Annotated in this window: 46 protein-coding genes (2 of these 46 cut by a window edge); 34 read left to right on the top strand and 12 right to left on the bottom strand. The window is 62.9% G+C overall.

The genetic code is table 11. From position 1 onward, the window contains the following. Together galE and ACPWR9_RS12320 are read left to right on the top strand one after the other, a co-directional pair. A protein-coding gene (gene galE, locus ACPWR9_RS12325) for a UDP-glucose 4-epimerase GalE (protein ID WP_426296673.1) crosses the window boundary here: on the top strand, window positions 1-627 show its 3' portion. It extends 396 nt beyond the left edge of the window; only the last 627 of its 1,023 coding nucleotides appear in the window; its start codon lies beyond the left edge, outside the window; it ends in the stop codon at window positions 625-627. A 158-nt stretch (window positions 628-785) separates the two neighbouring features. Next, a complete protein-coding gene (locus ACPWR9_RS12320; RefSeq protein WP_150678357.1) occupies window positions 786-1,556 on the top strand; it encodes a ferredoxin--NADP reductase in 771 nt (256 codons plus the stop codon). 128 nt (window positions 1,557-1,684) lie between these two features. Here ACPWR9_RS12320 and ACPWR9_RS12315 read toward each other — a convergent pair whose 3' ends face one another. The 7 genes from ACPWR9_RS12315 to ACPWR9_RS12285 form a co-directional block, all read right to left on the bottom strand. Then, complete coding sequence (locus ACPWR9_RS12315; RefSeq protein ID WP_426296674.1) at window positions 1,685-3,928, bottom strand: TonB-dependent siderophore receptor; 2,244 nt, start codon at window positions 3,926-3,928, stop codon at window positions 1,685-1,687. 106 nt (window positions 3,929-4,034) lie between these two features. Continuing rightward, complete coding sequence (locus ACPWR9_RS12310) at window positions 4,035-5,618, bottom strand: PepSY-associated TM helix domain-containing protein (protein ID WP_426296675.1); 1,584 nt, start codon at window positions 5,616-5,618, stop codon at window positions 4,035-4,037. A 10-nt stretch (window positions 5,619-5,628) separates the two neighbouring features. Further along, a complete protein-coding gene (locus tag ACPWR9_RS12305) occupies window positions 5,629-5,883 on the bottom strand; it encodes a hypothetical protein (RefSeq protein ID WP_426296676.1) in 255 nt (84 codons plus the stop codon). Continuing rightward, entirely contained in the window at window positions 5,873-6,151 is a 279-nt protein-coding gene (locus ACPWR9_RS12300) for a hypothetical protein (protein WP_426296677.1), read from the bottom strand. The genes ACPWR9_RS12305 and ACPWR9_RS12300 overlap by 11 nt, the downstream gene beginning before the upstream one ends. A gap of 294 nt (window positions 6,152-6,445) precedes the next feature. Next, window positions 6,446-7,483, bottom strand: a complete 1,038-nt coding sequence (locus ACPWR9_RS12295; protein ID WP_426296678.1) for a fatty acid desaturase family protein — start codon at window positions 7,481-7,483, stop codon at window positions 6,446-6,448. Window positions 7,484-7,683: 200 nt separating this feature from the next. Next, window positions 7,684-7,995, bottom strand: coding sequence for a helix-turn-helix domain-containing protein (locus ACPWR9_RS12290; RefSeq protein ID WP_426296679.1), 312 nt, complete (start codon window positions 7,993-7,995; stop codon window positions 7,684-7,686). Beyond that, window positions 7,988-10,300 carry an FdhF/YdeP family oxidoreductase gene (locus ACPWR9_RS12285; RefSeq protein WP_426296680.1) on the bottom strand — a complete coding sequence of 771 codons (2,313 nt, stop codon included), beginning with the start codon at window positions 10,298-10,300 and terminating at the stop codon, window positions 7,988-7,990. Before ACPWR9_RS12285 ends, ACPWR9_RS12290 begins: the two co-directional genes overlap by 8 nt. A 422-nt stretch (window positions 10,301-10,722) precedes the next feature. On the opposite strand from ACPWR9_RS12285, the gene ACPWR9_RS12280 reads away from it, so the two are divergent. The 7 genes from ACPWR9_RS12280 (at window position 10,723) to ACPWR9_RS12250 (ending at window position 19,372) form a co-directional block, all read left to right on the top strand. Continuing rightward, window positions 10,723-11,796 carry a substrate-binding domain-containing protein gene (locus ACPWR9_RS12280; protein WP_426296681.1) on the top strand — a complete coding sequence of 358 codons (1,074 nt, stop codon included), beginning with the start codon at window positions 10,723-10,725 and terminating at the stop codon, window positions 11,794-11,796. 229 nt (window positions 11,797-12,025) lie between these two features. Then, window positions 12,026-14,902, top strand: a complete 2,877-nt coding sequence (fdhF, locus tag ACPWR9_RS12275) for a formate dehydrogenase subunit alpha (protein WP_426296682.1) — start codon at window positions 12,026-12,028, stop codon at window positions 14,900-14,902. Between the two features lie 71 nt (window positions 14,903-14,973). Further along, window positions 14,974-15,879 carry a formate dehydrogenase accessory sulfurtransferase FdhD gene (gene fdhD, locus ACPWR9_RS12270; protein ID WP_426296683.1) on the top strand — a complete coding sequence of 302 codons (906 nt, stop codon included), beginning with the start codon at window positions 14,974-14,976 and terminating at the stop codon, window positions 15,877-15,879. Window positions 15,880-16,007: 128 nt separating this feature from the next. Continuing rightward, window positions 16,008-16,259: a hypothetical protein gene (locus ACPWR9_RS12265; protein ID WP_426296684.1), complete on the top strand. Its 252-nt coding sequence runs from the start codon at window positions 16,008-16,010 to the stop codon at window positions 16,257-16,259. A gap of 172 nt (window positions 16,260-16,431) precedes the next feature. After that, window positions 16,432-16,800 carry a hypothetical protein gene (locus ACPWR9_RS12260; RefSeq protein ID WP_426296685.1) on the top strand — a complete coding sequence of 123 codons (369 nt, stop codon included), beginning with the start codon at window positions 16,432-16,434 and terminating at the stop codon, window positions 16,798-16,800. Between the two features lie 117 nt (window positions 16,801-16,917). Then, the gene (locus tag ACPWR9_RS12255; protein WP_426296686.1) at window positions 16,918-17,679 is read left to right on the top strand and encodes a phytanoyl-CoA dioxygenase family protein; all 762 of its coding nucleotides are present in this window, start codon (window positions 16,918-16,920) and stop codon (window positions 17,677-17,679) included. A 280-nt stretch (window positions 17,680-17,959) separates the two neighbouring features. Continuing rightward, complete coding sequence (locus tag ACPWR9_RS12250) at window positions 17,960-19,372, top strand: sodium-dependent transporter (RefSeq protein WP_426296687.1); 1,413 nt, start codon at window positions 17,960-17,962, stop codon at window positions 19,370-19,372. On the opposite strand, the gene gor is transcribed toward ACPWR9_RS12250, so the two are convergent. After that, complete coding sequence (gene gor / locus ACPWR9_RS12245; RefSeq protein WP_426296688.1) at window positions 19,373-20,734, bottom strand: glutathione-disulfide reductase; 1,362 nt, start codon at window positions 20,732-20,734, stop codon at window positions 19,373-19,375. A 589-nt stretch (window positions 20,735-21,323) separates the two neighbouring features. Here gor and ACPWR9_RS12240 point away from each other — a divergent pair. The 14 genes from ACPWR9_RS12240 to ACPWR9_RS12175 all read left to right on the top strand — a co-directional run bounded on the left by ACPWR9_RS12240 (window position 21,324) and on the right by ACPWR9_RS12175 (window position 35,695). Further along, window positions 21,324-21,839 carry a hypothetical protein gene (locus ACPWR9_RS12240; RefSeq protein ID WP_426296689.1) on the top strand — a complete coding sequence of 172 codons (516 nt, stop codon included), beginning with the start codon at window positions 21,324-21,326 and terminating at the stop codon, window positions 21,837-21,839. 310 nt (window positions 21,840-22,149) lie between these two features. Further along, window positions 22,150-23,643 carry a DASS family sodium-coupled anion symporter gene (locus tag ACPWR9_RS12235; protein ID WP_426296690.1) on the top strand — a complete coding sequence of 498 codons (1,494 nt, stop codon included), beginning with the start codon at window positions 22,150-22,152 and terminating at the stop codon, window positions 23,641-23,643. A 34-nt stretch (window positions 23,644-23,677) separates the two neighbouring features. Further along, entirely contained in the window at window positions 23,678-24,730 is a 1,053-nt protein-coding gene (locus tag ACPWR9_RS12230; RefSeq protein ID WP_426296691.1) for an Ldh family oxidoreductase, read from the top strand. A 101-nt stretch (window positions 24,731-24,831) separates the two neighbouring features. After that, window positions 24,832-25,257, top strand: a complete 426-nt coding sequence (locus ACPWR9_RS12225; protein ID WP_426296692.1) for a F0F1 ATP synthase subunit epsilon — start codon at window positions 24,832-24,834, stop codon at window positions 25,255-25,257. Between the two features lie 246 nt (window positions 25,258-25,503). Beyond that, on the top strand, window positions 25,504-26,304 hold the full coding sequence (locus tag ACPWR9_RS12220; RefSeq protein WP_150678338.1) for an enoyl-CoA hydratase/isomerase family protein: 801 nt from the start codon (window positions 25,504-25,506) through the stop codon (window positions 26,302-26,304). A 37-nt stretch (window positions 26,305-26,341) separates the two neighbouring features. After that, window positions 26,342-27,424, top strand: coding sequence for an ABC transporter substrate-binding protein (locus ACPWR9_RS12215; RefSeq protein ID WP_426296693.1), 1,083 nt, complete (start codon window positions 26,342-26,344; stop codon window positions 27,422-27,424). A gap of 72 nt (window positions 27,425-27,496) precedes the next feature. Next, entirely contained in the window at window positions 27,497-28,570 is a 1,074-nt protein-coding gene (locus ACPWR9_RS12210) for an ABC transporter ATP-binding protein (RefSeq protein WP_426296694.1), read from the top strand. 77 nt (window positions 28,571-28,647) lie between these two features. Then, window positions 28,648-30,393: an ABC transporter permease subunit gene (locus ACPWR9_RS12205; RefSeq protein ID WP_426296695.1), complete on the top strand. Its 1,746-nt coding sequence runs from the start codon at window positions 28,648-28,650 to the stop codon at window positions 30,391-30,393. 50 nt (window positions 30,394-30,443) lie between these two features. Then, window positions 30,444-32,060, top strand: coding sequence for an AMP-binding protein (locus tag ACPWR9_RS12200; protein WP_426296696.1), 1,617 nt, complete (start codon window positions 30,444-30,446; stop codon window positions 32,058-32,060). 146 nt (window positions 32,061-32,206) lie between these two features. Further along, the gene (locus tag ACPWR9_RS12195) at window positions 32,207-32,992 is read left to right on the top strand and encodes an IclR family transcriptional regulator (RefSeq protein ID WP_426297927.1); all 786 of its coding nucleotides are present in this window, start codon (window positions 32,207-32,209) and stop codon (window positions 32,990-32,992) included. Window positions 32,993-33,378: 386 nt separating this feature from the next. Continuing rightward, window positions 33,379-34,605 carry a GGDEF domain-containing protein gene (locus ACPWR9_RS12190; RefSeq protein ID WP_426296697.1) on the top strand — a complete coding sequence of 409 codons (1,227 nt, stop codon included), beginning with the start codon at window positions 33,379-33,381 and terminating at the stop codon, window positions 34,603-34,605. Between the two features lie 283 nt (window positions 34,606-34,888). After that, window positions 34,889-35,170: a hypothetical protein gene (locus ACPWR9_RS12185; protein WP_426296698.1), complete on the top strand. Its 282-nt coding sequence runs from the start codon at window positions 34,889-34,891 to the stop codon at window positions 35,168-35,170. A 7-nt stretch (window positions 35,171-35,177) separates the two neighbouring features. Continuing rightward, window positions 35,178-35,390, top strand: coding sequence for a hypothetical protein (locus ACPWR9_RS12180; protein WP_426296699.1), 213 nt, complete (start codon window positions 35,178-35,180; stop codon window positions 35,388-35,390). Between the two features lie 110 nt (window positions 35,391-35,500). Further along, a complete protein-coding gene (locus tag ACPWR9_RS12175; RefSeq protein ID WP_150678331.1) occupies window positions 35,501-35,695 on the top strand; it encodes a hypothetical protein in 195 nt (64 codons plus the stop codon). Window positions 35,696-35,836: 141 nt separating this feature from the next. Here the strand turns inward: ACPWR9_RS12175 and ACPWR9_RS12170 are convergent, their stop codons facing one another. Further along, the gene (locus ACPWR9_RS12170; protein ID WP_426296700.1) at window positions 35,837-36,028 is read right to left on the bottom strand and encodes a hypothetical protein; all 192 of its coding nucleotides are present in this window, start codon (window positions 36,026-36,028) and stop codon (window positions 35,837-35,839) included. Between the two features lie 175 nt (window positions 36,029-36,203). On the opposite strand from ACPWR9_RS12170, the gene ACPWR9_RS12165 reads away from it, so the two are divergent. Continuing rightward, entirely contained in the window at window positions 36,204-36,470 is a 267-nt protein-coding gene (locus ACPWR9_RS12165; RefSeq protein WP_426296701.1) for a hypothetical protein, read from the top strand. Window positions 36,471-36,531: 61 nt separating this feature from the next. On the opposite strand, the gene ACPWR9_RS12160 is transcribed toward ACPWR9_RS12165, so the two are convergent. Beyond that, window positions 36,532-39,228 (bottom strand): autotransporter outer membrane beta-barrel domain-containing protein, encoded by a 2,697-nt coding sequence (locus tag ACPWR9_RS12160; RefSeq protein WP_426296702.1) that lies wholly within the window; start codon window positions 39,226-39,228, stop codon window positions 36,532-36,534. 220 nt (window positions 39,229-39,448) lie between these two features. On the opposite strand from ACPWR9_RS12160, the gene ACPWR9_RS12155 reads away from it, so the two are divergent. Beyond that, window positions 39,449-39,826 (top strand): hypothetical protein, encoded by a 378-nt coding sequence (locus ACPWR9_RS12155; protein ID WP_426296703.1) that lies wholly within the window; start codon window positions 39,449-39,451, stop codon window positions 39,824-39,826. A 98-nt stretch (window positions 39,827-39,924) separates the two neighbouring features. Further along, on the top strand, window positions 39,925-40,506 hold the full coding sequence (locus ACPWR9_RS12150; protein ID WP_426296704.1) for a fasciclin domain-containing protein: 582 nt from the start codon (window positions 39,925-39,927) through the stop codon (window positions 40,504-40,506). Here the strand turns inward: ACPWR9_RS12150 and ACPWR9_RS12145 are convergent, their stop codons facing one another. Both ACPWR9_RS12145 and ACPWR9_RS12140 read right to left on the bottom strand, forming a co-directional pair. Then, window positions 40,507-42,045 carry a DHA2 family efflux MFS transporter permease subunit gene (locus tag ACPWR9_RS12145; RefSeq protein WP_426296705.1) on the bottom strand — a complete coding sequence of 513 codons (1,539 nt, stop codon included), beginning with the start codon at window positions 42,043-42,045 and terminating at the stop codon, window positions 40,507-40,509. Window positions 42,046-42,176: 131 nt separating this feature from the next. Continuing rightward, window positions 42,177-42,686 (bottom strand): MarR family winged helix-turn-helix transcriptional regulator, encoded by a 510-nt coding sequence (locus ACPWR9_RS12140; RefSeq protein ID WP_426296706.1) that lies wholly within the window; start codon window positions 42,684-42,686, stop codon window positions 42,177-42,179. Between the two features lie 345 nt (window positions 42,687-43,031). Here ACPWR9_RS12140 and ACPWR9_RS12135 point away from each other — a divergent pair, with 345 nt between their 5' ends. The 8 genes from ACPWR9_RS12135 to ACPWR9_RS12100 all read left to right on the top strand — a co-directional run. After that, window positions 43,032-43,928 (top strand): N-acyl amino acid synthase FeeM domain-containing protein, encoded by an 897-nt coding sequence (locus tag ACPWR9_RS12135; protein WP_426296707.1) that lies wholly within the window; start codon window positions 43,032-43,034, stop codon window positions 43,926-43,928. Window positions 43,929-44,149: 221 nt separating this feature from the next. Continuing rightward, window positions 44,150-47,167, top strand: a complete 3,018-nt coding sequence (locus ACPWR9_RS12130) for a putative bifunctional diguanylate cyclase/phosphodiesterase (RefSeq protein ID WP_426296708.1) — start codon at window positions 44,150-44,152, stop codon at window positions 47,165-47,167. Window positions 47,168-47,629: 462 nt separating this feature from the next. Then, complete coding sequence (locus tag ACPWR9_RS12125; RefSeq protein ID WP_426296709.1) at window positions 47,630-48,652, top strand: hypothetical protein; 1,023 nt, start codon at window positions 47,630-47,632, stop codon at window positions 48,650-48,652. Between the two features lie 146 nt (window positions 48,653-48,798). Then, complete coding sequence (locus tag ACPWR9_RS12120) at window positions 48,799-52,665, top strand: DNA translocase FtsK (RefSeq protein WP_426296710.1); 3,867 nt, start codon at window positions 48,799-48,801, stop codon at window positions 52,663-52,665. A 493-nt stretch (window positions 52,666-53,158) separates the two neighbouring features. Continuing rightward, window positions 53,159-54,385, top strand: a complete 1,227-nt coding sequence (locus ACPWR9_RS12115) for an ABC transporter substrate-binding protein (protein WP_150678319.1) — start codon at window positions 53,159-53,161, stop codon at window positions 54,383-54,385. Between the two features lie 227 nt (window positions 54,386-54,612). Continuing rightward, complete coding sequence (locus ACPWR9_RS12110; RefSeq protein ID WP_426296711.1) at window positions 54,613-55,491, top strand: branched-chain amino acid ABC transporter permease; 879 nt, start codon at window positions 54,613-54,615, stop codon at window positions 55,489-55,491. Between the two features lie 56 nt (window positions 55,492-55,547). Beyond that, window positions 55,548-57,482, top strand: coding sequence for an ABC transporter permease subunit (locus ACPWR9_RS12105; RefSeq protein WP_426297929.1), 1,935 nt, complete (start codon window positions 55,548-55,550; stop codon window positions 57,480-57,482). Between the two features lie 75 nt (window positions 57,483-57,557). After that, on the top strand, window positions 57,558-57,671 hold the 5' portion of the coding sequence (locus ACPWR9_RS12100; protein WP_150678317.1) for an ABC transporter ATP-binding protein. Its footprint extends 609 nt past the window's final position; 114 of the gene's 723 nt are visible here — the first part of the coding sequence; the start codon lies at window positions 57,558-57,560; its stop codon lies off the right edge, out of view.

The following is a 57,671-nucleotide window of genomic DNA, read 5'->3' as shown; positions in this document are numbered from 1 at the left end:
GGCAATCCGAGCTCGGTGCCCGTCGACGAGACGTTCCCGCTGTCGACGACGAATCCGTACGGCCAGACCAAATTGATGGCTGAGCAGATGATCGCCGACACCGTGGCGGCCGACCCGCGCTGGCGCTGCGCCACACTGCGGTACTTCAATCCTGTCGGTGCCCACGAGAGCGGTTTGCTGGGCGAGGACCCTGGCGGCGTGCCAAACAACCTGATGCCGTTCGTCGCACAAGTGGCCGTGGGCAAGCAAGCACGGCTGAAGGTATTCGGCGGCGACTGGCCGACGCCCGACGGCACCGGTGTGCGCGACTATCTGCATGTGGTCGATTTGGCGCGCGGGCATTTGTCGGCGCTGACCGGTTTGCGCACGCATGGAGCGGGTTTCACCGTGAATCTGGGCACTGGGCAAGGACATAGCGTGCTCGACGTCGTTCGTGCCTTCGAGGCAGCGAGCGGGCGCGATGTGCCGTACGAGATCGTGGCCCGCCGGACTGGCGACATCGCCACGTGTTACGCCAATCCGGCCAAGGCACAGGCGCTGCTGGGCTGGCGCGCGCAGTACGATCTGGCGCGTATGTGTGCCGATCACTGGCGCTGGCAGCGCCAGAATCCTGATGGATATCAATAATCGTCCCGAAAAACCCCGTTAGGGGACAGGGGACAAATGAAAGCCATTCCCAATTAAGGTAAAATAGTCGGGTTTTCCCGCCCTCGACCGATAGTGCGTGCACCTTGCGCGCCGCCGTCCCGGGCTACGGGGCCATTACCGCATTACCGACCGCCAATATGAGTACACAGAATCAACAGACCGTGCTGGAAGTCCACCACTGGACTGATACGTTGTTCAGCTTCAAGACCACGCGCGACGCTTCGTTCCGTTATGTCAATGGCCAGTTCACGATGATTGGTCTGGAAGTCGAAGGCAAACCGCTGCTGCGCGCCTACAGCATGGCGAGCGCCAATTACGAGGAAGAGCTGGAATTCCTGAGCATCAAGGTGCAGGACGGTCCGCTGACCTCGCGTCTGCAACATTTGAAGCCGGGCGACAAGGTGATCGTGGGCCGCAAGCCGACGGGCACGCTCATCAACGACAACCTGCTGCCGGGCAAGAACCTGTATCTGCTCTCGACGGGCACGGGCCTCGCGCCGTTCATGAGCATCATTCGCGACCCGGAAGTGTATGACCGTTACGAGCACATCATTCTCGTGCACGGCTGCCGCTTCACGAGCGAACTGGCTTACCGCGATCTGATCACCCAGCATTTGCCGGAACACGAGTATCTGGGCGAGTACGTGCGCGACAAGCTGATCTACTACCCGACCGTCACGCGCGAAGAGTTCGAGAACCAGGGCCGTATTACGGAGCTGGTCGAGTCGGGCAAGATGTTCCAGGACATCGGCCTGCCGGAATTCACGCCGGAAAACGACCGTGTCATGCTGTGCGGCAGCCCGGCCATGCTCAAGGACACCCGCGAGCTGCTGGAAAAGCGCGGCTTCGTCGAAGGCCACAACCACGCACCGGGGCACTACCTCGTCGAGCGCGCGTTCGTCGGTTAATTCGACAAGCGGTACGGCATCAAACAAAAACCCCGCGACGCAAACGTCGTGGGGTTTTTTGTCGTTCTGGCCCAGGCAAAAGACTGCCGGGGCCGCCGCACGTCATTCGCGCGGCGACCGGTCGTCGTTTAGAACTGAATCGTCGCGTTGGCCACGAACGTGCGCGTGGCGCCGAGGAACAGGAAGCCGCCCCACGCTTCGGTCCAGTACTTGCGATCGAACAGGTTGTTGATCCCCGCGCGGAACACGACGTCCTTGCCGCTGATACGGGTCTGATACTTCGCGCTCAGATCGAACGTGGTGTAGCCCGGGATGAACTGCGTGTTGGCCGCGTCGACCGCCATGCCGCCCACGTACTTGCCGCCGAACGCGACCGTCAACTCGCGCAGGTAAGACGGGTTGTACTCGATGCGTCCCGTGCCGATGAACTTGGCTGCGCCATACACGCGCTTGCCGTTGACCGTCGGATCGTCGATGTCCACCGCCTTCGAGTTCATCAGTAGCACACCACCCATCAGGCGCCAGTCGTTGACCGGCTTGACCCACGCGCTCGCGTCCAGCCCCTGGAAGCGCATGATGCCGTTCTGCACCAGGTTGTTGTTCGAATCGGCGTACGAATAGCCGCGGCGAAGCTGGAACAACGCGATGTTGGCGCCCCAATTCCGGTTATCCGTCTTGAAGCCGACTTCCCACTGCTTGCTCTTGAGCGGGCCGTACGTCGTGCCCGAGTTGGCGTAGCGGTTGTCGGCCGATGCGCCTTCTTCCAGCGACTCGACGTAGCTCACATAAGCGGTCGAATTCGCGTCGGTCTTGTACATCAACGCGATGGTCGGCGAGACCGGGTTGGCCGAGTAGTTCGCCGACTGGTTGCCGTTGGTGTAATAGCTCCAGTCGTGATACTGCGTGTAACGCGCGCCAAGCAGCACCGACAGACGCGACGTGATGTGTACCGTGTCGCTCGCGTAGATCGCCGCTTGCGTGATGCGGCCCGCGCGATACAAGTCGGCCGAAATACCGGCTTGCGCGTTGGTCAGCAACGTCGTCGAGAACAGGTTGCCGTTGCCGAGGTTGTAGCCGTTTTGCCAGCCTTCGCCCGCGTCGTAGTCTTTCCACTGGTTCATGTAGCTCGCGCCCACGACCACGTCGTGTTTCACGCCCCACGTGTCGACCTTGCCTTGCAGCATGGCGTCGTAGTTCTGGTAGTAGTAACGCGTGAGCGCTGCGTACAGCGTGTTGGTGTAGTTGCCCGCGTTGTCGTTCACCGCGATGAAGCTGTCGAAGTTGTAGCGGTTTTCCTTCGCGAAGCGGAATTTCAGGCTGGCGCGCCAGTCGTCCGAGATGCGGTAATCGAGGCCGCTGCCTACCGACAGGAACTCGGTTTCATACCAGTTCTGCGGTTGAGACAAGTCCTTGATGCTCTTGGCGGCCGGAATCTGCGTCACGCCGTAGAACCCGAGACCGAAAATCGTGCCTGTCGATTTGCGATCCTGATACATCACGTCGGCCGACCACGTGAGGTTCGGCGTGATGCGCCAGTCGAGCGCCAGCGATGCGCCCTTGCGGCGAATATGCTGATTCGCTTCCGACGAGTTGCCTTCCTCGTTGACCACATTCATGCGATAGCCGAACTGATTGTCCGGGCCGAACCGGCCGCCCACGTCGAGCTTCCCGGCCCAGATGTTGGCCGACGTGTAGCCGATGGTCGCCGATTGGTACGGGTCGTCCGTTGGGCGCTTCATCACGTAGTTCAGCATGCCGCCCGGCGTGGCGAAGCCGTACATGAAGCCGCCTGCACCCTTGAGCAGTTCCACTTTCTCGAACGGTTCCAGCGCGAGATCGGCGTCCCACACCGGGAAGCTCTGACCGTCGACCTTGATGCCGTTGAGCATGTCGATCGCCAGACCGCGCACGCTGAAGACGGCATTCTCGCCGGTCGCGCTACTGATGACCTGTGCGACGGACGGGTCGTACTTGAACACGTCGTTGATCGACGTTGCCATCAAATCCTGTGCTTGCTCGTTCGTCACGGTCGTGGTCGAGAAGGGTGTGTCGACGGCCTTACGTGTGCCGAGTGCCCCCGAGGTCACGTTTTTCACGGCGAGCGGATCGTAGTCGTTGCTGCGATCGCCGACGACGGTCGTCGTCGACAACTGGGCGGTCGGCGTCTGCGCGGTCGTCGCCGCGGGTGCCCCATGGTTCGCCGCCGGGTCGGCCGACGCGCTGGTGGCAGCGCTTTGCGCGTACGCCTGCGATGCCGCCAATGCGGCGTAGGTTGCGATCAGCGCGAACGTGGCCCGAGCGATGGGCGAAGCACGACGCGAAACTTCGGGGCGAGCGAGGGCGCGCGCCGTGACGGAGCGGATTTGCGACATTGGGGTACATCTCCCTGAGTAAGTGACTGACTGTCTTGTGCTGGATCGATGGCGTCGGTGCGCCAAATCTCTTATGTCCCGGGCGAGGGCTTCGCCGGGGGAATCCTTAACTGGCGGTGTGCGCCTCTCGCTGTGCCTGCGTGGCGCTATCCGTCGGCAGTGCGGGGCGTGCCCACACACTGTTCGGATCGCCATGACGTGCGCGTCGCCACGTCGCGCGAGCGAACAGGAAGAACGCGATCGCGCAAACAATGGCGACGAGATCGACCCCTGCGAGTACCCAGTCGCCCGCAGCGATCGAGTGCAACACGCTGTCCGGGGTGACGATGGCGTCGAGAACGGGAATGGCCAGACAGGCAATCGCCGTCGCGGCGAGCAATCCGGTGGCGGCCACGGCGGGTGCCGTGAGCGCAGCAAAGATCAATGACAGTGCGACCGTGACGACGAAGATCGACAGCGCCGTCGTGCCTTGCGAGAGCAGTGCACCCGAGAACGCCACCGCCAACCCGAGGCACGTGCCGAGGAACACCCCGGCCGTGGCCTTTGCCATCCAGCGCAGATTGGCCGGTTGAATCGCCGAGTTGCGCTTGCGGCGCGACTCCAGCCACAGCAAGTTGCCGTTGTACACCAGCACCGCGCCCATCAGGCCGAGGACGAAGTAGACCCAGCGCATGCCGATACCGGCGAAATTGCCGAAGTGCGCGCCGTAAATCATGCTCATGACGGCGTGATTGGCGTCGCGTGCGCCCGGGCTGTGCTGACCGACGATGGCGCCGTCGTTCAGACGCACGGCCACGGCGGCGAACACGCCCAGCGAGTCACCGGCTTCGCCATACACTTCTGCCACGGCGTCCGGCTTGCCGTAACCGGTCCATGCGACGGCGGTCGCTTCCACGTCGGGGGCGGCATGCGCGGCACGCGCGAGCACGTCGGCCAGCGCCAGTGGCTTGCCTTCGACCGGCGCAATTTTGGCGGGCACCGAGCCGGTTACCTGCGGAATCTGCGCCATCAACTTGTTCTCGAACGTGACGACGTTAAATGCCATCATCAACGGCAAGCTCAGGCACAGCAGCGCGCCGGTGAGTGCAAAGACGATGTGAAACGGCAAGCTCAGCACGCCGATCGCGTTATGCGCGTCTTGCCAAAAGCGCTTGAGATTGCGCCCGGGGCGCAGCGCAAAGATGTCGCGCGTGATGCGCGGCAAGTGCACGATGACACCCGAGATCAGCGCCATCCCATAGAACAGCGACACGATGCCCATCAGATACAGGCCGTAGGTCGGAATCGATAGCGAGTAGTGCAGCGCATTGATCGTGGCCGACAGCCCGGGGCGGGCATTGCCGACGATGAGCGAAGGTTGAGCGCCGTCGTTCGATTCGCGCAAGCGCGCCTGCATCCACTCGCCGTCGGGCTGTTGCCAGTAGGCGAATGGCGTTGGCGAATGGTTGGGCAGTACCACGCCCATCTGCTCGCGCGCCGCCGGGTACTTTGCCCGCACGAGTTCAGCCAGTGTCTCGGTCTGCGCGAGCGTGAGCGGCGCATGACGCGTGGCGGGCTGCTCCCAGCGTTCGATTTCGTGTTGAAAAACGGTGAGCGCACCGCCGAGCATGGCGATGAAGAGCGCGAAGCCAGCCACGATGCCGGCCCACGTATGGACGCTCAGATATTGACGTAGCGTTTGGGCACGCATCGGAAAATCCTTACCAGACGGCGCGCGCCAGATATAGCGCGGCCCAGGCGACGGCAGTGGTGGCACCCATGCCGATCCATGCGCGCGTGGCGGTTCGGCTCGCATAGACCACGGCGAACAGGCCGAGCCACACAAGCGGGAAGAGGGCGATGACGGGGATGACAGCGGTGTGCCAGCCCGCCGGCGTCATGTACGCGATGGCCCCGCACAGCGCCATGGCCGCGAAGAAGCCGAGTACGAGACCCGCAAACGTTCTACTCCACATGGGCATCTCCGCGCAGCCAATGCCAGCCGCCAGCGGCGTACGGCCAAAAGAGGAGGCCAAAACACAACGACATGAACGCCGCTGCGATACCGGCTGAAGCCCCGGCCGCCGTCAGCCAGCAAATCACGCTGGCGATGGCAGCCACAAGCGCGAGCGCGCGTGCGGGCTGGGCGCTCAGGCGCTGCGTACGCAGGCGCTGATGCTCCGATGTCAGATAGCAGACGCCGCCTGCAAGCCAGGCCAGCGCAATAGCCAATGCAATCAACATGCTTAGGAATCGACGAGAAACGAGGGCACACAAGCAAAAACGCCGCCCTCAGGCGACGTCACGGCATGTGTGCCGATGAGAACGTTAACGAAAACGATTCGCATTTATAACATGTTTCGGATAATTCCTGAAACATTCGCAAACATCGGGAAACGCGGCGACGCGCAGTCGTGGTTTGGTGACAACGGCGCCGAGCGGGCCGTTGTCAATGCCTTGAATTTATGCGAGATGGTGCTCGGCGCCGCGGTCTTGCGGTTGCCGTGCAGCGGGTCGTCCTGAGTGCCGAAGCGTTGATTAGCGTCCCGTCACCGTTAACTGACGCCTGCCAGTGGTGTCGGCCGGTAGTTGCCCGCCGAACTGCCGAAGCGCGGCCTGTAGGTAAGGGATTTGCGGACCGGGCGTGGGCTGCGCTCGATCGATCTCCGGCAGCAGATGCCACGGCGCGGTCGGGTAGAGGTGATGGACGCGATGGAGATTTGCGTTGAGCAGCAACGCCCGGATCGGCGCAGGGGCGTGGAAGTTGCGGGCGCGCGCGGGCTCGTCCATGGCAACGCCGTAGTGCGGCAAGTTGTCGGCAATCGAAAGCCAGATGCCGCGCGCGACGAACGCCGCGACGAACACCGGCCACCACGGCCCGTAGGCCCAGAGGGCGAGCGCGAACATTGCCAGCGTCAGCAGGAAATCGCGCTGAATCCGGCGGCGGCGCACGGGGTCGCTGCCGAACATGACCACGCGGCGGCGCACGTCTTCGTCTTGGGCGTCTGTGCCCAGCGCGCTGGCGGCCAGTGCGGGGAGGCGGCGCAACGGCACCCAGGCGATGATTGGCGCAAAGATTTCCGCCAACCACATGCCGCCCAACAACCGCGACTGATAGCCGAGCCATGCGCGTAACCGCAAAACCGGTGAGGCGTTTTCGGGAAGGGTGGAAATATCGGGCCGGTCGAACGGCTGCCGCGTGAAGCGATGATGCAGCAGATGACCGAAGCGCATGATTTCGAACGGCAGGCCGAGCAATATCGACAGCATCCGACCAGTGCGTTCATTCGCACGCGGTTTGAGTCGCAACTGACCGTGAATCGATTCGTGAATCAGGCCCCAGTGCATCGGCGTGAGCAGTAGCACGGGCAGTAGCGTGAGTGCGGCGCTCGCCCCCCAATGTCGCATCGCCCAACCCAGCCCGAACCATTGCCAAAGTCCGGCGAGTCCGGTCAGCGCAATCAGCCACGGATTCCAGCGCGACGGGCGGGCGTGCCGCCAGAGCGCCGGCGAAGCTAGAGAAGACAGCGATGCATCGGTGTCCAACTGCGCCGAGGGGGCGACGACATGCTCCATAAGGTCTCCGTGACGTGGGGTGCCATTTCGAGTGCCAGAGCGTTCGAGCGCCATCTTACGCAATCGGCCCGGCCCCGTGGCGACAAGAGTGTATGTCGCCCGTCAGGATGGAAATATGTCAGTCGCGTGGCATTGTCATACCACGGCCTTACAGCACGGGATGAACTCGCAGATTTACAGCACGGCCTTACAGCACAGCCTTACAGCAGGCTGCCGTACTGCGCCAACCCCGCGTCGGTGAGACGCGCGAGCCGCAACCCGCGCTCGCCGTCTTCGATGTCGACCCAGCCCGCATCGCCCAGCACGCTGAGATAGCGCAGCAGGTCGCTCATCGGCAGTCCGCTGCGCTTGGCCAGGCGTGCGAGCGAGAGCGCGTCGCGGCCCTCGTCGCGTCCCTCCGCTAGGGTGAAGAGCAACCGCGCCAAATCCTGCTCGGCCGACGAGATCGATTCGGCCGCGGCGTCAATGCGCTCGGTCGCGTGGCTTGCGGGGTGGATGGCGCCGTCAGGCACGGCGGCGCTCCATCAGCACGGGGATCGATTTGGACGTTGGGGTACCCGCGCCGTCGGCGGTTGCGTCGAGCGGCACGAGACCGTTGGTTTCCGGGTAATAGGCGGCGATGCTGCCGCGCGGAATGTCGTATGCCACGAGCAGGAAGTCGTCGGCGCGGCGCGCGATGCCATCGTTCCAGACGCCGACCAAATCGATACGCTCGCCCGCGCGAAAGCCCAGGGCGTCGAGATCTTCCACATTCGCAAACACCACACGGCGCTGACCGAACACGCCACGATAGCGGTCATTCAGACCGTAGATCGTCGTGTTGTATTGATCGTGCGAACGGATGGTGGCGAGTTGCAGCACCTCTGCGCCGCGCTCACCCGCCTGACGGCGTGCCGTGTCGATGGGCAGCTCCGCTGGCAGCGGGTGCGTGGTGAAGTTCGCCCGGCCCGTGGCGGTCAGCCAGCGGCGCTCTGCGGGCGGCACGGCCAGACGGAAGCCGCCCGGATGGCGCACGCGGCGATTGAAGCCGTCGAAGTCGTCGAACGTCGCGGCAATCGCGTCGCGAATGCGGTCGTAGTCTTCGATGTACCAATGCCAGTCGTCGTGCCCGGCGAGCGCGCGGCCCATCGTGGCTTGCGCGATGCCCGCCACGATGGCGGGTTCCGAGCGCAGGTGTTCCGAGGCGGGGGCGTTGATGCCGTACGACAGGTGCACCATGCTCATCGAGTCTTCGACGGTCACGCCTTGTACGCTGCCCGCCTGCATATCGATCTCCGTGCGGCCGAGGCAAGGCAGGATGAGGGCGTCGCGCCCGTGCACGAGATGGCTGCGATTGAGCTTCGTCGCGACGTGGACCGTCAAGTCGCACTGACGCAGGCCTTCCCAAGTGCGCGGCGTGTCCGGGGTGGCCATGGCAAAGTTGCCGCCCATGCCGATGAAGACCTTGATGCGGCCCTCGAGCATCGCGGAAATCGTGTCGACCACGCCTAGCCCTTCTTCGCGTGGCGGGTTGAAATCGAACACTTGACCGAGCCGGTCGAGAAACGCGGCGCTCGGCTTCTCGTTGATGCCCACGGTGCGATCGCCCTGCACGTTGCTGTGGCCGCGCACGGGGCACAGACCCGCACCCGGACGGCCGATGTTGCCGCGCAGGAGCATCAGGTTGGTGATCATCTGAATGGTCGCCACCGCCTGCTTGTGTTGCGTGATGCCCATGCCCCAAGTCGCAATGACTCGCTCGCCGCGCAGATAAACGTCGGCAATCTGGCACATCTGGGCTTGCGAAACCCCGGCGGCGCGCACGAGATCGTCCCAGCGCTCGGCGCGAACGTCTGCCGCGAATGCGTCGAAGCCATGAGTGTGTTCGGCGATGAAGGCGTCGTCGAGCAGCGGCGCGTCGCCGTTGGTGCGGGCCTCGGCATCGCGTTCCAGCACGTGCTTGATCACGCCTTTGACGAACGCAAAGTCGCCGCCGCTCGCGGGCGTCACGTAATGGCCGCTGATGGCCGTGCCGCCCATGCTGAGCATCTCGGCGGCGCTTTGTGGGTCAGCGAAGCGCTCCAGCCCGCGCTCGTGCAACAGGTTGATCGACACGATGGTCGCCCCGCGCCGGGCGGCTTCACGCAATTCGCCGAGCATGCGCGGGTGATTGGTGCCGGGGTTTTGACCGAAGAGCAGCAGGGTATCGGCTTGCTCGAAGTCGTCGAGCGTGACCGTGCCCTTGCCGATGCCGACGACCGGCGGCAAGCCCACGCTGGTCGGCTCGTGGCACATGTTCGAGCAATCGGGGAAGTTGTTCGTCCCGTATTGGCGCACGAACAGTTGGTACAGGAAGGCGGCTTCGTTGCTGGTGCGGCCCGACGTGTAGAACGCGGCTTGGTTGGAGTCAGGCAGGGCGCGCAGGTGCTCGCCGATGAGGGCGTAAGCCGCCTCCCAATCGATAGGCGCATACCGGTCGGTTGCTGCGTCGTATCGCATCGGGTGCGTAAGGCGCCCGTAGCCTTCCAGGGTGTAGTCGTCGAGCGACAGCAAATCGGTGACGGTGTGCTCAGCGAAGAACGCGGGTGTCACGCGCCGGCTGGTGGCCTCGGCGGCGACGGCCTTGGCGCCGTTTTCGCAGAACTCGAACGTCGAGGCGTGCTCGCGATCCGGCCACGCGCAGCCCGGGCAATCGAAGCCGCTAGGCTGGTTCGCGCTAAGCAGCGTGCGCGCGCCCTTGAGCGGGATACCTTGCGAGACGAGTTGGATGGCGACGTTCTTGAGGGCGCCCCAACCACCGGCGGGGCGCGTGTAGTTGGCGATCTTCGGTGTGGTCATGTTGCGGTGCGCGTGGCGCGTGAATCCGGAGGGGTTTGATTTGCCATCATAGGCAAATAAATGCATAAATCGAGTTCGAATCTCAAGCGTCGGACTCGGCGTGAATCCCGTTTGTTCCTGATGATTCGGCGAATGACGGCATGTTATCAGCAAAATGCATGAGCTATATTATGCAATGAATAGCATATGATGCTCGCTGCGACGTCCCGGTTTCGAGGCGATCGCACCAAATCGTCGATCCTTGCGTCGCGCAGGCGATTTCCGATGGGCGGAATAGGTAAAAATGTGCATAATTATTTCGCCTCGCACGCTCCGATTCACCATGCATGTCGCGAGATAGCGTTGATATAGAAGGGCTTCGCGCTCTTCGGCGCGATCTGGGTCGGGTGCACTTATGAACCAATTCACATATGGATCGCCCCATGCGGATCTCAATCGCCCCTCAACTGCGCTTTCGTCACGACGGCAGCGACGTGCCGCTCGACAAGCTCATTTCATTGCTGGCGCATGTCGATACGCTGGGCAATCTGCAAGCGGCGAGCCATGCGCTGAACCTGTCGTATCGCGGGGCATGGGGGCACGTGAAAGAGGCCGAGACGGCACTCGGTGCACCGTTGCTCACGATGGCCCGCGGACGAGGCGCGGTACTCACCCCGCTCGCCCGGCGCTTGCTCTGGGGGCAAAAGCGCTTGCAAGCGCGCTTGGGGCCGTTACTCGAGACGATGGCCTCCGAGTTGCAGACGGAGCTCGACGATTTGCTGGCGGATGACGGCAACGACCAGTTGCGCATCTTCGCCAGTCACGGGTTGGCCGTGGCGGCGCTGGTCGACTTCGCCGCGAAAGCAGAGTTGCCGCTGGAAGTGAGTTATCGCGGCAGCATTGAAGCGGTCTCGGCGCTCGCGAAGCAGGAATGCGAAATGGCGAGCTTTCATGTGCCCGAAGGTGCGTTAGCCGAGCAGGTGCTAGCACAGTACGCGCCTTTGCTCAAGGGCAAGGCCTACCGCGTCGCCGATGTGGCATCGCGCCGATTGGGGTTGCTCGTGGCGCGTGGCAATCCGCTGCATATTCAGTCGATTGCCGATTTACCTCGCGTGGGTGCGCGGTTCGCCAATCGCGAACGTGGCTCCGGCACGCGCATGATCTTTGATCTGCTGCTGCAACAAGCGCGACTCGATCCAGAAACCATCCACGGTACGGAAAACATCGAACTGACCCACGCGGCCGTCGCCGCCTATATCGCGAGCGGGCGTGCCGACGCGGGGTTGGCCATCGAAGCGGCGGCGACCCAATTCGGGTTGGATTTCCTGCCGATTCTGACCGAACGCTATTGCCTGATCTTTCCGGATGGCGCTGCGGAACATCGCTACGTGCGGGCATTGCTCGACATTCTGCAAAGTGCACCCTACAAGCAGGCAGTGCACGCGATCCCCGGTTACGCAGATGCGCACACGGGGCGTGTGGCAGCGCTCGCAGAGGCGTTCCCGTCGCTTGGCTAAGCGAGGACCGCGGATGTGAGCAAACAGACTTATTCGGCTATATGCAGCCGGATGCCTATATGCGGCACCACATTTCTGGCGAACCAATCTCGCCGGTAATGTTTTCCCGAATTTTGCCAGCGCGGGAAATATGGACTACTGTCGAAGCCGGGACGTCGTCGAAGTCATGTCGATTCATATGAATTGACGAACATATAAGGCGATGCCCGATCCTCACAGGAGACGCGCTATGCCTCGTCAGGTTGAACCGGGCCACGGCCCCGATTTCGGCACCCCGCAACGGATCGCCAATCAGGACGTCACGCTGGAGATCGACGGCCAGCGCGTGAGTGTGCCGGCCGGTACCTCGATCATGCGGGCTGCCGCGCTCAGCGATGTCAACATCCCCAAATTGTGCGCTACCGACTCGCTGGAGCCGTTCGGCTCGTGCCGTCTGTGTTTGGTGGAAATCGAGGGGCGGCGCGGCTTTCCCGCATCGTGCACGACACCCGTCGAAGCGGGCATGAAGGTGCGCACGCAATCGCCGAAGTTGCAGGACCTGCGCCGCAACGTGATGGAGTTGTACATCTCCGATCACCCGCTCGATTGCCTGACGTGTGCCGCGAACGGCGACTGCGAGCTTCAGGACATGGCGGGCGTCACCGGCCTGCGTGAAGTGCGCTATGGCTTCGAGGGTGACAATCACCTCACCAGCACCAAGGACGAGTCGAATCCGTACTTCACCTACGACCCCTCGAAATGCATTGTCTGCAACCGGTGCGTGCGCGCCTGCGAAGAGACGCAGGGCACCTTCGCGCTGACGATCTCGGGGCGCGGCTTCGAATCGCGTGTGTCGCCGGGGCAGGATCAAGCGTTTATGGACTCGGAATGCGTGTCGTGCGGGGCGTGCGTGAGCGCGTGTCCGACGGCGACGTTGCAGGAGAAGAGCGTCATTCAGATGGGCCAGCCCGAGCATGCGGTGGTGACTACGTGCGCTTACTGCGGCGTGGGGTGTGCGTTCAAGGCGGAAATGAAGGGCAGCGAAATCGTGCGGATGACGCCGTACAAGGACGGCCTCGCCAACGAGGGGCATGCGTGCGTGAAAGGGCGCTTCGCATGGGGCTATGCGACGCACAAGGAGCGCATCACCCGGCCGATGATTCGCAGCAAGATCACCGATCCCTGGCGTGAAGTGTCGTGGGACGAGGCACTTGACTATGCCGCGTCGGAGTTCCGACGCATTCAAGCGAAATACGGTCGGGACGCCATCGGCGGCATTACGTCATCGCGTTGCACCAACGAAGAGACCTATCTCGTCCAGAAACTCGTGCGCGCGGCGTTCGGTAACAACAACGTCGACACTTGCGCACGGGTTTGCCATTCGCCCACCGGATACGGCTTGAAGCAGACGCTCGGCGAATCGGCCGGTACGCAAACGTTCAAGTCCATCGAGCATGCCGATGTGATTCTCGTCATGGGGGCGAACCCGACCGACGGGCACCCCGTGTTCGCTTCACGGCTCAAACGCCGCGTACGCGAAGGCGCGAAGTTGATCGTGATCGATCCGCGCCGCATCGATATCGTGAACGGCCCGCACATCAAGGCCGAATTCCATCTGCCGCTGCGCCCCGGCACCAACGTGGCGATGGTCAATGCGCTGGCGCACGTCATCGTCACGGAAGGGCTGCTCGACGAGGCGTTTATTGCTGAGCGTTGCGAAGACCGTGCGTTCGCGCAGTGGCGCGAGTTCGTCGCACTGCCGGAGAATTCGCCCGAAGCGGTGTCGGTCGCGACCGGCGTGCCCGCCGAGGCCATTCGCGGTGCTGCGCGCCTGTATGCGACGGGTGGCAACGCAGCGATTTATTACGGGCTGGGTGTGACCGAGCATTCGCAAGGCTCGACCACCGTGATGGGCATCGCGAATCTGGCGATGGCCACCGGCAATGTGGGGCGCGAAGGTGTCGGCGTGAACCCGCTGCGTGGGCAAAACAACGTGCAGGGTTCGTGCGACATGGGCTCGTTCCCGCATGAGTTGCCCGGCTACCGGCATGTGTCGGACACGACGGTGCGCGCGGAATTTGAAGCGGCATGGGGCGTGACGCTGCAAGAAGAGCCGGGGCTGCGTATCCCCAATATGTTCGACGCCGCGATCCATGGCAGCTTCAAGGGCCTGTACTGTCAGGGCGAAGACATCGTGCAGTCCGATCCGAACACGCAGCACGTGGCCGCTGCGATGACTGCCATGGAGTGCATCGTCGTGCAGGACATCTTCCTGAACGAGACGGCCAAATACGCGCATGTGCTGCTGCCAGGCACGACGTTTTTGGAGAAGGACGGCACGTTCACCAACGCCGAACGCCGGATTTCGCGCGTGCGCCGTGTGATGGCGCCACTGCCGGGATTGGCCGATTGGGAAGTGACGATCGCACTCGCGAAGCGGTTGGGCTACGAGATGCCATACGCGCACCCGTCCGAGATCATGGACGAGATCGCGCGGCTCACACCGACGTTCCATGGCGTGAGCTACGCGCGGCTCGACGAGGCTGGCAGCCTGCAATGGCCGTGCAACGACGAGGCACCTGAAGGCACGCCGATCATGCACGTCGACAGCTTCGTGCGCGGCAAGGGCCGTTTCATCATCACGCGCTATGTGCCGACCGACGAGAAGGTGACGCCGCGCTATCCGCTACTGCTCACTACCGGGCGGATACTCTCGCAATACAATGTCGGAGCGCAGACGCGCCGCACGCCCAATGTGCATTGGCACGACGAAGACCGGCTCGAGATTCATCCGCATGACGCGCAGGAGCGCGGCATCAAGGACAACGACTGGGTCGGCATTCGCAGTCGCGCAGGAGAAACGGTGCTGCGCGCGGTGATCAGCGAGCGCATGCAGCCGGGTGTCGTGTACACGACCTTCCACTTCCCGGAGTCGGGGGCGAACGTCATCACGACCGACAACTCGGATTGGGCGACCAATTGCCCCGAGTACAAGGTGACGGCGGTACAAGTGTTGCCGGTGGTGCAACCCTCGGCATGGCAGGCAAAGTATTCGACGTTCAACCGCGAGCAGCTTGAGTTGCTGGAGGCGGCACGAAAGCCTGTCGAACCGGCGCCGGTGAAGTAGGGCGCGCGACGGGTTGACGATTGATTTGAGAGTGAATCGGCAGTAATGACCAGCGGAGCAAAAGTTTGACGATGTCTGAAACCCTGCGCACCGGGCAAGCGATGGCCGGTGACGACGTGGCTGACGCCGAAGGGCCGGTGTGCGATGTCGCGCCGGTGGCCCTCGACCCGGCGAGCGTGGCCACGCATGCCAGCTTCGGCGTGCGTCGCTTCCGGCACGGCGGCTGGCAGCAAGCGAGTGACGAACTGGCCGAAGAAGTGCCCGTCGCGCTCGAATTCAACGGTATCTCCCATGTGGTGATGCTCGCCACGCCCGCGGATATCGAAGATTTCGCGCTCGGCTTCGCCTTGTCGGAAGGCATGCTTCGCCAACGCAGCGAGTGTTATGGCATCGACGTGTCGGCCACGACGCTGGGCGTGACGGCGCATGTCGAGATTTCGTCGCGGGCGTTCGCGGGCCTTAAAGAACGGCGCCGCAACCTGACTGGCCGTACCGGCTGTGGGTTGTGCGGCACTGAGAGTCTCGATCAGGTGCTGCGCCCGCTGCCCTCCGCAGACACCTCGCTGCGCGTGTCGCATGCGGCACTTGCGGCTGCGCATGCCGGGCTGGCCAAGCATCAATCGCTCAATGCGGTGACGGGTGCGGTGCATGGCGCGGCGTGGTGTACGCCGACCGGCGAGATCCTCTGTCTGCGCGAAGACGTGGGCCGCCACAATGCGCTCGACAAACTCATCGGGGCATTGGCCCGGCAAGGGCAGTCGTTCGATGCGGGGTTCGTGCTGATGACCAGCCGTGCGAGCGTCGAGATCGTGCAGAAGGCGGCGCAGGTCGGCATTCCCATGGTGGCGGCGGTCTCTGCGGCGACGGCGCTCGCGGTGCGCACGGCCGAGGCGGCGGGCGTCACGCTCGTGGGTTTCGTACGCGGCGAGCAGTGCGTGATCTACACCGGCGGGGCGGTGCTCGATAGCGGTACGTGATCGAGACCGTCATCGCTGCCGCGTGACCGAGTCATCCCACCGGGCCGAATGAACGCGAGCCTACGCAGCTCGCGGTATAGTTACGCTGACGGTCGCGCACCGGCGCGGCCTCCGAAGCGGAGGACTCGATGAGCGATACCCCCACGCGCAAGCCCAAGCCACAGCAGCCTCACAAAGAGGATGAAGTGGAACGCGATCTCGACGAAGCCCTTGAGGAAACGTTCCCGGCGAGCGACCCCGTCTCCATCGACGTGTCGGAACCCCGGCATGTACCGGCGAACAAGACGTCGACGGGAAAGCGTCTCGACGAGGGGCTAGACGAGACCTTTCCGGCGAGCGATCCGGTGTCGATCGACACCGGTAAGACGCCAAAGCCGTAACAATGCGCTGGTGTTGCGTGCCAATCGCGGTGCGTTGCGTGCACAGCCCCGCCTGGCGGGGCCGCCAGCCGAAAATAAATCTCCGGCCCGGTACGGGTTTGCCGCCCGGCCGGGCCGAATTCATGGCAAAATGCCGCGCCTGACTCTCTCAGGCTGGGACTGTAGGAAATAAATGGCGGCAGGTACGGTAAAAAAGGTTCGGCGCTACGCACTGGAAACCATCGACGTGATGGGGCAGAGCGGGTTGGGCGTCGTCGAACGCCCGGATGGGCGTTTCGTCATGTATCCGGAGTACTGGACGCAGACGCAGGCGCTCAGCCAAAAGATGCGCACGTTGTATCGCAAGAACTGCCAGCTCGAATACCAATTGGCGAAGCTCACGCGTGAGCTCGACCGTCTGCGCAGCGTGGTCGACACACCGCGCCCGACCGGTAACCCGCAGCCCTCGCTGCCGGGCACGGACGTGCCGCAACCCGAGCCGAAACTCGAACGCAAGCCCGCCGCCGAACTCCCGCCCCGACGACGCAAGCGCGCCGCCTGAGTGCGCGACGCGCCGGGGTGTCCTCACGGCCCGCGTCGCCCAGTCGCTTCGAATGACCCTGTAACGCCACAGAACTTTCCCCTAAAACACCGATTTTTGCCTGTCCGGCTGACCATCATGGCGCTCACCGCATCGCAACTCGAGACTTTCCGTGAAGACGGTTATCTGATCCTGCCGCGTTATGTGTCGCAGGCCGATTGCGAGGCGATTCTGGCCGACGCGCGAGCGCAATTGGCCGCCGTGACGCTGCCGCTGGAGTTCGAGGCAGATGTTGGTTATGCGGGCGCGCCGACATCGCGCGATGCGGAAGGTGGTCAGACGGTACGCCGTTTGCTCAAGGCCTACGACCGTGGCGACGCGCTGCGCGGTTGGGCGACACGGCCGGACCTGATCGAATCGCTGGCACAAATCTTCGGTGAGGACGTTGTACTCACACTCGCGCATCACAACTGCGTGATGACGAAGCACCCGCATTTCGGCACGGCCACCGGTTGGCATCGCGATATCCGTTATTGGTCGTTCCCGCAAAATTCGCTGATCTCTGTTTGGCTTGCGCTCGGTCCCGAGACGCTGGCGAACGGTGCGCTCCGATTCATCCCGGGCTCGCATCGTGAGCAACTCGGGGCGCATCAGCTCGATGCGCTGGACTTCCTGCGTCCCGACGAGCCTGACAATCAACCGCTCGTCTCGCGTGGCCGTCAGGTCGAACTGGCGCAAGGCGATGTGGTGTTGTTCCACAGTGGCTTGTTCCACGCCGCCGGGCGCAACGAGGGCGATACCACGAAGTTTTCGGTGGTGTTTGCTTATCGCGGCGAGAGCAATCCACCGAAGCCGGGAACACGCTCGGCATCCGCCGGCGAAGTCGCGCTCGGGCACTAATCTCGGTACACCTGCCTCGTTCTCGCGCAAACGCGCGGGGAAGTGCGTCTTTTTGGGCCTTTTCCTAAACCGGGCGGAGCCTCTTCCCGCGTAGACTCCTCGACCATCCTAATGGCGTCGCACGTCGGCTCGCGCTTGGCGTGCGACGTGATTGGCGGGACTGTCTGACGCGGCACTGCGCCCGTACCCTGCCTGACGCCATCCCATGACAAGTGTCGTGGCGTGCTGTCGAGCAAAGCGGGTATCGCAGCACGTGCACGGCCGTACCCGGAGGAGACACGTGTCCCATCTGCCTATCTCGCCCTCGGCAACGCCGTCTGCGGCGATCGCTCCCGACGCTTCTGTTTCCAGCACGTCCCCTTCTTCAACTGATGCTGGCCGCGCTACTTGGGGCTCGCGGCTGGGTTTCGTGCTGGCGGCGGCGGGTTCCGCAGTCGGGCTAGGCGCTGTGTGGAAGTTTCCGTATGTGGTGGGGCAACACGGCGGCGGGGCGTTTCTGGTGGTGTATCTGGGGTGCGTGCTGACGCTGGGCGTTGCGTTGCTGCTTGCCGAGATGACCATTGGCCGCCTGACGGGGAAGTCCGCGACCACGGCCATGCGTGAGCTGGGCGGACGCGGTTGGGCTTGGGTCGGCCGCATCGCCACCTTCAACGCGTTTGCCATTTTGTCGTTCTACGTGGTGGTCGGCGGCTGGACGGTGGCGTATCTGTTACGCGCGCTCAAAGGGTCGGTGCTCGCGCCCGACACCTTGCGGCTCGAAGCCGAATTCGTCGCGTTCATCGCCGATCCTTGGGCATCGCTAGCCAATATGGGGGCCTTTCTCGGGCTGGCGGCACTGATCGTGGCGGCGGGCGTCCAGAAGGGCATCGAGCGCGCGGGCAAGTGGCTCATGCCTGCGCTCTTCCTGCTGATGCTTGCAGTGATTGTTCGGGCGCTGACGTTACCCGGCGCCATGGAAGGGGTGGTCTGGTTCCTGAAATCCGACTTCTCGATGATTAGCGGCAAGACGCTGCTCGAAGCGTTGGGGTTGGCGTTCTTCTCCCTGTCGCTGGGCGCCGGGATGATTGTGGTCTATGGCTCTTATCTGCCAAAGGATGCCAAGCTAGCGGGTTCTGCCGTCTGGGTTGCCACGCTCGCGACGCTGGCGTGTTTTCTCGCGGGGCTGATGATTCTGCCAGCCGTGTTTGCGTTCGGCGTTGCACCCAACGCGGGTCCGGGGCTCACGTTCATCACCATGCCTGCGATCTTCGCGCAGATGCCGTTCGGCCATTTGGTGGCGATTGCCTTCTTCCTGCTGTTGTTGTTTGCCGCGTTGACGTCAGCGGTCTCGCTATTCGAGCCGGTCACGGCATTTCTGATCGACGAGTATCAGTGGCGTCGCGGCTCGGCGGTCATCGCCGTCTTGCTCGCAACGTTCGCACTGGGCGCCCCTGCGGCACTCTCATTCGGCATATGGTCCGATGTGAAACTGTTCGATCGCACGATTTTCGATCTGATGGACTTCGTGACGATCCACCTGCTGATGCCCGCAGGCGGTCTGTGTGTGGCTTTCCTGGTCGGCGCACGCGTCTGGCCGAAAGCGCGCACGGTGCTCGAAGGCACGCGTGCGCAATGGTTCCTGCCAGTGTGGCGGTTGCTGCTGCTTGTGCTTACGCCGCTGGCGATTCTCGGTATCTGGTATCAGAGTTTTTAATCAAGCGACCGGCGTGCGCATCGTGACCCATTCCTCGGCGGCGGTCGGGTGCACGGCGAGGGTGCGGTCGAAGTCCGCCTTGGTAGCGCCCATCGACAGCGCCACGCCGAGCAACTGCACCTGCTCGCCCGCGTGATCGCCCACCATATGCGCACCGACAATTCTGTCGGTGCCGCCATCCACAAGCAGCTTCATCAGTATCTTTTCTTGCCGGCCGGAAAGCGTCGCCTTGAGCGGCCGGAAGACAGCTTTGTACACCTTGAGTTGTGGGTACTGTTTGCGCGCCTCGCTCTCGATCAGGCCAACGACACCGATCTCCGGGGTGCTGAACACGGCCGTCGGAATCAGCTTGTGGTCGACACGTGTCGTGCGCTCGCCGAACACCGTATCGGCAAATGCCTGTCCTTCACGAATCGCCATCGGTGTGAGATTGACCCGGTCGGTCACGTCACCCACGGCGAAGATCGACGGCACATTGGTGCGTGAAAACTCGTCGACGATCACCGCACCTTTGTCGTTGAGCGCGACACCGCTCGCCGCCAGCCCCAGACCCTGGGTGTAAGGCACGCGCCCGGCTGCGCTGAGCAGCACGTCAGTCGTGTGCGTGCTGCCATCGGAGAGCGTGACGCGCAAACCGTCCGGCCCTTTTTCAGCACGCTCCACCGTACGATCAAGCACCACGTCGATACCGCGCTCGCGATAGGCCGCTTCAAGCGACGTCCTCACGTCTTCATCGAAACCGCGCAGCAGATGCGGGCCACGATGCACAAGGGTGACCTTCGAACCGAGTCCGGCGAACACGCCCGCAAACTCCACCGCAATGTAGCCGCCGCCAATCACGGTGATGCGCTCGGGCAGCTTGTCCAGATGAAACACTTCGTTCGACGAGATGGCATGCTCGCGCCCGACAAAGTGCGGCTGCTCGGCGGGCCGTCCACCCGTCGCAATCAGGATGTGACGCGCCGTGATGCGTTCGCCAGTGGCGGGCAGCACGACCGTGTTCGGCCCTTCGATCACGGCGCGTGCCTCGATCAGTTCGGCACCGGCGCGTTCCAGATTCGTGCGATAGATGTTCTCGAGCCGCGCAATCTCGCTGTCCTTGCGGGCGATGAGCGTGTTCCAGTCGAACGTGGGGGAGCCCACGCTCCAGCCAAACCCGGCAGCGTCTTCGAATTCGTCCGCAAAGCGGCTCGCGTACACCAGCAGTTTCTTCGGCACGCAACCGCGAATGACACACGTGCCGCCCACGCGAAACTCTTCGGCCACTTTCACGCGAGCGCCATATTGCGCCGCGACGCGCGCAGCGCGCACACCGCCGGAACCGGCACCGATCACGAACAAATCCACATCGAACTGGGGCATTGCTGACTCCTTGTTGTCATGCGACGTGACCGGTGCACACGCAGGCGGCCCTAACAGCGACGCCGAGGGACGCTGAGGGACGCTGAGGGACGCTGCGCAATGTCAGTCACGTTCGGCGATGAACGATTGTGCCAGAGAGCCGCCGAGCACGTCGGCAGGCGCGCCGCACTTTCGGATACATCTGAGGCACCGGTCAGCCGACGCGCCGCTTCACTTTTTCGGGCGCGCGCGTGGGCCATAGGTCGCGCCGTCCGTCAATTCGGGTTTTCGCACGGTCGTTCACTTTCATTGATCTGCATCAATGCGCCAGACGAAACGCCAGCCCAGAATCGAGGGTGTCGAAAGTCGATAAATGCTTCAAGGGTGAAGCAGGGCGCGCGCCCACAAGGTGGCGCTCGATGTTTCAACGTTGAAGCAATCGCGGCTGCCGGACGTTTCTGAAATGAAACACTTCTGAGGAAACGCGCGGGCATCACGCGACTGGTGAAAATAGAAGTGCATAAGAATCAACAAGTTGTTCTTCGTGGTCCGGAAGTTGCTCTATGTCTGACAAGACAGGCGGGGCTGACCGCCGACACACGAGGATGTCATGACGAAGTCGCTCTCCCGCCCCTTGGGCGCCGCCGTTGCGCTGGCGTTGTTGTTGTTCGTGTGGATGACGGCATCGGCACATGCCGCGACTCCGCCAGGTGCACCGAATCCATCGGTGGCATCGACGAGCAGCACAGCCAGCGCCACTGCCGGTACCCGGCCGACGCGGGCCACACGCTCGAAGCGTGTGGCCCGCAGTTCGGCTCGCGCACCCACTCACTTGCCGCCGGGCGCACCGCCTGCCGCGCTGGTCGGCGTGGTGCCGCCCCCGTGGCACGACGTGTTCGGCGAAGCCGGGGAGTGGGCTGCCGAGCCGATCATCGTGGGCGGCTCGACACTGGGTGGCACGCTCGCCAATGCCGGGGTAACGCGTCACGTCGACAGTCTCATTACCGGACCGCGTGCCGGGCTCACGGGCTTGTATCAGACCGTCTGGCATCGCGCGTTGTCAGGGCCGGTGCAGAGCACCCAGATGTTCGTCGCGTCGCCCGAGTACTTCGGACTGCACTTCTAATCTCATCGACATATCGACACGGTGCGCTTGCCCGCACCGGTTCTCGCACGCACCGCACTCACCGAAGCATTGACCGGCTTATTCGCCGGGCGTCCCATGGGCACGCCTGGATGCACCTACGCCCGCAACGGGCCGTGGCGGCAAAGCCCGCGCCAACCGTGTGTTTCGGGCGCGTCGGTGCGTGCTTCTCCCTTTGTCTCGCGCTTGCCTCGCCAAGATCAATGCGGTTAGGATTAACCCGCAGTTCACGCGTGGCAGTTTCTCAAGACATGCCGACTGCCGGCATGCCATTCCGTTCTGGAGCCCCCTTATGAGCACGCCTGAAGTTTCTGTGCAAAGCCCTCCCCAGCAGAAGAAAGCGATACCCATCGGATTGATTGCGGGTGTCGTTGTCCTGATCGCCGTGCTCCTGATCCCCATGCCCGATGACCTGCCGGTCGCTGGCCACCGCATGCTCGCGATTCTCGCGTTTGCCGTGGTGGTGTGGATTACCGAAGCCGTCTCGTATGAAGCCAGCGCCATCATCATTACCTCGTTGATGGCGTTTCTCGTGGGCACCGCGCCCACGATTCAGGATCCAAGCGTCGAATACGGCACGTCGCGCGCCATCAGCATGGCGCTCGCGGGCTTCTCCAACTCGGCGCTGGCCCTTGTCGCCGGTGCGCTGTTCATCGCAGCGGCCATGACGCTCACCGGGCTCGATCGCCGCATTGCCCTCGTCACGCTGTCCAAGATCGGCACGAGTACGCGCCGGGTGATGGTGGGCGCCATCGCCGTGACCATCCTGCTCTCGCTCGTGGTGCCGAGCGCCACGGCGCGCAGTGCCTGTGTGGTGCCGATCATGATGGGCGTGATCGCCGCGTTCGGCGTCGACAAACGCTCGAACATCGCCGCCGGCATCATGATCATCGTGGCGCAGGCCACCAGTATCTGGAACGTCGGTATCCAAACCGCGGCAGCGCAGAACTTGCTCACCGTCGGCTTCATGGACAAGATGCTCGGTGACCGTATCACGTGGGCCGAATGGCTCGTCGCCGGTGCGCCGTGGGCCATCATCATGTCGGTGGTGCTCGTGGTGCTGGTGCTCAAGCTGATGCCGCCCGAAGCCGACGCCATCGCTGGCGGCAAGGAAGCCGTGGAAGCGCAACTGCGTGAAATGGGGCCGATGACGAGCCCGCAAAAGCGCCTGCTTGCGGTGTCGATCGGCCTGCTGCTGTTCTGGGCGACGGAAGGTAAGCTGCACCGCTTCGACACCACGTCGGTGACCTATGTCGGGCTGGTCGTGCTGATGCTGCCGCGTTTCGGTGTGATGACTTGGAAGGAAGTACAGACGCGCATTCCTTGGGGCACCGTGATCGTGTTCGGGGTCGGTATCAGCTTGGGGACGGCGCTCCTGACCACGCAAGCCGGTCAGTGGCTCGGCAACCATGTGGTGGCCGCGACCGGTCTCGACTCGCTCTCGACGCTGGGCATCTTCGCCGTGCTTGCCGCGTTCCTGATTTTGATTCACCTCGGCTTCGCCAGTGCGACCGCGTTGACTTCGGCCATGCTGCCGATTCTGATCGCCGTGCTGCAAACGTTGCCGGGCGACTTCAACCGGCTGGGCCTCACGATGCTGCTCGGCTTTACCGTGAGCTTCGGTTTCATCCTGCCGATCAACGCGCCGCAAAACATGGTGTGTTTGGGCACCGATACCTTCACCGCGAAACAGTTCGCCAAGGTCGGGATCATCGTCACCATCGTCGGTTACGCGTTGCTCATGCTCTTTGCCGCGACCTACTGGCGCTGGCTGGGCTGGATGTAACACGAACTATTGCAAGAAGTCATCAGGAGTCAACATGCGAATTCCAGTCAAAGACGCCATCGACTTCGGCAAGCAACTGCTGCTCGCGCAGGGTGTGCCGGACGATATCGCGTACGACGTTGCGCAACATCTGGTCGAATCGGACCGCGTGGGCTATGCGAGCCACGGCCTCTCGATTCTGCCGACCTATCGCAAAGTGCTCGAGGACGGTCAGGTGAACCCGACAGGCCGTCCGAGCGTGATGACCGACCACGGCAACTTGTTGCTGTACGAGGGCAACCGTGGCTTCGGTCAGCACGTGGGCAAGTTCGTGGTGGAGCACGCGATTGCGCGCGCCTTCGACAAGGGCGTGTGCATTCTGACGCTGCGCAACAGTCACCATTTGGGCCGCATGGGGCAGTACGGCGAGATGGTCGCGTTGCAGGGTCTCGTGTTCATGGCGTTCACCAACGTGACGAATCGTCAGCCGATGGTGGCCCCGTTCGGCGGTGCCGAGCCGCGTCTGACGACAAACCCGCTGTGCTTCGCCGGGCCGCTGCCGAATAACCGGCCGCCGCTCGTGGTGGATATGGCGACCAGCGCCATCGCCATCAACAAGGCACGCGTGCTGGCGGCCGAGGGCAAGCAGGCACCGCCGGGATCGCTCATCGATGGCAACGGCAACCCCAGTACCGATCCGAACGCGCTCTTCACCGAGCCGTTCGGCGCGTTGCTGCCGTTCGGTGGACACAAGGGCTATGCGCTCGGTATCGTGACGGAATTGCTCGCGGGGGTGCTCTCGGGCGGCGGCACGATTCAGCCGGAACATCCGCGCGCGGGCGTGGCCACGAACAATATGTTCGCCATCGTGCTCAACCCGCAGGTCGACTTTGCGGCGACATGGCGCTCGCATGAGGTCGAAGCGTTCATCGACTATCTGACGTCGTGCCCGCCGCAGCCCGGCTTCGATCGGGTGCAGTATCCCGGCGAATACGAGGCCGAGAACCGCAAGAAGCATCACGATCACATCGACCTGACGCCGCCCATCTGGGAGTCGTTGATGAAGATGGCGGGCGAGTTGAACGTGGCACCGCCGCGCACGCTGTAATTGCGGCCGCGCGACCGGACCGCGCACGACCGCCCGCCGCTGGCGGTCGCAACAAACGAAATATGGCGATGTGTCCGGCATCGCAGGGAGAAGTGAAACGCATGGCATTACTCAAGGTGGATGTCGTCAGTACCGAGCGTGCTATTTTCTCGGGCGAAGCGAAGTTTGTCGCGGTGCCCGGCAAGATGGGCGAGCTAGGTGTCTTGCCGGGGCACGCGCCGCTGCTCACCGCGGTGCGGCCTGGCACAGTGCGCATCGAAACCGAGGACGGCGCTGACACCTACCTATACATCGCAGGCGGCTTCGTTGAAATCCAGCCCGGCCGGGTGACGATTCTGGCCGACACCGCGATGCGTGCCGAGAGCCTCGACGAAGCGCGTGCCGAGCGCGCTCGCGAAGAGGCGCGCGCACTGATCGAAACGCAAACCGGCGATATCGATTACGCGAAGGCGCGCGCCGAGTTGGCCGAAGCGGTCGCGCAACTGGACGCCATCAAGCGCATGCGCAAGCAAAAGCAATCGAAGTAGTCACAAGCCGCACCCCGCGGCAAAACGTCAACCCAACGAACCGCCACGGGCATTTGCCCGTGGCGGTTTTCTTTTGGGTGCAACCGCTTGAGGTAAACCCCGAGGCGATTCCGGTTGCGCCAATATTTTTAAAAAACTATATTGCTCTCAGATAACAGTTATTGCAGTGAGATAACTGTTTAGCGAGAAGTGCGATGTCCGCACGACCGCCACCTCAATGCACGTGTGAGTGCCCTTGGAGTTGAAATGAGCGAGACAGCAAAGCAGCCGGAGCAGGAAGTTCTCTTCACGCAGGTCGGCAAGGTAGCCGTGATTACGTTGAATCGTCCGCAGGCGCTCAACGCCTGGACCATCGCCATGCGCGAGCTGATCATCGCCGCGCTCGAGCGCTTCAATGCCGACGACAACGTGGCGGCCGTGATCATGACGGGGGCAGGGCGTGCCTTCTCGGCGGGTCAAGATTTGGGCGAAGCCAAGCACTTCGACGGCGACACCGCCATCGAATGGATCAAGGGCTGGGAGCATTACTACGACGTGATTCGCAGCCTGAAGAAGCCGCTGGTCATGGCGCTCAACGGCACGGCCGCGGGTTCGGCGTTCCAGGTGTCGCTGCTGGGCGATATTCGCGTCGGTCACCCGGGCGTGCGCATGGGGCAACCGGAAATCAATGCAGGCATCGCCAGCACTACCGGCCCGTGGATCATGAATCACATGCTTGGCCTGTCGCGCACCATCGAGCTCACGCTGACGGGGCGTCTGATGGAAGCCGACGAGTGTCATCGTCTGGGTCTGATTCATCACCTCGTGCCGGAAGACAAGGTGTTCGAGAAGGCACTAGAAATCGCCGCCGAGCTGGCCGAAAAGCCGCCGGTAGCGATGCGTCTGGACAAGCAGCGTTTCCGTGAAATGACCGAAGGCACGTTCCAGGATGCCATCGAAGCCGGTATGCGCATTCAGCGCGAGTCGTACGAATCGGGCGAGCCTGCACGCATGATGGCCGCGTTCTTCGAAAAGCGTGCAGCCAAGGCGCAAGCCGCCAAGGCCTGACGCGCTGCGCCCCACCCACACGTTAGCGGAGTTTCCTATGTCTTTCTCGCACGACCCGCAAAACCCCTCGCGCCGCCGCCTGATGCAAGTGGCCGGTACCGTGGCGCTGGCCAGCGCCTTGCCGCTCGTCGCGTCGCGCGGCGCGCACGCGCAAGCCCGTCAGTTGATCGTCTCCGACCCGGGCGGTCCGTACACCACGGCGTATCGCCGTGCGTTCTACGACCCGTTCGAGAAAGCGACCGGTATCAAAGTGGTGAGCGTGGCGCGCGATTCGCAGCCAGTCGCGCAGTTCGCGGCGATGGTGCAGACGAAGAACTTCGTGTGGGACGTGACCACACTCACGCTGTCGGCCGACATTCCGTACCTTGAGTCGAAGGGCTTTCTCGAGCCTATCGGCATGAAGGCGGCCGACTTCCCCGGCATCATGCCCGAGGCGGTGACGCCCGACTGGCTGGGTGTGGACGTGTACTCGACCGTGCTGGCGTATCGCACGGACAAGTTCACGAAAGACACGCCGAAAACGTGGGCCGACTTCTGGGACGTGAAGCGTTTCCCGGGCCGCCGTTCGCTGCGCCGCAGCCCGCTCGATACGCTCGAGCAAGCGCTGATGGCCGACGGTGTGCCCATCGACAAGCTGTATCCGCTCGATCTCGATCGCGCGTTCAAGTCGCTCGACCGGATCAAGCCGCACATCAATCTGTGGTGGACGTCGGGCGCGCAGGCCATGCAGGCCATCCAGAGCGGCGACGTCGACATGATGTCCACGTGGAATGGCCGCGCGCAGGCCGCCATCGACAACAAGGCGCCGGTGAAGATCGTGTGGAACGAGGGGCTGTATTCCATCGAAGGGTGGGGCATTCCGAAGGGCACGCCGCGTGCCGAGTTTGCGCGTCAGTTCGTGCGCTTCTGCGGCGACCCGGCCCGTCAGGCGCTCATCACGCAAGACCTCGCTTACGGTCCGACCAACTTGAAGGCCTTCGACGCGATTCCGAAAGAGCGTGCGCCGTTGTTGCCGACCGCGCCGGACAACCTCAAGGGCATGCGCCTGCCCAGCCCGCAGTGGTGGGCGGAAAACCGCACCAAGGCGACCGAGCGCTTTAACGCATGGCTGCTGTCGTAAGTCGTGCGTTGTTAGCCCGGAGTCTGTCGTACGCCGTATGTCGTTTGCTGCACCTTGCCGGATGAGTCGAACATGAGTACCAAACTGGAAACTGTCGGTCTTGCCAAGACGTATCGCGAGACGCCCGCGCTGCTGCCGACCGACCTGCGGGTCGCGGCAGGAGAATTCCTCACGCTGCTAGGTCCTTCGGGCTCCGGCAAGACCACGCTGTTGCAGATGATTTCGGGGCTGGTCGAGCCGACGTCGGGACAGTTGCTGATCGACGGGCGCGACGCCACGCGCGACGCGCCCGGCAAGCGCGGTATCGGCATGGTGTTCCAGAGCTATGCACTGTTCCCTCATATGAGCGTCTGGGAGAACGTGGCGTACGGCTTGCGCATGCGCAAGCTGCCGAAGGCGGAACTGGCCCCGGCAGTCGACGCCGCGCTGGCGATGGTCAAGATGCAGGCGTTTGCGCAACGGCTGCCCTCGGAGCTCTCGGGCGGGCAGCAACAGCGCATCGCGCTGGCCCGCTGCTTCGCGTTTCGTCCGTCGATCATTTTGCTCGATGAGCCGCTCGGTGCACTCGACAAGAAGCTGCGTGAGCACATGCAGTTGGAAATTCGCCGCTTGCATCAGGAGTTGGGCGCCACGTTTATCTACGTGACCCACGATCAGGACGAAGCGCTCACGCTGTCGGATCGTATTTGCTTGATGAATCAGGCACGTATCGAACAGATCGGCACGCCGGCCCAGTTGTACGACCGCCCGGCGACGCGCTTTGCGGCCGACTTCCTCGGGCATTCGAATTTGCTCGACGGCGTGGTCGAGCGCTTGCACGACGGCCGCGTTGCGCTGCGCGTGGGCAGCACGCTCGTGCCCATCGGCCCGAGTCCGGATATGCCTGCCGCGGGTGAAGCCAGTTTGCTGGTGCGCCCGGAAGCGGCACGTCTCACGCCGCCGGGCGACGGCGCGCTCGCGGGCACCATTCGCGAAGTGGTGTTCCTCGGCTCGGACACGCGCGCCATCGTGACGCTCGGTCACCAAGGCGCAGGCGCGGACGCGGCCGAATTTACGGTGCGGTGCCCGCGCGAATTGTCGCCGCGTGTGGGCGAGCACGTCGGCCTGTCGTGGGACGACAGCCGTGCCACGCTGCTCACGCGCTGACGGTCCCGGCGCGCCCGCTGCTGCGCCGAGTCGCAATCCGATATCCCGTAAGGCATCCGCCTAAGGAGTTTGTTGCCATGTGGCTTGTTCAACGCCTGCCTCAGGCGGGGCCCCGCTTTGCCTGGCCGAAGCGCTTGCAAGGCTGGTTGCCCGCTTTGCCCGCACTGCTTTTCCTCGCCGTGTTCTTTATCGTGCCGGTCGTCGAGATTCTGCAAGGCGGCCTGTACGACGCCGATGGCGTGCTCTCCATCGCGCAGTTCGCCCGCATGACGCACTCGGCCGTCTATGTGAAGGTGCTGGGCTCGACGTTCTGGATCGCGTTTCTTACCGCCGCGCTCTCGGTGGTGCTCGGTTATCCGGTGGCGTATCTGCTTGCGCGGTTGTCGAACCGCTCACGCGAGCGCTGGCTGCTGTGGATCGTGCTGCCGTTCTGGACGAGCTATCTCGTCAAGACCTATGCATGGATGCTGCTGCTCTCCAAAACTGGCTTGCTCACCATCGTGGCGACGCATCTGGGCTTGATCGACGACGCGAGCACGCTGGCGCCGTCGCTGACCGGTGTGCTGATCGGCATGGTGCACGCGATGCTGCCGCTCGCCGTCATGACGATGCTGCCGATCATGCGCGGCATCAACATGCAACTGGTGCAGGCCGCCGAGACGCTCGGCGCTGATCGCACGACGGGCTTCTTCACGGTGTTCCTGCCGTTGTCGGGGCCGGGTGCCGCGGCCGCCGGTTTGCTGGTGTTCATCTCCAGCCTCGGCTTTTTCATCGTGCCTGCCTTGCTGGGGTCGCCCCGTGAATCGATGGTGGCGCAACTGGTCATCTCGTCGGTGCTGGAGCTGTTCGATCTGCGCTTCGCTGGGGCGTTGTCGACGGTGTTGCTGCTGTGTTCCATCGTCGTGTTCTACGTCTATGACCGTGTGGTCGGCCTGTCGTCGCTCGCCGGGGAAGCCCCGCAACGTGCTGGCGGGCAGGGTGGCCGCTTGTTGCCGGTGCTGCTCGCTGTCGGGCGCATCGCGGGCAAGTTCGTGCCGAGCTCGGGGCGCGCGGGGCATGGCGTTGGCCTGAAAGCCTATGCGTGGGTCATCGTGCTCGCGTTGGTCTTGCCCATTGCGTTCGTGGTGCCGCTCGCGTTCACCAAGCAATCGTTCGTGGCGTTCCCGCCCGAGTTGTTCACGATCAAGTGGTTCGTGGCGTTTTTGGAATCGAGCGTGTGGCAATCGGCGCTGCTGCGCTCGCTGGGCGTCGGCTTTGCCACGGCTGCACTGGCGTTGGTGTTGGGCTTCGGCGCGAGTCTTGCACTCGTACGTTTGCCGAGCCGCTGGCGCAAGCCGCTCTTCGCCGTGTTCATTGCGCCGCTGATCGTGCCGCGCATCGTGGTCGCCGTTGGCTTGCTGTATCTATTCGCGCGCTGGGAGCTGGCGGGCACGAATGCCGGGCTCGTCATCGGGCACACGGTGCTGGCGATTCCTTATGTGGTGGTCACGCTTTCGGCGAGCTTCAAGCGCTTCGACTGGCGTCTCGATGACGCTGCGAAGATGCTCGGCGCGTCGGCGTTCACCCGCACGCGCACGGTGTTGCTGCCGTTGCTGGCGGCAAGTCTCGGCTCGGCGTTCCTGTTCGCGTTCATCGTCTCGTTCGACGACCTGACCATCGCCATCTTCGTCTCCGGCGGTATCAACACCACGCTGCCCAAGCAAATGTGGGACGACATTCAACTGGCCGTCACGCCGACGCTTGCCGCCGTGGCCACCTCGCTGGTGTTCCTGATGGCGTTCTGTGTCTGGCTGTCGTCGATGTTCAAACGTAAGAGCTACTGATTCCCGCGGATTTCCGTATGTCCATGTCTAATGCTGCCCGAGTTGTGCCGATGAATGCGCCGTCCCAGTCGAACACCCATCCGTACACCCGCTACTTCCCCCAACGCGCGGAGGGCGACCGGCTCGATGTCGTACCGCTGCTGATGGCCGGTCTTGCCGGTGAGCACGAGGCTACGGCGGCCACGCGCCCCGTCGTGGTTTATGAAGGCGAAGCCATCGACCGCGCGCAAATGGCCCAACACGTGGCCGCCATGCAAGCGTGGTTTGCCGCACAAGGGCTGGTGCCCGGCGACCGCGTCGCTGTCATGCTCGGCAATAGCGCGACACAGGTCGCGCTGATCTATGCGTTGATGCTCTCCGGGCTCGTCTGGGTGCCGGTCAATACCCGGCTCAAAGGCGACGGCCTCGAATACCTGCTGGGGCACGCCAAACCGAAGCTGCTGATCGCGGAGCCCGCGTTTGGTGAGGTGCTCGATACGGCCTTGGTGCTCGCTGCACAACAGCCCGGTCACCACGGGCCGAGCGTGGTCCGTCATTGGTTGAGCGACGTGCAGCAGCAAGCCGCCGCGTTCAAGGGGGCGACGCTGAAGGCCGCACCGGTCACGCCCGCGTCGGTGCTATGCATCATCTACACGTCGGGGACGACGGGGGCACCGAAGGGTGTGCTGTTCACGCATCGCATGATGCGTATTGCCAGCGAGGCGGCGATGCAGGTCGCCGACGCGGGCGACGGTGATCGTCTGTTCTTGTGGGAGCCGCTGTGCCATATCGGCGGTGCGCAGATGCTATTGCTGCCGTTTTTGGCTGACGTGGAAATGCATGTGGTGGAGCGCTTCTCGGCGAGCCGCTTCTGGCAGCAGTGCGAGGCAGCGCAGGCCACGCATCTGCACTATCTGGGCGGCATTCTCGACATCCTGATGCAGTTGCCGCGTGAGGCGCAACCGGCAACGAACAGTCTGCGCGTCGCGTGGGGCGCGGGGGTGGCAGCCAGTGCGTGGCAGGCCACGCGCGAGCGTTTGCAATGCGCGCTGCGCGAGTGCTACGGCATGACCGAGTGCTCCAGCTTTGCCACGCTCAACGACACCGATACGCCGGGCTCGATCGGTCACGCTCTTCCTTGGCTCACGCTCGAATTGCTGGACGACGAAGGCCACCCGGTGCCCGACGGGGAACTCGGCGAGATCGTGTTGTCGAGCGACGTGGAAGGTGTGTTCCTGCCCGGCTATCTCGATAATCCGGAAGCCAGCGCCAAGGCGTTGCGCGACGGCAAGCTCTACACAGGCGACAGCGCGCGTTGCAGCCCGGACGGCAGTCTGGTGTTCGTCGGCCGTCGCACAGACAGCATGCGCGTGCGTGGCGAGAACGTGTCGGCGTGGGAAATCGAGCGCGTGTTCGCCCGGCATCCGGCGGTGGCGGCATGCGCAGCGATTGGCGTCGCAAGCGAAATCGGCGAGCAAGACGTCTTGCTCTATGTGCAGTTTCGCGATGGGCAAGCCGTCGATTGGCCGACGCTCGCGGCGTGGGCGGGCGACAAGCTCGCCAGTTATCAGCGCCCGCGCTACTATCGCGAAACCGAACGCTTCGAGACCACACCGTCGGAGCGCATTCGCAAGCATCTGCTCTCGCGCGACACGTCACCGGCATGGGATCAGTCGTCGGCGAAATGATGGGGGTAAGGGGATTTTAGAGTTATCGATATAAAATAGATTGTTATTCTTATGAGATAATTCGCCCCTGATTGCCTTATTCCATCACGATCGTGGCCACTAATAAAACTCCCCGTACCCGCGCCAAGGCGACCGCCACCGACGACCTGCCGGCGGCGGCTGCGAGCGAATCGACGTTGTATGTGCAGTCCGTCGAGAAGGCGATGAAGGTGCTGACCGCGTTCGACGGCTCGAAGCGTCATCTTTCGCTGTCCGAAATTGCGGCAGCCACCGGCTTCGATATCAGCGCGGCGCAACGCTTCACCTTCACGCTGTCGGCGCTCGGCTACTTGCTCAAAGATCCGCAGAGCAAGAAGTACGAGCTCTCACCCAAGCTGCTCGACTTCACGTATCACTATCTTGTCTCGAACGAGTTGGTGAGCCGCGCGGCGCCCTATCTTCAGCAACTGGCCGCCGAGACCGAAGAGGCAACCAACCTGACGGTGCGCCTCGACACCGATATCGTGTTCGTGCTGCGTATCGTGAGCCGCAGTGTGTTCAATGCCAACGTGATCGTCGGCTCGCGTCTGCCTGCCTATTGCACGGCACCGGGGCTGGCGATGCTCGCCACGCTCGACGACGACGAGATCGACGACATCCTTGCGCGCACGAATCTCGTGGAGTTCACGCCTGCCACCGTCTGGCAGCCGCGCAAGATCAAGGAGCGTCTCGCACGCATTCGCAAGCAGGGCTACGCGCACACGGAAGACGAATACTTCATGGGCGATATTTCCACGGCGGCAGCGGTGGTCAATCTCGATGGCCGGGCTATCGGGGCCATCAACATCGCAGTACCGCGCGTGCGCTGGAATGCCGGGCGCGACGAGCGCCGCTTCGCCGATCTTGTGATTCAAACGGCCGGTGCGCTCTCGGCACGCCGGCGTCAGGATTAGGGTCTGGTCACCCTTGGCGGCCGATGTGATGCGATGTAAGGCACGCTGAGATACGCCGGGCATGGACTTCGGCCAGTCGCCCGGCCGTCCGGTTGAGGTCTCAAATCGGCGTGCTAGAATCCCGCCGCATGGGTATGGAGCAGGGCTGAATTCCAAGGATTCCGAGATTAGAGAAACCGATGGCCGAACCGGGGCGGCCAGACGGTGCGCCCAACGCGGCGCGCAAGCGGCTGCGGTGCTTACCATACCAACGTACAGGCGGTGCAAAGTACACTTGCCGCCACCCCCGCGCCTTCAATCCGCGCGTTTGATTCGTGTCTGGGCTGTTGTCCGTTTTTCGCCCGCTTTTTGCCCGACACGGCAGCGCACACCGGGGGAATGGAGCTATGGCTCTGGGGTTGTCGTTGCCGGCGTTGGACCTACCGACGCTGCAATTCGTCACTTTCTTGCTGAGTATCGCGACGGGCATTCTGTTTATGCTCGATGCGCTGCGTCGCGACGAAGCCGAGTCTCCCCGCTGGTGGAGTCTGGCCTTCCTGCTCGCCACCTTTTCTCCCGTTCTCTATTTGCTGGCAGCCCGCAGCGGGCGGCTGGCCGTGCTTTATCCGCTGGGCAATGCCGTGGCGACGCTCGCGTTCGCCATGGTATGGAGCGGCGCACGGCGCTTTTACGGACGCAGTGTCCAATGGGTCGCCGTGTTCGGCGGCCCGGCGGTGTTGCTGTGGGGGACATGGCTGTTCGCGCGTCCACTCGACGCGTGGAGCGGCGGCGTGTTGTTCTTCTCGTTGCTCGCGATGTACAGCCTGATGGCGGCCAAGGAGTTTTGGCAGGCCTCGGGCATGCGCCTTCCCAGCAGCATCGTGCTAGCCGTAGTGGCCGTATTGCACGGGAGCTTTTACACGGCGCGCGCGGTGGCGTTGGTCTGGCTCGGTCCCACGGATGCACGGTTTCTCGCGTGGTTCGGCGCGCAGGTGGCGACGACCGAGATGCTGGTGCTGATCGTCGTGGCGAGTTTCCTGATGGTGTCGCTCGGCAAGGAGCGCTCCGAAATCGCTCTGCATCGGGCGGCCACGCGCGATGGGCTGACCCAGGCGTTCAACCGGCCGGAATTCACCCGGCTTGCGCGCGAGCAGATGCGCCGCCATGGCACGGCGCGCACACCCGTGGCCCTCCTGCTGCTCGATCTCGATCACTTCAAGCGAATTAACGACACGTATGGGCATCCGTTCGGGGATACCGTCCTGTTGCTTTTCGCACGCACGGCGGCACAGCAACTGCGCTCGGACGATATCTTCGGGCGCTATGGCGGCGAGGAATTCGCGCTGTTCCTGCCGGGGGTGGGCGTGACCGAGGCGTTGACGATCGCCGAGCGTGTGCGAGAGGCGTTCGAGCGGGCAGGGCGCACCGTGCAGGGCGAAGCGGTGGCGGCAACGGTGAGTATCGGTGTGGCATGCGACGAGCGCTCGCGTGGTGAGTTGTCGTCGCTGGTGCAGCGTGCGGATCGAGCGCTTTATCAGGCCAAAGCGGCGGGCCGCAATCGCTGTGTGCGATACACACCGGAGACGGCAATCGCGATGACCGAAGTGCGCACGCCCTTGCGTGCCACGGGGTAGAAAACCATTGCGGCGACAAGGTTTACCGCGTATAAGTGATCAATCGAACATCAAGTCTGACGTTTATCGAGCGTCGATCCTACCGATCTTTACGAGACACTTCCGATCTCTGAGTTTCTTGGTTGTCCGTCACCGAATCAACAGGTGTCCTTCGACATCACCCGCGGTCCGAAGGGGTTGCAGACTTCCAGTACCAAACCCTCCTGATCTCATTTCCTTTCGTTGTGCCTGCCTGGGCGCGTAACTGACGCCAGGGGGCGGTGCAGCGGTCGTCGGGGGCAATATGGCCTACGTCACTCCGTATTACAAAGGTTTCCGCCTGGAAACATTGGTGTTTCGCGAGCAGGACCCCGATTCGACCGAGCGAAAACACGACCGGACTTTTGGTGTGTCGGTGAAGATTTCCCGCACCACGCTCGAAGATCTCGCCCCATCGGGCGATTCACAGGTGTACCGACTCCAGAGCCTTCCGTTCGACTCCATCGGGGAAGCGCGGCGTGCAGGCAATGCTTACGCTCAGGCACTGGTCGATAACTTCGTTGACAGCGGGACGCCCGCCCTATGAGGTCGACATGCATCCGAGCCCGAGCTGGTTTCTGTATGCGGACTATCTCCCCCCTGACCGTACCCGTTTGTTTTCCGTTGCCGCGATGACGTTTGTCATGAGGCTGCGCTACCGTGCCTACCGTGGTGCGGCGCGTGAGCTCGTGCAGCGCTCGCGCATGGCGCGCTGGCTGCCGGTGCCGGCAAAGGCGCGTGCTTTGAGTGCCGTGAATATCCAATAAGGCTGCACGATCCTGCGAGATCGATTGCGGCCAGTACCAAATCGCACGAGCACAACGAACCATCCGTGATCGTCGATCATTGTCATTGACCGACCGCTGAGGATTCAAGAATGCTGACCCTTTCGAAGCAAGCCATCGTGGCCGCCATTCAACGCATTGCCGATACCGGGCAGACGCGTCCTTCCGAAGCTGTGATCAATGCGCTACTGGCGCGGGAGCTGATTTGCCGCGTTGGCGAGCGTCTGGAACTCACCCAATTCGGGCGTTCCTATTGCCGCTCGGAGCGTGCGCCAGCCTGGCGTTAATCGGCGCAGGCTGACCCGGCGCTCCCGGGCATATCGGGCCATATCGCGCCATATCGGGCGGAGCCCCTGGGCGCAACGCCTAAGCGGGTCATCGCACTGACGTTAGCGGGCATACGTGCCCGCTAAACGCATTTCAGCGGCTCAGTGCCACGCTGGGGTGTACATGGATCGGCAGTAAGATTTGCCGTACGGCGTCACTTCAAGGCGTTTGCCGACCCGGCGAACCAGTTCCCGGGCGAGTAGCGCGTCGATGACTGCGTCGGACGGTGCTTCGTCGCCTTTCGCGATCAGGGCAAGCGCGGCCGCAATGGCTTGTTTAGTGAGCGAAAGCATGGTTTTTCTCCTGATGCCGCCGTTTGAACGAGTATGCGCGCTCTGACGCCGCATTGCTCGAAATCTTTACGGCCCATTGCTTAACAAGCGACAGCAATTGGCGTCAAAATGTTTGAAGCGTGTTAGCCGCTCGGCTTAATGCGCAACGCATGCCCAACAGCGCCGGGAGATCGAAATGGATCGAAGGAATCAGGGGATCGAAGCGCTTCCTGAGGAACAGCGTGAGCGCTTTCTCGCGGCATGCCTCGCCAGTGGCATTAATGTGAAGCGTTTGATCGTGACCGTAGAAATTAGCCATTCAGGCGAGGGCGATCTTGCGCAGGCGATTCACGATGTCTACGTGAGCGGCATGCGCCGTATTCGGCATTACCGGTCTTTAGTCGGCGAGGCTTCCTGGACAATACAGTTCGAGCAGGATGCCCGCGCGGGGGTGTTTAAGTAGTTAGCCAGTGTCTCGGGGGTGCTCATGGATGCATCGATCGAACCGTTAATCCACGTACGCGTCACCAGGTCCAACGCAGCCCCAGCGTCGCGGAGACGCTTTGTTGTCGCGTGTTGTCGAGTTGTGTGAGGTAGGCCAGTGTGCCGTATACGCTCGCCGATTTGTTGAAACGGCCTGCGACCCCGATGCCGAATTGTGCCGAGGTACTGTTGGCATTGGTCACGATGGGTGTGGTACCGCCGAACACGACTCGCCCGTCGCTGCCGAACGTATGCAAGAGGTTGAACAGCAGGTACGGGCGCAGCAGCCCGCGTGCGCCGTCGTAGTTGGCCTCAAGACGTGCGCCAATGCGCGCCAGCCACGCATTTGTGTTGTCGAACGCGACATTCGAAATGCTGTCGTTGAAATTGTCGATCGACTGATGCTGCCAGATGATCTGCGCCTGTGGCTCGAGCGAGAGCGTCGAAGTCAGTGGGATTGGCCAGCCCGTTTCTAACGATGCCGCGATGGCCTTGCCGTTGACGTCGCGATTGAGTCCGCTGACCGGTCGCGTTTGGTATTGCAGCGCCGACGCCAGCACGACGGCGTCCGTATATGCGCCACCCGGCATCACATGCGTCCAGTACAACCCGGCGCTGTACATATCCAACGACAGCGAACCCGCTGCCGTATCGTTCGTGCCGAGCGCAAACCCCTGCACGTCGCCGGTGGCGCGCGTCCATCCCCCGAGAATCCCGATGTGGTCGCCATGGCCGCTATCCGAGAGACGCGCGAAGATATCGTGGCCAATCTGTACGCCGCCGATGTTGCCGTCGAATTGCGGTGTCACGTCGCCTTTCGAGCGCAACTGTTCTGTCTGTCCCCACACGCGCACCCAGCCATCGGTCAGCCATCCGCGCTCGTCGAGCAGCCCTTGCTGTCCCTGCCGTTCGTGAAATGTCGCGAGTTGCGCGAAGCCTGCCGTACGCGCGAGATCCGGCATGACCGAATACACCGGCACCTCGACGCGATAGATCGGCGCGGGCGGGTCGCCGGCCGGGAGCGCTGCTGGCGCGCTGGGGCTTGCCGCCACCGGCGCGAGCACTTCCGTGACCGTCGCCCCTGAAGCGGGATCGGTTGTCGTGACGGTCGTGGTCACCGGCACGGTCGAGCGCAGATACCAGCTATTCGTGCTATCCGCCGTCGTGCCGCCTTTGTAGAGCATGTACGTGTAAGCCCCCGCCGAGACCGGCGCCCCCAGCGCGAATGCCGAAGCCGACGAGGTCGCTCCGCCCACTGCGCTCACCATCGGAATACCGTTGCCGGTCGTGAGTGCACCGAGTCCGCCCATGTTGTTCACGGCAATCGAAGTGTTGCCGCCAATGGCACCGCCGCTCACCGTGAGCGGGGCCACTTTCGACGTGTCGTCGCCCAGCACGGTGTCGATCGCGAGCGTGCCGCCGTTGCCCGTGTAATTGCCGACGATCGTGAGCGTGCCGTTGCCGCTACCATCGCCGGGGTGCACCGTGCCTGAATTGGTCACGTTGCCGGTGAGCGTGCCGGTGCCGGTCAGCGTCGCGCCCGAGGCAATCGTGGTGGTCGCACCGCCCAGCGTGCTGGTCAGGTTGAACGTGCCGCTTTGCAGTTGGGCGGTGGTGAAGTTGCCGCTGCCGCTCCATGTCCAGTTATCGCCTTGGGCAAGCAAGGTGCCGAAGTTGACGAACGAGTTGCTCGCGGTGCCGGTGCCTTGCAGAATCAGCTTGCTGACCGCGCTCGCGCCGCCGTCTGCGGTGCCGACGATCTGAGACCCGGTTTGCAGCGTCAGCGTGTTCGATTTGGCGGCGGGGTTCATGTAGATGGCTGTGCCGACATTGCTCTGCACCAGCCCAGCGTTGGTGATCGAGATCGTGCCATTCACCGTGCGAATGCCGTAGCCCTGCTGGCTGATGATCTGACCGCCGGCCTGATTCACGATCGAGGAGGTAAATCCCAGCGCGGTGTTCGAGACGACGGCGTCGCTGTTGACGCCTCGGGCTTCGATATAACCGCTGTTAGTGAAGTTATTGTTGTTGCCTTGCATGAACACTGTGAACGAGCGATTCGATGCGGTGCCGCCGGTCGTGAGTAACGTCCCTGAGTTCGTCACCGTGCTTTGCCCGCCCACCACACTCAACGCACGGCTGCCGCTGCCGTTGGCCGTGACCGTGCCGGTATTGACGACGGTACTGTTCAAGCCGAGGCCCGAAGCTTGCCCCCACGCAACGGTGATGCCGTCCGAATTTGGGCCGGACACGGTGATGGTGCCGTTGTTGGTAAGCGTTCCGTGGTTGCCGTTGATGGCCATGCCATCGTCTGACGCGCCAGTCGCCGTGATGACGCCCGTCGAGGTGTTCACCAGCGTGTTGTAATCATGATTGCCTAGCATCGCGGCGCCGCGCCCGGAGGCAGCCGTGCCGGTGATGCTCACGGTGCCCGAGTTAGTGATCGTGCTCGACGAGTCGACAGTAATGGTGGCAACGTTAGGCGTGGAGCGCGTCGAAGAAATCGTGGCACCTTGCTGGACGTTGACCGTCACGTTGGTGCTGCCTGTCTGCGCGTTCACAACACCGTTGGTCCCGGTGCACGTGACCGTCGTGCCGCTCGGGGGATTGACGTTGTCGCAGGCGGCTTTGGCGTTACCGATCAAACAGAGCACCGATATTGCCAATATCACCGGCTTGAGAGGAACAGGGCAGTGCGAAGTATTGCGTTTCTCGAATTCGTTTATTGATGTTTTCATTTCCGCACTCCCGAAATAATTTTTTTAATTCATGGGAACCTTCGAGTGTTTGGAAAATATATTGAAAATCAGGTAATTACAAATTTCTTGTTGTTTGATGAGTACGAATTGTAAGGAATTGTGACGTTAAGAAATTCTAAATATTGTATGAATGAAAACTGTTCGTGTTACCAGTAAATTTAAATGATTATTTAATTAAATAATAAGGAGTTCGACGTATATGCCATCGTCCGTGCGTAATTCGTTGCTCTGGATTCTCGATGCTTTCGAGCGCGACGAGACCTTTATTCACAAGCGAATGTTCGGTAGTGATGCGGCGTATGTCGGCGGGTTGCTCTGTTTGATCGCGGCCGATCGCGAGCCGCCATGGAGTGGCTTACTCGTTTGCACGTCGCAAGACCGTCATGCCGCATTGATCGCAGAAATTCCCGCGCTGCGTGTGCATCCGGTGCTGGGGAAGTGGTTATATGTGCCGCAATCAGATCCGGATTTCGAAACTGTCGCGCACACTCTGACGGCGTTGGTGTTGGCAGGCGATGCTCGCATCGGCGTTGAGCCGAAACCGCGCAAACGCAAGTCGGTAAAGAAGAAAACGTAGACGGCAGTTATTTGTTTCGCAACACGCATCCGGCATCAGCGTCCACTCGTATGTCCTAGTGCTTCCAACGTGCGAAGCGCCACGAATCGGGTGAAGGAATGAAGACGTATCAAGTATCCGGACTCACCGGTGTTGTACTTGCGATCGCCGTAGTCATGGGCGGTCAAGCCGTGACTGCCTCAGCGGCGATGGACGGGGACAAGACCGTCATGGTAGGCGGCGCGGCGATGTACCCGTCGAAGAACATCATCGAGAATGCCGTCAACTCGAAAGATCACACGACGCTGGTCGCGGCGGTCAAGGCAGGCGGACTGGTCGACACGCTCTCCGGACCGGGCCCATTTACAGTCTTTGCGCCGACCAACGAAGCGTTCGCGGCGCTGCCCGCAGGCACCGTCGACACGCTGCTCAAGCCGGAAAACAAGCCCACGCTCGACAAGGTGCTGACGTATCACGTCGTTGCCGGGCGGTTGACCGCACAAGATCTGATGAAAGCGGTGAGCGACGGCGGTGGCCGCGCGACGCTCAAGACGGTCGAAGGCGATTCGCTGACCGTGATGCAAAAGGGCAACCATCTCACGGTGACGGATGACAAGGGCGGCGTTGCCAATGTCACCATCGGCAACGTCATGCAATCCAACGGGGTGATTCACGTCGTGGACAAAGTGCTGATGCCCTGATCAGTCCGCGGCCACGTGCACCATTTCCTCGACTTCACCGGGCTGCTTTTTCTTCATGCGGATGAACAGTAGCAACGGCATGACGAGCAGCGTGAGGATCATCATCAGCTTGAAGTCATCCAGATAGGCGATCATCGCCGCCTGCCGGGTGACTTCGGCGTTGATCGCGGCGATGGCCGCCGACCCATAGGTTTGCGCGTACGCTTCGAGCCCTTGCGTGAAGGGCGTGATGTGCTCCGAGAGCACCGCGTGATTGACCTGCGTGTTTTGCGTGAGCAGCGTCTGTACGACCGAAATACCGATACTGCTGCCGATGTTGCGCGACAGGCTGTAAATCGCGGCACCGTCGGCACGCAACGCTCCCGGCAGCGTGGCGAATGTCACCGTCGTCAGCGGCACGAACACGAACCCCAGCCCAAAGCCCTGAATAACGCCCGGCCAGACGATGTCCGACGGACTCAGCGTCGTCGTGTAACCGGCCATCATATAGAGCGAGTAAGCCGTCAACGCGAAACCGAAGCCCAGCAGATACCTCACATCCACCCGCCCCACGAGGCGGCCGACGATCAGCATCGCGGCCATCGTGCCCGCACCCGATGGCGCGGTGACCAGCCCGGTGAGAATGGCCGGATAGCCGAACAGGCTTTGCAACATGGGCGGGAGCAGCGCGCGCGTCGCGTAAAGAATGATCCCGACGACGAAAATGTAAATCACACCGGTGTTGAAGTTGCGGTCGCGCAGCAAGGCTCGGTTGAAGAACGAATTCTCGTCGGCTGTCCACGTGTGCACGATGAAGTAGGCGAAACAAATGATGGCGCCGAGCATCTCGAGCCAGATTTCCGTCGAGTTCAGCCAGTCTTGTTGTTCCCCGCGGTCGAGTAGCAACTGCAATAACCCGATGGCTAGCCCAAGCGTGACGAAGCCCATTGCATCGAACTTCCCGGCTTTTTGCTCGGGCGGCTCTTTGAGATACGCGGCGATGCCGAGAAACGCGATCAGCCCGATCGGCAGGTTGATGTAGAACACCCAGCGCCAGTTATAGCTGTCGGTGAGCCAGCCGCCGAGCGACGGCCCGAGAATCGGCCCGACCATCACCCCCATACCGAACACCGCCATCGCCGAGCCGTGCTTGTGCGGCGGGTTGATGTCGAGCATGGTTGCCTGCGAGAGCGGTACGAGCGCCGCGCCGCAAATGCCCTGAAACAGACGCGCGGCCACAATTTCGGTAAGCGACTGTGCCATGCCGCACAACGCCGACGCGATCGTGAAGCCCGCCACCGACCACAGAAACACGCGACGCCGCCCGAAGCGCGCACAGAGCGTGCCGGTCAGGGGTGTCGCAATCGCGGCGGCGACGATGTAGGACGTCAATACCCAGGTAATCGAGTCTTGCGAGGCAGATAGGCTGCCTTGCATATGGGGCAGGGCAACGTTGGCGATGGTGCTGTCGAGCGTTTGCAGCACCGTGGCGAGCATGACGGAAATACTGACGAGCGCGCGATGCTTGTTGGCGTCGCTGGCGCTTTGCGGGGAAGACACGGTATTACCTCGGGTGGAATGCGTTGTCGCTTTTGTTGTTTTGGCACCGCGCGCGGTGCGTTTGTCCGCCAAGGGCTGGCTATCGGCGGACGGTCTCCTTCACGGCCTTGTTCAAACTCCTCAATAAATCCTTATTCCGTGTTTTCGTCGTCAGCCGCTCTCGCCGCGGACGAGGAAGCCGCTGAGGACGGTGGGCAGGCCGCCTCCGCACGCGTCAGATTCGTCAGCACTTTGCCGAGCAGGCGTGCGAGTTCGGTGCGCTCGGCCGGGGTGAGATCGGCCATCGCATCGCGCTCGACCATGGTGGCGAAGGCGACGATGGTGTCGATCTTGGCTTCCGACGCCTCGGTCAGATACAGCAGGTGAGCGCGCTTGTCGTTGGGGTCGCGCTCACGCCGGACCAACTCCTTTTCCCTGAGCCGGTCGAGCAGTCGGACGAGTGCCATCGGGGTCAACTCCATGCGTTCGGCCAGTTCGGCCTGTGTCTGTACGCCATACCGGTGCAGCATGACCAGCACCCGGCACTGCGCGCGTGTGAGGTCGAAATTGCCCCGGGCGCGCCGGTCGAACAGGCGCGAGTGCACCCGCGCGACGTCGTGCACGAGCGTTCCGAAGCGGGACGACCAATCGATTTTCGGCATTGCAGACTCACACCGGCAGCGTGCCGCCGGCAGATAAATTGATAAACACGTTTAGCATTTTGCCAGAGTCTCTCATCGAGCGGCAACTGTGGCAAATAGGTGACATTCGGGCGGCAGGGCGGGGGCGAACGGGGTGTGCCGGGCGCGTTTCGCTCGGCGCGACGGGCATTCCCGGGGTGGTTCTGGCGGGGTATTACGGTCAACCAACGAAGGCGTAAAAAGTGTAAGGAAAATAAGCACTTGACACATTGCTTCGGCGGAACAAGAAAGGAATGGTGCGATGCGTTAGGCGCGACCGCCATAGCGTGGCACCTAGCCCTTTTTTGACCCTAAGGAGTGTCAATCATGTTTGACCTTTCACAAGCTTCCGACGTCCTCTCGATTACCGAAGCCAGCGACTCGCCCCTCAACCGCCTGCCGGCCAGTTCGGTGGCAGCCCAAAAGACCCGTGCCATGCCGTCGAGTGTCGCCCACTTGACCGGTATGCACGAAGAGTCGCTGCCGTTCATCGTCACCATCGCCAGTGACGAGACGGCCTTGCGCGATGCGGTGGCGATGCGTCAGGCGGCGTATGGCCGTCATTTGCCGGACCTCGCTGCCACATTGAGCGAGCCGGAAACGAGCGATCGCGAGCCGGGATCCATCGTGCTCGTGGCGCGCGCCCGTCTTGACGGTGCCGTCATCGGGACCATGCGCATTCAGACCAATCGCTATCAGGCATTGCATTTGGAAGACTCGGCACCGTTGCCGGCATGGCTGGGCGACGCGGCGTTGGCCGAGGCGACCCGGTTGGGCGTTGTAGCGGGGCCGGTCGGGCGGGCAGTGAAGACGGCGCTGTTCAAGGCGTTCTATCAGTACTGCCTGCTGTCGCGTATCGACTGGATGGTGATTACGGCGCGTCCGCCGCTGCATCGTCAGTACGAAGCGCTGATGTTCGTCGACGTTTTTCCTTCGCAGGCATTGATTCCGATGGCGCACGTGGGCGGTATCGGGCACCGGGTGTTGGCGCTGGATGTGGCCAACGCACGCACGCGCTGGCAAGCGGCCGGTCACCCGCTGTTCGGGTATATGTGCCTCACCCATCATCCGGACTTGCGTCTGGGGATGCCCGAGACGCAGGAACGGGCATCGGAAATGAGGGCAGCACCGGGCGAAGCCAGTGTTGGCGCGCATTTGCGGGATTTATCTTTTGGTGCCGACGCGGTAGGATGCGTAGCAACAGGCTACAGCCTGGCGGTGTAATGCCGTTATTTCAACTAACGTTGCCCCGGTTTGCGCTCGACGTCATGTCGAAGCAGCCGGCGGTGGCGAGCAGTACGGGTGCGAGACGCCTGCCCGTGCCGGCCATATCCAAAGGCCGGCACGGGACAGGGGCCGACCCGGCCGACAAGGCGAGCCTCTTGGCTCGCCTTGTTCGGCGTACCACGCGGGGGCGACTAACGTAATAAGGGCACAAAAGGCATATGGCGGGGGATCTCGGCAACGAGCGTGACAATCACGGCCACCATGCGAACGATCTTGCCGACGAGCTAGCCAATTTTGGCAGCCCACGGCGGCGTTGGCGTGTGACGGCGCGTCTCGACGAGTTGTTTCGGACCGTCTCTCTGTATGCCGTCCCGGTGGCGATCATGCTCGTCTCGGGCATCGTGCTGCTCTTCCAGGACAGCCAATACGCCGTGCGCGGCGCGACGCCGCTGACCTTCCAGGCGCTGGGCGATCTGCCCGCGACGCTGGGGCCGCCGATGGTGCAGAGCGCCCTCGAGCATGCGCCCGACGTGAGTCAGTACAGCACCCATCTATCCGAAGCGCCGGTCTGGTTTCGCGTGAGCGTGCCGCCCGTCGACGACGTGCAGCACACGGTCATCGAGTTTCCGTCGCGTCATGCGCAAACGCTGTCTTGCTGGCGCAATCCGGACGCGCCAGCCATCGGCCGCGCCGACCGAGGCGAGGTGAGCGGTGCGTTCCGTGTGTCGAAGGCGGGTTTTGCCATCGATCTGGGCAAGCTGACGGCCCCCGTCACGTTGCTTTGCGAGGGCACGTTCTCCGGCCCGGCGCACCTGGCGCTTACCGCCTGGCCTGCCAACGAACTGCGTGTGTCCGAAAAGGAATTCCATCGCAGCAACGGGTTGCTCGAAGGCGGGTTGCTCACGCTCTCGGCGTTTGTGCTGGTGACCGCCATCATCAATAAGGAATGGCTTTACGTGCTATTCGCCGCGTGGCTGATCGGGAATCTGCGGCTCGCTGCAAACTCGCTCGGCGCCGACACGCAATGGTTGGAGCGCGCGATCCCGACCGAATGGGATGCGCTGGTGCGCAAGGCGACGTTCGCGATCTATTACGTCCTCACGTATTCGCTCTTCACCCAACTCTTCAAACGAGAGTTGCGCCGCATTGGCATGAAGTGGCTCGTGATGATTCTCCAGTGGGCCGGGGTCGTGCTGTGTTGCGCGGCCATTGCCTTGCCGTACGCGCATTTCATTCCCGTGCTCTGGGCGGTGGCGGCGCTCGGCATCGTGATCGTGTTGTTCCTGCTGGTGCGCATTCTTGTGGCCACACGCTCGCGGGTGGCCATTTGGTACAGCGCGTCGCTCGCCATCGTGCTGTTTGCGACGTTCTCGGAAGTGATTGCCGCCGCGTTTAACGCGCGAGCGCTCTCGACTGCGCTGAATAGCGTGACGGCGGCGCTGTTCTCGAGTTTGATGGCAGCACTCGCCATCGCCGAACAGATGCGCGCCGAACATCAGGGCAAGCTCGAAGCGCAGGCGGAATTGCGCAATGCGTATGACGTGACGCCTGTCGGCCTGTTCACGCTCAACGATGAAGGCGTGTTCGTGCGCGGCAACGCGGCCCTGCACACGATGCTGGGCATTCCCAGCACGGAAGGCCGGGCATACCGGTGGGATCAATTTTTCGGCCACAACACGTGGCGCATGTTGCTCGACGTGGCGCAGCACAGCGACGAATCGGAGCTGGAAATTCTGTCGCTGCCGCGCGATGACGGCCGCACGAGCCGGTATCTCGTCAAGGCGATCTTCGCGGACGGACGGATCGAAGGCTCGTTGCAAGACATCACCGAGCGTGCCCGGACGATGGAGCAACTGCGCTATCTGGCCGAGAACGATCCGCTGACCGGGGTTTCGAACCGGCGCGGCATCGAGAAAGCGCTCGGCGAGGCCATTCGTACGCTGTCCGATTCCCGTCCCGCAGCGCTCGCCTATCTCGATCTGGACCGCTTCAAGCTCGTCAACGATCTGTTCGGTCATGCGGCGGGCGACGAGGTGTTGCGTCAGGCGTGCGATCGCATGCGTGCGCGTCTGTCGGCCGACCAGAGCGTGGGCCGTACCGGTGGCGACGAGTTCATCGTGGTGTTCCGCGACGCGACGATCAAGGAAGCCGCCGCCGTGGCGCGCCGTCTGGTGGATGCCATTGCGGGCGAGCCGTATCAGATTGGCGAACGTGCCTTTCAGGTGCGCGCGTCAGCCGGGGTGATCGAGTTGACGACCGACATGCGGGTGCCCGATGCGATTTCGTCAGCGGACCGTGCATGCCGCGAGGCGAAGAAGAGCCGCCGAGAGCTGGTCGTCTACGAACGCGGCGCGGCGGCGTTTCGTGAACGCTTGGCCGAATTGCGGCTCATCGACGCGCTCGACGCGGGTCTTACGCCCAACACGCTGTTCCTGGAGATGCAACCGATCATGGAGATGGCGGCGCCCGGCGGCTCGCTCAACTTCGAGGTGTTGCTGCGCATGCGCGATGGCGACGGCAATATCGTCCCGGCCTCGCGCATCATCAGTGCGGCAGAGGAAAACGGCACCATCGGCATGATCGACAAATGGGTGCTCACGAACACGCTCACGTGGATCGATCAGCATCGCGAGCGGTTGTCGAAGACGCAGTTTGTTTGCGTGAACCTGTCGGGGGCATCGCTCAACGACGAACATTTCATCCGCGATATTTTTGCGACGCTCGCAGCCCATGAGCGGGCTGTCGAGTTGTTGTGCATCGAAATCACGGAGACGGTGGCGCTTCACGATCTGGACAACACACGCCGTTTTGTCGATCGTATCCACCAGATGGGCGGTCGCATCGCGCTGGACGACTTCGGCGCGGGCTTCAGCTCCTTTTCCTATCTCAAGGATCTTGCCGTCGACGCGATCAAGATCGACGGTGCTTTCGTGAAGAGCATGGCGGCGCATCCAGCCAATCTGGCGATCGTCGAGGCGATTGTGGCGCTTGCAAAGAATCTCGGTATTCGCAGCGTGGCCGAGTGGGTGGAAGACGCCGCGACGCTCGAAGCGCTCTCCGAGTTAGGCGTCGACTATGTGCAGGGCTTTTTGATTGCACGTCCGCAAACGCCCGAAGCGATACTTGCGGCCGAGTCGGCGGCGAGCTTCGTGCGCGACCCGCAGTTGGCGGCGCTACTCGTGGAGCTTGGGCAGGCGTATTACCCGAGCGAGCGCGGTAGCGCGGCGCTTCACTAGCCGCGAGACCCGAAGCGGGAATGGCAGCCTCAAAGCGTGCGTATGAAGCGCGCTCGCGCCTGCGATTGCCTGCATTTGGCGCAATGCTCTATTTCTCACGAAATTTCATTTTGGCCCGCTCCGGACGATGGCGATCGTCGCGAAAACCCGCAAATATAGGGCTTTTGGGTGTCAAGCGACATCCATTAAATCGTCATCAGGGCGTAACTCAACGTAAGAATTCCACTTGGAATAAATCTTGTCCACCGTAAAGAACGGATGGCAGAATTTGGCTATCGACGCGACTGGAGATAAAACCAGTCCGCCGGTGGCGGGTTCTGCGGGCGGGGATAAGCGCGGCGTGGCACGGCACCGGGGTTCGGCGACATGACCGACGCGCGATACGTAACGGGGTTAGGACCGGGTCCATCTAAGCGATGTGCGCGGCGCGACTAGTAGAAGACCTAACCAAAAAAAACGACAATGATTTCGACACTGCTCAAACTTCTGTACCGTCACAGCCATTCGGCGAAGTGGCGGCACAACGAGCGCCTGTGGCCGCACGCGCAGATCGTGCGCGACGCGACGGGCGTGATCGAGCGCTTCACGTGGCGGGGCCGCAACGTGCCGCTCGCGCGCCGCGCCGAACTCCAGCAACTGCGCAGGCTGCCTTGCCATATCATCGCGAGCGGCCCGTCGGTCGCCGAGATCGACTACAACGCGCTGCCGATGCATCACGTCATGGGCGTGAACGGCGCGATTGCGCTGGTCGACCGCGCGCCGGTGAAGTTCAACTATTACTGCCTGCTCGATGCGGGGTTTGTTCGTCAGCGTCCGGATCTGGCGCGCCGTATTGTGGCGCGCGATCTGGTGCTGTTCGTCACACCGGTCGTGCTGGCCCGGTTGCTGGAAACGTATCCGATGTCGGCGTTCGGCTGCCGCTTCTACCTGGTCGACGACATTTTCAAGCGCGGCATGGAAGCCGCGAGCTCGCCGCTGGAATTGCGCGCCAACCCGCGCGTGGCCGCCAGTGCTGCGTTTTTCGCGGGCGACGGCCACCTCGGCTACAGCTTCGACATCGACAACGGGTTCTTCCACGGCGGCACGGTGGCTTACTTTGCACTGCAAGTGGCGACGTGGCTCGGGTTCTCCGAGCTGTACCTGCACGGGGTCGATTTGCGTGACGCTGCGCAAACGCCGCGTTTCTACGAGACGATGCAGTCGCGTGCACCGACGCGTCTCGATGCCGAATTTGCCAGCCTGATCGAGCCGTCGTTCCGACGCGCGTCGGAAGTGCTGCGGGCGCGTGGCGTGCGTGTCGAGAACTTGTCGCCTGAGAGTGCGCTGGGTGACGACATTTTCGAAAAGGTCGACTGGCGCTCGCTGCGCCGGCGCAATCTCAGCCTGGTGGTGCCGGGCGACGCCGTACCGGCTCCGCTGGCCGATGTGGCGGGCGTGCCGGCAACGCCGACGTTCCGCCCGACGGGGACACACGGTCACAAATGATGCGCGGCGCGGGGGTCTCTCCGCGCAGTGCAGCCGTTATGTCATCGCGATGACATAAATTGCCACGGCATTGGGCCAAGAGGGCCGCCACGCCACGGTCTACCTGCTACAATCGCACTCCGGGTTTTCCTGAAGCATGAGCGATTATGGGGTTTGGCTGGTTCGGACTGTCGACGTTTTGGTTGCTGGCGTTGTGCTGGCCTGGCGTACGGGGTCTGCTTGGCGGTGAGATTCGACTCTTTGGCCCCGGCACCCTGCGCATGCTCCTTGGCGTTCCGCTCGCGATGGTGTCGAGCGCGACGCTGGCCGCACTGACCGGCGGCGATAGTCAAAGCGCTGGCGGCAGCATCGGTCAGTCGCTCTCCCATGGTCTGCAAGTCACACTCGGCGGCACGCTCGCCATGGGCGTCGCTGGCCTCGTTCTGCTGTTCTCCCTTCCGCTTGTTTTCGGCACCACTTGGTGGGGGCTGTTCGCACGCGCGCTTCCGGGCGGCGATAGCGAATCGGAAGATGACGATGAACCCGCCCCGCAAAGCAAACTTTTCAGTTTTCTCCGCCGCGATGCCGCGCAGAGTTCGCGTCACGAGAGCGGGTTCGGTGCGCGTAGCGAACCGACCCGTGGTTTATCGCAGATGTCGTTCGACGTGCCGGATCGTAATGAACGTTCGGAGCGTGGTGAGCGTTTCACGCCCACGCTGGGGCAAGGACATCACAACCTCGGCAGTCTGACCGAGGAGCTGGTGCCACGTCGCCGAGGGCTCTCGGCACAACCACCGTGGAAGCTTTCCGACGAAGAGCGCGCGCGGCTCGATGCCATGCAGCCGCCACCGCCAACGCCGCGTGGGGCAACCCGTGCCGAGCCGTCGTTCCGGCCGTCGAATCAACCTTCATTGCCAGCACCTTCACCGAGTCGCCCGGGTAATGCACCGCGCATGACGGGCAAGGCGGCGATTGCTGCCCGTGTTGCGGCAGCGGGTGGAATTGCAGGCGAGGCGGCACCGAGCGCCGCAGCGGGCACGCGTGCGGTACTGCCGCGCGGCGCCTATGCGTCCGGTACTAGCCGTGGCGATACGCTTCGCATGACGGAATTCGTGCGCGCGGAACCCGGCGCGCAAGGGCGGCCGCAGGGGCAGGGCCGTCCGGCGTCGCCGCTGGGGATGCCGTCACTGCCCGCCGCACCGGCTGCTGCGGCGCGTGCCTTGGGCGCAGGGGCAACGGCCGCCGCAGCGTCAGCGGCATCCGCAGGCGCTGCCGAGACGGCGTTGAATTCCACTTCCATTGCCGGGTCGACGGGTTATCGCCGCCCGGTCGGCACTGCGCCTGCGCATTTGCAGGGCACGATTGTGCGCAGTCCTTTCCGCAAGCCGCAGTTGGGGCTGGAAGACATGCCGCCGCGTGGCGCGCAACCGGTGCCTGCGACACCTGCCACACCTGCGCCGAGCGCGTCACCAACAAGCACACCCGCTGCACCCGCCGTTGTTCCTGCGATGCAGGGTGCTGCGGCATGGGCGGCGTCACACGCGGCCACACCGATTTCCTCCGATTTCTCGGACTTTTCTCCGCTGCCGTTGTCCGGCAGCCCGGACGCCATCGCGTCGCCCGACACGTGCACTGCACCGCCTGAAGCCCCCGCTGGCCCTACGCCGGAGATGATCGCTCGCGAGGCCGCTGCGCGCGCCGCGGAAGTCGCTCGCCAACAGGCGCTCGCCGCATTGCGTGAAGAAGCGGAAGCACTGTTGCGCGATCTGCGCGCGTGGTCGTCGAGCGATAGCACGGTGGCACCGCAGGTGAATGCACAGACTGCCGAAGCGAGTCCCGAGCCCGATATCGACGACAGCGTTGTCGTGAAGGATGTAGAGAGTTTGCCGGTTGCGCCTGAGGTGCACCACGTCGAACCACAGGCGTTCGCCGATGTGCCGCACGTTATCGCACCAGCGTTCACCGATGTGCCGAAGTCCATAGCGCCGACGTCCACCGATGCCGTGCCAGCCTCCGTCACCTCCTCGCTGACCATGCCAAGCCGTCCGTTCGTCTTCGCGGACGTATTGGCGAGCATCGAGACCGGCGATGCGACTGATGACGACGTCGACGTGATCGAACCCGCGATGGCGGGGGAGGGCACAGATCCCTCCGTAGCCGATGCGATCGATAGCAGCGCTGCCCCCATCGCAAGCGACGATGCCGCGGACCCGCCGCACAAGCCACACTACGTCTTGCGTGCCGACGGCACCTGGGCGCGCACGGATGCCGACGAACCGCCGTTCGATCTCGACGATACAACCGAGGTCGGCAACGCCAGCGATACCGGCAATGCCATCGCTACCAGCGACTGGCAGGCGTTACCTCAAGTCACGCATACGCCATATCAGGCGTCGTCACCGACGATTCCGCCGGTGGTGGTGCCGAGTTTCGCTACGGCACCTGCGATCCCGTCTTTTGCTGCACGACCGTCCACCGAGCCGCCCAAAGCCAATTTCGCCAACGACACGCCCTACGTCGCGCCGCCACCGCGAGTGGTTGTCGACTACGATCTGCCGTCGCTCGATGAATTGACCCCAGCGGTGGCCGTGACCGACAGCGCCCACGAGATATCGGAAGAAGCGCTTGCGGCGGTGAGTCAGCTCATCGAACAACGGCTGGCCGAGTTCAAGGTGCCGGTCACCGTGGTCGGTGCCTCGGCGGGGCCGGTGATTACGCGATTCGAAGTCGAACCGGCCGTCGGTGTGCGCGGCGCGCAAGTCGTCGGGTTGATGAAGGATCTGGCGCGCGCGTTGGGCGTCACGTCGATTCGCGTCGTCGAGACAATCCCCGGCAAGACGTGCATGGGGCTGGAACTGCCCAATGCCAAGCGGCAAATGATTCGCTTGTCCGAGATTTTGGCCGCGCCGATTTTCGACGCGCACCCCTCGCGCCTCGCGTTGGCGATGGGCAAAGACATCACCGGCGAGCCTGTCGTGACCGACCTCGCGCGCGCACCGCACTTGCTGGTGGCTGGCACGACGGGCTCGGGGAAATCGGTGGCTGTGAATGCCATGATTCTCTCGCTGCTGTACAAAGCGACGCCGGATGACGTGCGGCTCATCATGATCGACCCGAAGATGCTGGAATTGTCGGTGTACGGCGGCATTCCGCATCTGCTGGCACCCGTGGTCACCGACATGAAACAGGCCGCTCACGCGCTCAATTGGTGTGTCGGCGAGATGGAAAAACGCTACCGCCTGATGTCGGCACTGGGCGTGCGCAATCTGGCCGGTTACAACGAAAAGATCGAAAACGCGCGGGTCGCAGGCGAGAAGGTAAGCAACCCGTTCTCGCTCACACCCGACGCGCCGGAACCGCTTGATCGTCTGCCGTTCATCGTCGTCGTCATCGACGAGTTGGCCGACCTGATGATGGTCGCGGGCAAGAAAATCGAAGAGCTGATCGCACGTCTCGCCCAGAAAGCACGCGCCGCAGGTATCCACTTGATTCTGGCGACGCAACGTCCGTCGGTCGACGTCATCACCGGCCTGATCAAAGCGAACATTCCGACGCGCGTGGCGTTTCAGGTGTCGTCGAAGATCGATTCGCGCACGATTCTCGACCAGATGGGCGCGGAATCGCTGCTGGGGCAGGGCGATATGCTGTTCCTGCCGCCAGGTACGGGCTACCCGCAGCGGGTGCACGGTGCGTTCGTCGCCGACGATGAAGTGCATCGCGTGGTGCAGCATTGGCAGCAGTATGGCGAGCCGGAATACGACGAAGCGATTCTGGCGGGCGACCCCGCCGATGCCGCGTCGGCCGATCTCTTCGGCGAAGCCCCGGCAGACGCCGAAGCCGACCCGCTCTACGACGAAGCCGCCGCCTTTGTGCTCAACACGCGCCGCGCGTCGATCTCCGCCGTGCAACGACAACTGCGCATCGGATACAACCGCGCGGCACGTCTCATCGAGCAGATGGAAGCCGCCGGGCTTGTCACCCCGATGGGCCGCAACGGTACGCGCGAAGTCCTCGCCCCGGGCGGCGCCGAATAACCCTTGCAACAGAGGCGCGGCAAGTCAGCACCTCTGTTGCAACGTCCCCCTCGCCACCGTGCCCTCATACGGTGCAAAAGTTCGCGTTAGCGCCTCGCTAATCGCCGTCGCTTACAGCTACCTTACGACCCGTCGTTCGAGTCGAACTCTTTCGCACTCCGTGCTGATTCTGCGGACACGCGCCGTACATGGCGTAGCAACGAAAACCCCTTCAAAACCCGCATGAAATGGGCCTTGCTCCGCGCAAACCCGCATCTCCGTAGGGGTATTCCCGCCTTTGCGGGCGAAACTCAGGGGTCACATAATCGGCCCGCTAGGTTGGTCGTTCGAAGCGTGCTTTACGGTATCGCCCTGACACGAATTACAAGACCGGGGCGGTGCGGCGGGGTCAGAACGAACTCGTGAATCGCGCCTCCCACGGCAGGGCCTGCGACATGGATAAGCGCCAAAAGAAAGCGTCATATCGACACGCATCGCACCGAAGGAGACCCTTATGCAATTCCGATTCAAGCTCATGGCAGGCGCAGTCGCGTTCGCCATCTCCGCCACCACTGCATCGCTGGCTATCGCCGCCGACCCGATCAAACTCGGCGTGTCCGGCCCGTTCACCGGCGGCTCGTCGTCGATGGGCGTGTCCATGCGTGACGGCGTGCGTCTGGCCGCGGCCGAAATCAACAAGTCGGGTGGCGTGATGGGCCGCCAGATCGTGCTGGTCGAGCGCGACGACGAAGCTAAGAACGAGCGCGGTGTGCAAATCGCGCAAGAACTCATCAACAAGGAAAAAGTCGTTGCCACCGTCGGTTACATCAACACCGGCGTCGCACTCGCCTCGCAGCGTTTTTATCAGGACGCCAAAATTCCGGTATTCAACAACGTGGCCACGGGCACGGTGATTACCGATCAGTTCAAGGCGCCGCAATATCCCGACAACTACGTTTTCCGTAACGCCGCCAAGGACAGCATTCAGGCCCCGATGATCGTGGAAGAAGCGATCACGCGTCGCGGCTTCAAGAAGCCGGCGATTCTCGCCGACTCGACCAACTACGGTCAGCTCGGTCGCGAGGATCTGGAAAAAGCGCTCGCCGCCAAGGGCATCAAGCCGGTCGCCGAAGAGAAGTTCAACATCAAAGACGTCGACATGACGGCGCAGTTGCTCAAGGCCAAACAGGCGGGCGCCGACGTGATTCTGACCTACGGTATCGGCCCGGAACTCGCGCAGATCGCCAACGGCATGGCCAAGTTGGGCTGGAAGCTGCCGATCATCGGTAGCTGGACGCTCGCCATGGCGAACTACATCGACAACTCGGGCGCCAACGGCGAAGGTGCCCGCATGCCGCAAACGTTCATTCAGGAGCCGAACACGCCCAAGCGCAAGGCCTTCATCGACGCCTATCTGGCCATGTTCAAGCCGAAGAACAACCGCATCGACTCGGCAGTCTCCGCTGCGCAGGGTTACGACTCGGTGTACCTGCTGGCCGCAGCCATCAAGCAAGCTGGCAGTACCGATGGCCCGAAGGTGCGTGCTGCACTCGAAGACCTGAAGGCGCCGGTGGAAGGTGTGGTCACGACCTACGACCGTCCGTTCTCGCATGACGACCACGACGCCATCACCGCCAACATTCCGGTGTTCGGCGAAGTGAAGGGCGGTCGCGTCGTGTACGCCTACGACACCGACCTGAAGGCGGGCAGCAAAGTCCGCGAGAAGGTGGCAGGCAAGTAAGCCCGCTTGTGCTCGACAGGCCGCTCTCAGAAGCGGCCTTGACGGGTGACCGACGGCGCGCGATGTGCAGGACCCAAGCCCACGGGGAAATACAGGGCGGCAGGTCCGGCACGCGCGCCGTTGCAACACCCGCGGCCTGCCGCCGGCACTCGGGACCGGCGCCGGGCGCGTGATCCGTATGCCTCCCGTGCATCACTCGTAGGCTCGCACTCGCGAGAGAGGACCGCATGACCATCCTGATTCAACTCATCTACAGCGGCATCGCGCTGGGGATGATCTACGCCGTGATCGCCTTCGGTTACCAACTGACGTTTGCGACGTCCGGCACCCTGAACTTCGGCCAGGGCGAAGCGCTGATGCTTGGCGCACTGGTCGGCCTTACCCTGGTCGACACCCTCGGTCTCAATTACTGGCTGATGATCCCGATCGTGTGCCTGTTCGGCCTCGTGCAGGGCGCTTTCGTCGAGCGCATCGGCGTCAAACCCGCGTTACGTATCAAATCCGAATTCGGCTGGATCATGTCCACCATTGCATTGGGCATCATCTTCCGCAACGTGGCTGAAAACGTCTGGGGCCGCGACGATCTGAAGTTCCCGTCGCCGTTGCCCGAAGCCCCCGTCCAGTTGCTCGGCGCGAATGTGCTGCCCATGGAAATGCTGGTCGTCGTCGGCGCATTGCTGATGATGGCGGCCGTCGAGTTGTTCAATCGCCGCTCGATCTACGGCAAGGCTGTGGTGGCGACCGCCAACGACCGCGACGCCGCGGGGCTCATGGGGATCAACACCAGTCTGGTCATCACGTTCTCGTATGCGCTGTCGTCGATGGCCGCTGCATTTGCGGGCGTGCTGGTCGCACCGCTGACGCTCACGGGTGCCACGATGGGTGCCGTGCTCGGCCTCAAAGCGTTCGCCGTGGCGATTATCGGCGGGCTGTCGAGCGGTATGGGTGTGCTCGTCGGCGGCTTGATTCTCGGGATTGCCGAGACGACCACCGCGTTTTATGTCTCCACCGGCTACAAAGACGTGCCGGGTCTGGTGCTGCTGTTGCTCGTGCTGGCCGTGAAGCCGGCAGGCCTGTTCGGCAAGACCGCAATCAAGAAGGTGTAATCATGACCGCACAGACCTCCACCTCCCGCGAGGCCGGCGATCTCGGCGGCCTGCGCATGACCACGAAGCTCGCTGCCATCGTGGGCATTCTCGCGCTGTTCGGTTTCCCGCTCGCTGTCGGCAATCCGTACTACATCCACATGATCGAGACGATCATGATCTACGCGATCCTGCTCTTCGGGCTGGATATCGTCGTGGGCTATACGGGGCAAGTGTCGCTCGGTCATGCCGGGCTGTTCGGCATTGGCGCGTATGTGGCGGGCGTGTTCTTCGCCAAGCTGGGGCTCTCGCTCTGGCTGGCGCTGCCCGCTGCGATTCTGATCACGGCCGCCTTCGGTGCAGTGCTCGCGTTGCCTGCGCTGCGCGTGATCGGACCGTATCTCGCCATGGTGACGCTCGCGTTCGGCACCATCATCCAGATTCTCATCAACGAGATGGACTTCCTCACCTCGGGGCCGTTGGGCATCAAGCTCAGCAAGCCGCTCATCGGCGGGCATCCGATCGACGAAGTCGAGTACTACTGGCTGGTGGCCGTGCTGCTGTTGTTGAGCATGCTGGTGGCGCACCGCATCCTGAAGTCGCACCTTGGCCGGGCGTTCGAAGCCCTGCGCGATTCTCCGGTGGCATCCGACTGTATGGGCGTGTCGGTGTATCGCTACAAGGTGTATGCGTTTGTGATCAGCGCTGGCTTTGCCGGTCTCGCGGGCAGTCTTTACGCCTATTCCGAGCAGTACATCTCGCCGAACACGTACAACTTCGAGCTGACGATTCTGTTCCTGCTCGCCGTCATCATGGGCGGGCGCAAGACGCGCAGCGGCTCGCTGCTGGGCGCGGCCATTATCGTGCTGCTGCCGCAGTTGCTCGACGACATCGGCACCTTCCGCATCGTGGCGACTGCCATCGCGGTGGTGACGACGGGCGTCGCTGTTACCGCGATTGCGCGTGGCCGTACGAGTCTCGCCAAAGCCGCTGTGCCAATCGTCGGTACGATCGCCTTGGCGAGCGTGACCTGGTGGCGCGACAACATTACCGATTGGCGTCTGACGATCTTCGGCCTGATGATTTTGTTCGTCGTGTACTACCTGCCCGACGGCATCATCGGTTTCCTGCGGGCCAAGGTGATGAACCGCCGTCGCGCGCACACTGTGTCGGCAGCACAGATCGACGAAAGCGTTGCCGGTACCACCGATCCGGTGCTGGCGGCTGCCGCCAACGGTCCGGAGGAACTGCTCAAGGTACGCCAGTTGCTCATGCAGTTCGACGGGCTCAAGGCGCTCAATCAGGTGGATTTGACCGTCAAGCGCGGCACGATTCACGGCCTGATCGGCCCCAACGGCTCCGGCAAAAGCACGATGATGAACGTGCTCACGGGCATTTACGTGCCCACGGCGGGCAGCATCGAATTCGCCGGGCAGTCGCTCGCCGGTCGCACCTCAGCGGACATCGCGCTCTCGGGCGTGGCGCGCACGTTCCAGAACGTGCAGCTGTTCGGCGAGATGACGGCGCTCGAAAACGTGCTCGTCGGGCTGCATCACACGTTCGACTCGACCCTGGTCGACGTGTCGTTGCGACTGCCGCGTTACAAGCGCGAAGAAGGCGGCGCGCGGGCCCGGGCGATGCGATTGTTGGAATTCGTGGGGCTGGCGGCATTGGCCGACGAAGAGGCGCGCAACTTGCCGTACGGTAAGCAGCGCTTGCTCGAAATCGCCCGCGCGCTGGCGCTCGATCCGCGCTTGCTGTTGCTCGACGAGCCAGCCGCTGGTCTGACCGCACCGGATATTCGCGAGTTGCTCACGATCATTCGCAAGATTCGCGATCACGGCATCACGGTGATTCTGATCGAGCACCACATGGACGTGGTCATGAGCACGTGTCAGACGGTGTCCGTGCTCGACTTCGGACAGAAGATTGCGGAAGGGCTGCCGGCACAGATTCAGGCCGATCCGAAGGTGATCGAAGCCTATCTGGGCGGCGCAACGACGACTCACTGACGCGCGCCATCTCGCGGGTGCCGGGGTGTCCGGCATTCGCGAGGTATCAGGCAGCCACGAACTCACGGAACTTCTATGCTTTCCATTCGTAATCTGCAAGCCGGGTACGGCAAAGTGCAGGTGTTGCACGGCATCGATATCGATGTGCCGGGCGGCCAGGTCATCACGCTCATCGGGTCGAACGGTGCG

Origin of the sequence: Pandoraea pneumonica, from assembly GCF_049918595.1 — a bacterium.
Taxonomy (GTDB): domain Bacteria; phylum Pseudomonadota; class Gammaproteobacteria; order Burkholderiales; family Burkholderiaceae; genus Pandoraea; species Pandoraea pneumonica_A.
The sequence above is the reverse complement of the archived record's forward strand: the minus strand, read 5'-3'. Positions and strand labels throughout refer to the sequence as shown.

What these genes read in the sequence shown, in the direction of transcription:
- ACPWR9_RS12320 (WP_150678357.1), top strand. Translation starts at nt 786, where the DNA reads ATGAGTACACAGAATCAACAGACCGTGCTGGAAGTCCACCACTGGACT.
- ACPWR9_RS12315 (WP_426296674.1), bottom strand. Translation starts at nt 3,928, where the DNA reads ATGTCGCAAATCCGCTCCGTCACGGCGCGCGCCCTCGCTCGCCCCGAA.
- ACPWR9_RS12310 (WP_426296675.1), bottom strand. Translation starts at nt 5,618, where the DNA reads ATGCGTGCCCAAACGCTACGTCAATATCTGAGCGTCCATACGTGGGCC.
- ACPWR9_RS12305 (WP_426296676.1), bottom strand. Translation starts at nt 5,883, where the DNA reads ATGTGGAGTAGAACGTTTGCGGGTCTCGTACTCGGCTTCTTCGCGGCC.
- ACPWR9_RS12300 (WP_426296677.1), bottom strand. Translation starts at nt 6,151, where the DNA reads ATGTTGATTGCATTGGCTATTGCGCTGGCCTGGCTTGCAGGCGGCGTC.
- ACPWR9_RS12295 (WP_426296678.1), bottom strand. Translation starts at nt 7,483, where the DNA reads ATGGAGCATGTCGTCGCCCCCTCGGCGCAGTTGGACACCGATGCATCG.
- ACPWR9_RS12285 (WP_426296680.1), bottom strand. Translation starts at nt 10,300, where the DNA reads ATGACCACACCGAAGATCGCCAACTACACGCGCCCCGCCGGTGGTTGG.
- ACPWR9_RS12280 (WP_426296681.1), top strand. Translation starts at nt 10,723, where the DNA reads ATGCGGATCTCAATCGCCCCTCAACTGCGCTTTCGTCACGACGGCAGC.
- fdhF (WP_426296682.1), top strand. Translation starts at nt 12,026, where the DNA reads ATGCCTCGTCAGGTTGAACCGGGCCACGGCCCCGATTTCGGCACCCCG.
- fdhD (WP_426296683.1), top strand. Translation starts at nt 14,974, where the DNA reads ATGTCTGAAACCCTGCGCACCGGGCAAGCGATGGCCGGTGACGACGTG.
- ACPWR9_RS12265 (WP_426296684.1), top strand. Translation starts at nt 16,008, where the DNA reads ATGAGCGATACCCCCACGCGCAAGCCCAAGCCACAGCAGCCTCACAAA.
- ACPWR9_RS12260 (WP_426296685.1), top strand. Translation starts at nt 16,432, where the DNA reads ATGGCGGCAGGTACGGTAAAAAAGGTTCGGCGCTACGCACTGGAAACC.
- ACPWR9_RS12255 (WP_426296686.1), top strand. Translation starts at nt 16,918, where the DNA reads ATGGCGCTCACCGCATCGCAACTCGAGACTTTCCGTGAAGACGGTTAT.
- gor (WP_426296688.1), bottom strand. Translation starts at nt 20,734, where the DNA reads ATGCCCCAGTTCGATGTGGATTTGTTCGTGATCGGTGCCGGTTCCGGC.
- ACPWR9_RS12240 (WP_426296689.1), top strand. Translation starts at nt 21,324, where the DNA reads ATGACGAAGTCGCTCTCCCGCCCCTTGGGCGCCGCCGTTGCGCTGGCG.
- ACPWR9_RS12235 (WP_426296690.1), top strand. Translation starts at nt 22,150, where the DNA reads ATGAGCACGCCTGAAGTTTCTGTGCAAAGCCCTCCCCAGCAGAAGAAA.
- ACPWR9_RS12230 (WP_426296691.1), top strand. Translation starts at nt 23,678, where the DNA reads ATGCGAATTCCAGTCAAAGACGCCATCGACTTCGGCAAGCAACTGCTG.
- ACPWR9_RS12225 (WP_426296692.1), top strand. Translation starts at nt 24,832, where the DNA reads ATGGCATTACTCAAGGTGGATGTCGTCAGTACCGAGCGTGCTATTTTC.
- ACPWR9_RS12220 (WP_150678338.1), top strand. Translation starts at nt 25,504, where the DNA reads ATGAGCGAGACAGCAAAGCAGCCGGAGCAGGAAGTTCTCTTCACGCAG.
- ACPWR9_RS12215 (WP_426296693.1), top strand. Translation starts at nt 26,342, where the DNA reads ATGTCTTTCTCGCACGACCCGCAAAACCCCTCGCGCCGCCGCCTGATG.
- ACPWR9_RS12210 (WP_426296694.1), top strand. Translation starts at nt 27,497, where the DNA reads ATGAGTACCAAACTGGAAACTGTCGGTCTTGCCAAGACGTATCGCGAG.
- ACPWR9_RS12205 (WP_426296695.1), top strand. Translation starts at nt 28,648, where the DNA reads ATGTGGCTTGTTCAACGCCTGCCTCAGGCGGGGCCCCGCTTTGCCTGG.
- ACPWR9_RS12200 (WP_426296696.1), top strand. Translation starts at nt 30,444, where the DNA reads ATGAATGCGCCGTCCCAGTCGAACACCCATCCGTACACCCGCTACTTC.
- ACPWR9_RS12190 (WP_426296697.1), top strand. Translation starts at nt 33,379, where the DNA reads ATGGCTCTGGGGTTGTCGTTGCCGGCGTTGGACCTACCGACGCTGCAA.
- ACPWR9_RS12185 (WP_426296698.1), top strand. Translation starts at nt 34,889, where the DNA reads ATGGCCTACGTCACTCCGTATTACAAAGGTTTCCGCCTGGAAACATTG.
- ACPWR9_RS12180 (WP_426296699.1), top strand. Translation starts at nt 35,178, where the DNA reads ATGCATCCGAGCCCGAGCTGGTTTCTGTATGCGGACTATCTCCCCCCT.
- ACPWR9_RS12175 (WP_150678331.1), top strand. Translation starts at nt 35,501, where the DNA reads ATGCTGACCCTTTCGAAGCAAGCCATCGTGGCCGCCATTCAACGCATT.
- ACPWR9_RS12170 (WP_426296700.1), bottom strand. Translation starts at nt 36,028, where the DNA reads ATGCTTTCGCTCACTAAACAAGCCATTGCGGCCGCGCTTGCCCTGATC.
- ACPWR9_RS12165 (WP_426296701.1), top strand. Translation starts at nt 36,204, where the DNA reads ATGGATCGAAGGAATCAGGGGATCGAAGCGCTTCCTGAGGAACAGCGT.
- ACPWR9_RS12160 (WP_426296702.1), bottom strand. Translation starts at nt 39,228, where the DNA reads ATGAAAACATCAATAAACGAATTCGAGAAACGCAATACTTCGCACTGC.
- ACPWR9_RS12155 (WP_426296703.1), top strand. Translation starts at nt 39,449, where the DNA reads ATGCCATCGTCCGTGCGTAATTCGTTGCTCTGGATTCTCGATGCTTTC.
- ACPWR9_RS12150 (WP_426296704.1), top strand. Translation starts at nt 39,925, where the DNA reads ATGAAGACGTATCAAGTATCCGGACTCACCGGTGTTGTACTTGCGATC.
- ACPWR9_RS12140 (WP_426296706.1), bottom strand. Translation starts at nt 42,686, where the DNA reads ATGCCGAAAATCGATTGGTCGTCCCGCTTCGGAACGCTCGTGCACGAC.
- ACPWR9_RS12135 (WP_426296707.1), top strand. Translation starts at nt 43,032, where the DNA reads ATGTTTGACCTTTCACAAGCTTCCGACGTCCTCTCGATTACCGAAGCC.
- ACPWR9_RS12130 (WP_426296708.1), top strand. Translation starts at nt 44,150, where the DNA reads ATGGCGGGGGATCTCGGCAACGAGCGTGACAATCACGGCCACCATGCG.
- ACPWR9_RS12125 (WP_426296709.1), top strand. Translation starts at nt 47,630, where the DNA reads ATGATTTCGACACTGCTCAAACTTCTGTACCGTCACAGCCATTCGGCG.
- ACPWR9_RS12120 (WP_426296710.1), top strand. Translation starts at nt 48,799, where the DNA reads ATGGGGTTTGGCTGGTTCGGACTGTCGACGTTTTGGTTGCTGGCGTTG.
- ACPWR9_RS12115 (WP_150678319.1), top strand. Translation starts at nt 53,159, where the DNA reads ATGCAATTCCGATTCAAGCTCATGGCAGGCGCAGTCGCGTTCGCCATC.
- ACPWR9_RS12110 (WP_426296711.1), top strand. Translation starts at nt 54,613, where the DNA reads ATGACCATCCTGATTCAACTCATCTACAGCGGCATCGCGCTGGGGATG.
- ACPWR9_RS12105 (WP_426297929.1), top strand. Translation starts at nt 55,548, where the DNA reads ATGACCACGAAGCTCGCTGCCATCGTGGGCATTCTCGCGCTGTTCGGT.